We start from the raw sequence: 57,671 nt of genomic DNA on the forward strand, positions 1-57,671 counted from the left end.
GCAACTTATTCTTAAAACCCCACTTCCATTCCTCTCCCCGAAGCGGAGAGAGGCTTTAAGTCTTGCTCCCCTTCCCTAAGAGGGAAGGGGTTGGGGGTTAGGTTTGAGGGAAAGTTGCACACCGCGTAAAACTTAGTTTGGATAGGTAGTACCCACCATGCAAATCTGTTAACGATAGTTTGTAAATTGCAAAGCCACCGGGTAGTCTTCTTGTTTGAGGCGCTGCATGACTACTTGTAAGTCATCTTTAGATTTGGCAGAAACCCGCACAGCATCACCTTGAATTGAAGCTTGTACCTTTTTGAATTCGTCCCGAATCAATTTGGAAATTTGTTTGGCGATTTCCTGACTTATGCCTTTTTTGAGTTTGATTTCTTGACGCACGCGATTACCACTGGCTGATTCAACCTTGCCAAAATCAAAAATTTTCTGGGATAGGTTACGCTTGGCGGCTTTTTCCCGCAGAATGGTGTGTACAGAATCTAAGGTAAACTCGCTGTCAGTACTAACGTTAATGCTTTCTTCAACTAACTCGACAGTAGTTTCAGTGTCTTTGAGGTCGTAACGACCTTTGATGTCTCGTATAACTTGATCGACAGCGTTAACCAACTCTTGTCGATCAAAGTCGCTCACAATGTCAAAAGAAAAAGTAGAAGCCATAAAACATTTTGGATTTTAGATTTTGGACTTCGACTTCGCTCAGTCGAACGATTTTGGATTGGGAATTGCGGACAAGGGGAAAGACTTATTGCAAGTTCTCCTCCTACCCCCCCTGCTCCCCACTCCCCACTCCCCAATTAACTACTAGTTTGGATAATGCTCAATAAGATGAGAGTGCCAGAGCTAAGGATGCCAATGGCAAACATCAGCGAGCCTCTTTCAGAGGAGCTACGCTAACGCAAAAGGGGTATATTCAAAATATAAAAAATTGAGTATAGCAAACGAGCCACCACAAAGGCGATCGCAGCCACTTGTGCCTTAGTTGAATTTACACCAGTTACATAAGCCATCAATGCTGCTGCCGCAAACACCATAAACGCTTCAAAGGTGTTCTGATGTGCCCAAGTAGCTCGTTGGGCATAAGGTGGCAATTTATCAAACATAGCGCGAGGAGTAGAAAACATTTCATACCCAATACGCACACGGGCATAAGCTACTAGCAAAAATGGCACGTAAATTAGAACGGCAGCAGCAGCGATCGAGTACAAAAAAATTATCATTACTTATTAGTCGTTGGTTATTAGTCATCAGTCATCAGTCATCAGTCATTAGTCATTAGTCAAATAGAAAAGACAAATGACAAAAGACAAATGACAAATGACTAATCAAAGTAGAAGAGAGTCACTACTTTTCTTTGTTCTTCTGCATCTTGACAAGTTTGCAACAGGGTGCGACTGTCGTGAAACGCAAAGCAGATTAGTTGCTGGCAACGGGAGACAATCTCCTTGTTGCACAGGTAACTAGCTTCAGCAAGGGACAGAGTATCATTACTGGGATTTTCGACTAGATGCATTACCTGTTCTAGTTGCTGGCGCGATTCCAAAGGCTGGCGTTCCAGGCTTTGGGGTAGAATCACCGTCAACAAATTTGCATCAGCCCGGGTTGCTCCCTTGATGGCAGCTGAATTTGTACCTGTAGCACCAGAAGTAATGATTCGATTACCCGATAAAACTAGGGCGTATGTCATCATTTCAATAAGATTCTGATGCGTAATCGGGACATGACGAGAACCCAGCAAGGCAATTCTTTTAGAACCCGTTTGCTGGATTGTCGCTAGTTCTTGCGCTAATGTATCTAGGTTAATAAGGTCTGTTGATTGGCTCAAAGATGGAGATAATCAGATTAAACGACCCAGATATTCTACCAAACAGCGTGTAGATGCGAGGAAAACTTGAGTTAAACATTGCTACTAATTTTCGATTGTTTGGTTCAGTAACTCCCTTACTTGGTTACACCAGGCTAGCCAATGTGTTTCGTAACTAATGCCATTTAGGAGATTGACATACTCCCTGCCCTAGAAGTGCAGGGATTCTGGGCTGCTAACAGCGATTGCAGTCTCCGACCGTCTTACGTCGCCTAACCCAACCATTGATGCCCCAACGGTTTGAATATTCCTGGCTGCGTTGTCATCACGTCCATTCACAGATTGGCAACCAGGGCAGCGCCACTCTCTGACTGATAAATCCAGAGTTTCTAAAATGTGTCCGCAGCAGGAACAAGTTTTACTAGAAGGATACCACTGGTCAATATAGGCCACTTGCTTGCCTTTCTTTCTCGCTACCCATTCTAGGATATCCAGAAAATTAGAAAGCGCTAAATCACTAACCTTTCTCCCCCATAAACGCTTCATGCCCTTGAGGTTCAATGTCTCAAAGCACAACACATCAAATCTATTAGTTAAATCGTGCGCTAATTTCCAAAACCAATCAGTTCTGCGATTAGCTATGTCTTCCAGGGCGCGTGCTAGATTCTTCCTTGCTCGTTCTCTGTTGGACGAGCCTTTTAGCTTCTTAGAGTGATATCGATTCGCTCTCTTGATTGCATTGAGTGATTCTTTGAAAAATTGGGGTGATTCGATTTTAGAACCGTCCGAGCAGGTGAGGAATGTCTTAAGTCCAAAGTCAAACCCCGCTATCTTACTAGTCGTGAATTTGATTTCTGGTTCATCAATACCATCAACGACAACAACCATAAATAATTCACCCAATGGCGTGCGTTTAATAGTTAGCGTCTTAACTTTCCCCTGAATCTCTCTAGAGTTCCAGTACTGATAAACACGACTCCCAATCTTGACTCGACTACCACCTAGAAATTTATATCCTGCTTGCTTTAGAGTGAATGACTTATATTTCTTGACCTTCTTAAATCCTGGGGGTTTAACTCCTTTTTTGCTGTGTTTAAAAAATAGCTGGTAGGCTTTCTCAATGCGTTGACAAATATCTTGTACTGCTTGAGAACCTACTGATTGCCAAAACTCTTTGCGTTTCCGCAATTTGGCAATATGAGCTTGCAGTTTTGCACAGTTTAAATGTTTTACCCACATCCGATAATATCTTTTGTGGAGAGCAATACAATAGTTATAAATTACCCCAGCAGCATTAATTGATCGCTTGAGGTATCTCAAACGCTTGTGTTGGTACAACTTAAACTTTAATGTTTTCATGCTACTATAATATCATGATTTGGCGGCAATATGACGGCATGAAAAAGTTAACTGTGCGATGTTCTGATGAAGAATATAAGATACTTGTGGAGTACTGCACCCAAACAGACCGCACTCAAAATGATGTATTCAGAGAAATGATTCGGAAATTAAATAAAAGCCGTGCTAGAAGCACGGGGCTTTAAACCCACTTTTCCGGTAAAATACTGAAATTTGCCTGATTATAGCAGTTCTTGCGGATTCTGAAAGTAACACTGTTCTAAGTCTTTGTACGTAGACGATATGACTAGCAAAAATTTTAACTAGTAAAAAGGCTATTTACGGCAATATGCCTGTCTTTGGATTAGCTGCTGCAACTAAGCACATCCCAGCTATGGGCGGAAGGAAACAGCTCGCCGTCCCTTGGGAGGTGACGGTGAGCCAGCTAGCTGTACCCTTACCAGTAATACAGCCTCCTAACTGATAACTGAGCAATGAATCTAAGACAATGCCGCTGCGGGAGTTAAACCTAGTTTGGATAACAAGCGGTCAATGTCAAAATGCTCGGACATTAACTTGCGAATATACTGAACCTTAATCGGCTCGTGGACACGGACTTGACCAAAAGTGCGGTCAACAATTTCTACAGTAGTCAGGGTATCTAAATCAACAGACAAAATGGGGATTTCTAGTTCTTCAGCGCGACTGAGAATGAACGGTGGGGGTGGTAGTTGCCCGGTGAGAATTAAACATTGGGTAGAAGTTTCCAAAGCCGCTTGCTGAATTTCCACGCGATCGCCTCCTGTTACCACTGCCATATTCCGGCGTTTGCGGAAATACTTGACAGCAGAGTTGACATTCATCGCTCCAATTGCTAGACTTTCCACCAACAAATCCATGCGATCGTTGCGACAGAGAACATCAGCCTTTAACTGTTTGACCAGTTCGCCAACACTGACACTGCGGAGCAAATCGCTGTTGGGCAGCATTGCTAGCACCGGAATCCCCTGCTGTTCCAAAAATGGGCGCAAGAGAGTGTCAACTGCTTCTAGTTGGGTGAGAGGGATATCATTGATTACAACTCCAATCAAGCGATCGCCCACACGCCCTTTAGCAGCCAATAGCGACTCAACCGAAAGCAACGATTTATAGCGGGCTACTAACAACACACCAGCATCCAATACTTCAGCAATTTGCAGCAAAGACAAGTCAAACAAATTGCCTTCGGACAAATCACCAGGCCCCTCCAGTAACACCAAATCTCCTTGGGATTTATGCAAATATTGCTGTATTAAGGACTGCTGATAATCGGTTTTGTCTTCCCCTCGCAAGCGTTTTTGCACATTTAGTTCATCCAAAGCCAGCATTGTAGGTGCAACACGGTTTTCCGGCAAATTGAGGCTAAGAGCGATGAATTGGACATCTTCCTCAATTACGGTTCCACTGGACGAATTCAAACACGTACCAAGCGGTTTACCGAAGGTAATATCCAGTCCTTTTTGCTGTAGCTGATGAGACAAACCCAGAACAGTTGCAGATTTACCGCTGTAAGTCTCGGTTGATCCAATCAGCAAATATTTAGGGGATTTTGGCACACATGCACTCCTAATTTCAAAAGTCAGAAGAACCCAGCTAGGTGTTCCCTAATTCTAGTTCCTTCTGGCAAAAGCCTCTCGCTCTCACAAATTAAGGTTTCCCAGAATTACCTTCTGATTGAACAAGCAGGGGAGGCAGAGGAGGCAGAGGAGGCAGGGGAGGCAGGGGAGGCTTTTAAGGAAAGAGGGTTATCGTCAACAATTAGAATTTTTTGGGTCATAAGATTAGGAGGGAATGGGGAGTGGGGAGTGGGCTTGCCGTGAGCGAAGCCGAACGGGAGTGGGGCATTGGGTTAAACTAATTTTTGATCAATCCCCAGTCACAGCGATTACTGTTCGGACAGCATAATAAAAAATACATTTTCCAACTCTTTTTCAAACCATAGGGTTTTCACCAAATCGGCTTCTTGAGAGAAGATAGAATCGATGATGATCATGTCAGGTTTGGCTGACAGGGCTTTATGAATGCATTCTTGCGGCTCAGAGGCTTCAATCACGCTGTATCCCTGAGTTTGCAGTACATCTGATAGGGTTTTTAAGGCTGATGCATTTTTATCTACAACCAATACCTTTTTACTAGAAGTACCCTGGTAAAGCAGTGAGCCAATTTCGTTGAGGAGTTTCTCTGTGTTAATGGGCTTGGTTAGATAGCGATCAATGCCAATATGGTAGCCCCGTTCTTTGTTTTCAATAATTGACAGAATGATGATCGGTATATCTGCGGTATGGGGATCATTTTTGAGGACGGCTGCCACATCGAAGCCGTTGATTTGGGGCATCATAACGTCCAAAAGAATCAGATCGGGACGAGGCTGTTTTGATTTGATGAATTGCATTCATGCCGTCTTTCGCTTCCCGAACGTTGTAGCCTTCGTTTTCCAGTTGTTGACGGAGCAGTTCTCGAATGTTAGCGTCATCATCTACAACCAAGATGGTTTTACTGTTTTGGTTCAGCACAGGGTTTTTGGTGATGACGTGTTCTTTGAGTTGTTTGACTAGCGTATCCAGATTCAGATTAGCAATGGTTTTTTGATCGCTGGTGTATGTGGGAATGATAAATGAGAATACGCTGGAATGATTCAACATATCTAATAAACGTTGATTTTCAGCTTCCTGCTTTGCCAGAAAGGAGAGCAAAGTCGCAAGTAGAGTTGCCTGTTCTTCCCCAACAACCCAACCGATGATTTCTCCTGATACCTTTAGCTAAGCGGTAGCTTCACCTAGATCCGAGAGTAGCGAAAACGAAGTCTGAGTAGCCGAAGCCAGCGTAACCACACTTGTGCAGGTTGTTCAAAGAAGGTGAAAATATCACCGAAACCCAAATTAGTTTTGTGATGGTGCAACCAATGTCTCTCAGGAGTAGTAATAAATAGAATTTGGCATACAATATTGACAGGCTTTGGAGTTTGCCAACCCAGTACACTTATGTGTCTCCACCATACATGAAACTGACCAAGCAGTAATCCAGAGATAACGCCGATGGGAGAAAAAGACCACAAGACTAGTGCTATAAGTACATAAGGCAAAGCTCCCAAGATACCATCTAATAAAACCTGGGGATTAAAAGTCAAAATAGCGTAGTGGCAAAAGTCCTTCTTCCAGGAGTGGTGCGTTTTTAAATGTAGGCTACCAAAAACGTGCTCGGGTACGTGATAAAAGAATGTAGATAGAAAATCGCCAAAAAACAGTAATAACCAAGCAACAGCGATAGCCTCAAGCATTTGAACTCCTCAAGTAAGTTAAGAAAACTCCACAGAAAATATGCAAATTTTATGCTGTAGGCGTAGACACCTGATTTTCTATGATGCTTGCATCATCTGTGCATTTCATGGGTCTACACTCCAGTTAATTTGGCTCAGAGTATATGTAATTGGGTGAGTTGCAGTTTCATGAATCTACAATCCTTAATGCAGTAAACAGCAACTCGTAAGAACCTCCAATTTGGCTTTTAACTCTGGATTAATGGTTGCAGTACATCTAAATTACGATAGGAATACTGTATTTAACCATAGTTACTACATAATCTTCTTACTAAGGCATACAGCTTAAGCAAAGGTTAAGTTAAAATTAGTACAAATTTAGGTTAAGGCGTTATTCAGTATTATTAATACTAAGCTGATTGCAATTAAGCTTTAATTAAAAATCTAATCAGAACGATAGAAATAGGCATTCTGCCAAGATAAGGTGGGTTATCAAGGTGAAGAAAGCTGCTTGACAATTAAATTAAGAAGCGGCAAAATTTGGATCAACAACAGAATTCAAATAGCAAATATCCAGCCGTGAGGATCTAATCTATGATTACGGCTGTTGAGTTACTCTTGTCAGAGTAAATTTAAAAACCTTTATCCAAATCTGCAACCCCTTCTACTTTAGCCATGACTCTTCTAGACTGGGGCTTTTCAGACTTGGCATGAAAAGTCAGGTCAAGGCAAGGCTTGAATGAGTTCCCGAATTACATCTATTGCTGGTCTGCCTGTCTGTTCACAATACTTTTCAAGGTTCTGAGCTTCATCTGATGTCAAGTTTAAGGTAATTCGCTTAAGCGCCCTTTTTTTACTGGAGGTTGCCAAACGGGGAAATTTAAGCGCAGCAGTTTTATTCATTGATTGATAGGCTAGATATATACGAACTTTCTTTATCAAGCTTGCCAATTCAGAAACGTCTTTACCAGTGAAAATCAGGATTTTGAAATTGAACTTAAGCTCTACGCCCCAAACCTCTTACTGAAAATTGCAAGTATTAAATAACTAGCCTCACACGTAATGCCAGATTCATTACGTGTGGTGCAAGAAGCTTTCGGGTGAAGAGTTTATGTCAGCAATGCCTCACAGACAAGATTTTCTGTTGAGCGAGCGGTGTTGAATTACCGAAACGAGTGGATTGCCAAAGGTGGCTTGTATCAGTAAACATTTTGGCTATACACCTCTTTAAAATCCTCTGCAACATGAGATTATCCCTTTGTGATAGGTATCACCTCATATCTATAGCAACCTAGTAGATAATTCCTTTTAATCAAAGGTGATTACAGCAACAGTGAGTTAATACATGACTTTACAGAATTGGAGACGCAAGCGTGGCGTTGCACTTACTAAGAAGGGGTTACAAAAAATTAAGGAAGCAAAGCATCAGTCAGAAGCAAAGGAAAATTTTGGAAATAGGTATACTCTTGAAGAAATGAGTGCGCGTTCTGGGTTATATTCCGCTACCATCTCGAAAGTCTTGAATCAGGAAGGAGGAGTTGACAAACAGACTATTGAGAAGCTTTTTTCAGCTTTTAAGTTAAAAATAGATAAAAGCGACTATTCAAGCTCAAATACTCGTCTAGATTGGGGAGAAGCTATCTTTAACTCAGTTTTTTATGGACGTACAGAAGAACTTAGTACCCTAGAGCAATGGATTCTTAATGAACACTGTCAATTAGTCGCATTATTGGGAATAGGAGGGATTGGGAAAACAACCCTATCTGTAAAATTTGCTCAACAGATTCAGGACAACTTTGAGTATGTAATCTGGCGATCGCTACGAGAAGCTCCACCTGCTAAAATTATTCTAGGTAACTTAATCCAATTTTTATCTGACGAGCAGGAAACGGAAGCAAACTTACCAGAAAGCTTTAGCGAGAGGGTATCACGCCTACTCTATTATTTACAAAATCATCGCTGTTTGGTGATACTCGATAATGCAGAGTCAATTCTCCGCAGTGGGAGTCGAGCTGGACTTTATCGAGAAGGATATGAGGAATATGGTGAGCTTTTAAGACGGGTAGGAGAAGCAACTCACCAAAGCTGCTTAGTAATGACTAGTCGGGAAAAACCCAGAGAAGTGGCATTGCTAGAAGGACAAGCATTACCTGTTCGCTCTTTACCACTGAATGGTTTAAAGGTGGCAGAAGGGCAAGAAATCTTAAAACTCAAGGGGCTATCGGCGGCCGAGGATGAATGGAAAGTAATGATTGAACGCTATGCAGGCAATCCATTAGCCTTGAAGATAGTTGCCACAACCATTCAAGATGTTTTTGATGGTAATGTGACTGGATTTTTGCAACAAGACACATCTGTTTTTGGCGACATTCGTGATATTTTAGAGCAGCAGTTTGAGCGCTTGTCAGATTTAGAAAAGGAAATAATGTATTGGCTAGCGATTAATCGTGAGCCAATGGCGCTTCCAGAATTGCGAGATGATATTATATCACAAGTACCGCAAGCAAAACTAATGGAGGCTGTGGAATCTCTGGGAAGGCGATCGCTAGTTGAGAAAAGTGCAATAACTTTCACCCTACAACCTGTAGTCATAGAGTATGTAACTCAGGTATTCATAGAGCAAGTCTGTGAAGAGATTACAACTGAGAATATTGAACTTTTTAGATGCCACGCTCTGATCAAGGCGAGTGCGAAAGACTATATAAGAGAAGCTCAAATTCGCCTCATCCTCAAACCGGTTCTTGATGAGCTGCTCACTATATTGAGAAGTAAAAAAGGCATTGAAAATCGACTAGCTAAAATTTTAGTAAAGCTACGGGAAGAATCGCCGCAAGAACTAGGGTACACAGGTGGAAATATTCTTAATTTGCTTTGTCAACTACAGATAGATTTAAGGGGTCATGATTTTTCTGAACTAACGGTTTGGCAAGCGGACTTGCGGAATGTGAAATTGCACGATGTAAATTTCCAAAACGCTGATTTATCTAAGTCTGTCTTTGCTGAAGCCTTCGGTGGTATTTTGTCCGTAGCCTTTAGCCCCGACGGCAAACTTTTGGCTACGGGGGATAGCAATGGTGAGATTTGCTTACGAAATACTGCGGATGGCAAACAGATCCTCAACTGCAAGGGTCATACCAACTGGGTTGTATCACTTGCCTTCAATCCTGACGGTAGAACCCTTGCTAGCGGGAGTGCTGACTCTACTGTGAAATTGTGGGATGTCATTACAGGTCAATGCCTGCAAACCTTTTCGGAACACAATAATAGTGAGGTTTGGTCGGTAGCCTTTAGTCCAGATGGTAATATGCTAGTAAGTGGCAGTGATGACCATACAATAAGGCTATGGAGTGTTAGCACCACTAAATGTCTCAGAATTTTCCGGGGACATACAAGTTGGGTAATTTCTGCGGTCTTCCATCCGGATGGTCAGACGCTAGTGAGCGGCAGTGATGACAACACAATTAGATTGTGGGATGTCAGCACTGGCGAATGTATCAAAACTCTACAGGGGCATGATGATGGAATACGATCAATCACTATCAGTCCGGACGGTCAGACAATAGCGAGTAGCAGTGATGACCAGACAGTAAAGTTATGGGACTTTGACACTGGTGAATGCATTAAAACTCTACAAGGGCATCATGCTGCGGTCTGGTCAGTTGCCATTAATCCTCAAGGCAATATCATCGCTAGTGGCAGTTTCGACCACACAGTGAAGCTATGGAGCTTTAGCACTGGGCAATGTCTAAAAACCCTTCAAGGACATTCGGGTTGGGTATGCTCTGTCATCTTTAGTGTGAAAGGGGATCTTCTCGCCAGTGGCGGTGAAGACCAAACAGTGAAGCTATGGAACATTAATACTGGTCAATGTCTCAAAACTTTCAGTGGTTATACTAGCCAAGTTTGGTCAATTGCTTACAGTCCGGATGGTCAGACATTAGCAAGTAGTAGTCACGATCACACAGTGAGGTTATGGAATGTTAATACGAGTAAAACTTTGCAAATTTTCCAGGGGCATAGTGCTGCGGTTCGATCAGTTGCGTTTTGTCCAAAAGGGCAAACATTGGTAAGTGGCAGTGACGATAGAACAGTGAAGTTGTGGGATGTCAATACGGGTCAAGCTTTACAAACTTTCCTGGGACATCATGCTCTAGTATGGTCAGTTGTTTACAGCCCCGATGGTCAAACTTTAGCAAGTGGCAGTCACGACTGTACGGTGAAGTTGTGGGATGTCAATACGGGACAAGCCTTACAAACTTTCCAGGGGCATCGTGCTGCAATCCAGTCAGTTGCCTTTTGTCCTCAAGGGAACACAGTAGCCAGTGGTGCTTGGGATCAGACAGTCAAGTTGTGGGATGTCAGCACTGGTGAGTGTAAAGGAACGTTAGAAGGGCATACGAATTGGGTTTGGTCAATTGCTTTTAGCCCGAATGGTAAATTGCTGGCAAGCGCCAGCTATGACGGAACAATCCGGTTGTGGAATGTTAGTACTGGTGCTTGCCTCCAAACTTTCCGGGTTTGTGCAAATGGTATCGTTAAAGCAGTCGTCTTTAGTCGAAACGGTCAGATTATAGCTAGTAGCAGTCCCGATTACACAATTAAGTTATGGGACGTTGATACAGGTGAATGCAAAAGAACGTTACATGGACATTCAGCTTGGGTCTGGTCAATCGCTTTTAGCCCAGATAATCGAACTCTGGCTAGTAGTGGCGCTGATGGGACAATTCGACTTTGGGATATCAACACGGGCAAGTGCTTGAAAACTTTGAAGGCTAAGAAATTTTATGAAGGAATGAATATTAGGGGGGTTACGGGTTTAACTACTGCGACTATTGCTACTCTGAAAGGGTTGGGGGCAATTGCTTAGGAAAAACAGCCTCGGCAAGGAGTTATATAAAACCAGTAAAGATTTCACCGCTTGGAGGAACCTACAGCAATATATATTGAAACGTCAGGTCAGTAAACAGGAGGTTTTATCTGCCCAAAAGTGTCAATCCCTAACTGTTTAACTGTTACGGTATTTGAATCTAACTACCATCTGAGCTTCTTCAAACCCTTAGTAGAAGCTAAACAATTGAGGGATATCAACTAGTAACTCAAGCCTTATCATTAAAGTATGTAGATAAGCCGAAACTAGAAACCAGCCATAGGGATATCGCTTGCTAATCCTTTTGCGAATTCCTCAAACATGATTCTTTCCAACTCAAACTCCATGTCATCCAAAGTCTCTAAGCTGCTCTCGCTGAAGCTGCTAGCAGAATTATAAGGGCTGAAAGATTGCTGCTCGATAGCAGAATTATAAGAACTTAAAGATTGCTGCTCAATGGCTGTAGTTTTTGCTGTTGCTGTTTCCATTATCTTTTTTTAACTGTGCTAATTTGTACACTTTCTCAGTTGTCTTAAAAAAGTTGCGCTTGGCTGTTAGATCATTTCTAAGCTTTTAGCGGTTTTAACACATTCTGAATCTCCTCATCTGATATATAAGGTTCCTCAGGTGGGCTGAAGCGCAACAATGCAGCTTGATAACAAGCTTTCGCCACGCGAACACGTTCTTCACAAGTAAGACCAGCAATCATTGCAAGCGTTTCCTTGACGTGTTCCACCTCAGTGCTAACAGCACTGTGCGCGCGCAGGCAACGGGTAGCTGTGATACCTGGTGGTAGCAGTGCTTCCACGCTCTGGATGTAACCCATCCCTATACATATCCCTAAACGTTCCGCTGTATAAGAATAGCCCACGCAATCAATTGGATCTGATCCCTGAACGCTCTGGGTGAAGTAATCCAGCAACGCCTTTGCAGCCGGAGGAACAAGTGCTTGCACAACAGCTTCGGCTCTATATCCCATCGACTCAATATCCCGTAAAGCGAGTAAGTCGTGACCTGCCTCTTCTCTGGCTTTCTGTACAGCCCACTGTGCCAAACTCTGACGATCTGCTGAAGCGAAGCGCTCTTGGGCTTCCTCCATCAGTTGGGGTGTGGAATGGCACAAATGGTAAAAACCTGCAAGTCGCCATACCCAACGTGTAGGGGTTAGAGCTGGTGGTCTGCGCTCCGACTTCACTGCGTACCAAGCACATACTATTGCATTATTTAAAAGCTTTCGAGTTTCAGCTAAGGTGTCTGCATCAATCATCTTTTGAGTAAAGGAATAACCCATCCCCGGATGTTCGGGTTGATGTAACCAAGTCCGATTAGCAGTCTCCACAACTACTTCGTCAGACGAAATATGTGTTGATTCAGTATCAATTAAAAATTTATCACACATGGTTCATTATGTATTCCTATATCTTCCAGGAGCTTAAATACTACTTTTGCTACAAGATAGAGATGGAGATAGCTGGACTAAGCTATAGGGTGTAAATGCAATCATCATGAATTAGCTAGTATGTACCTTAAAATAAGGCTTTGAGATGTACATTATTGATGATAATGCAAAAATATACAGTTGTATGATTATTTTTCTAATATTATATAGTATACTTACGTATATATAATTACAGCTTGTACGTACCAACTATATCAAGTTTGCTACTTTACCTTATTTTTACACTCATCTTGCTTCAACGCCACTAATGCCCCAGTTAGGGGCACAAACTGCTTTAGAGTCTATCTTTCCCAAAATAGTCGTGTCTCTTCTTTTACTTGAAATTGAACGCCTAACTCCCCTTGCACGTAGTTGTGGTTTTGACATTCATACTCCAGGTGCAAGATGTGAGGTTTAGTTTTGTTGTGCAAATCTACTTACTTATATTCACACACTTTAGTCTTTTATTGTCTACCTACTTAAATGCTTTGATATAGAAGAAATGTTCAGAGGCTTTAAGAGCGGCAAATATGGCGATGCCTGCGGCGGGCTGCGCCAACGCAGATGGGTTTGCTCGTCTTTTGGTTTGTGAAAACTGAACATAATTAATCAAGACCTGGAGTATGAAAAATGACTGACTTTAATCAGTATAAGGCTTTAACTTTTGATTGTTACGGAACCCTAATCGATTGGGAGAACGGTATCTTAGGGGTGCTAAAGCCACTTCTGCTGGCACATAACACTAATTTGGATGACGCTCAAATTCTGGAACTGTTTGCTGAATTTGAAGCAGAACTGGAAAAAGGAGATTATTATATCAAATATCGGGAAGTTTTGAAGAGAGTAGTACAGAAATTTGGTGAACGATTTGGCTTTGAGCCAACTGCTGACGAACTAAATTCCCTTGCTGATTCGATTCAGCATTGGCTGCCTTTCCCTGATACAATTGAGGCACTTAAAACCCTCAAGCAAAAGTTTAAGCTGGTAATTATCTCAAATGTAGATGACGATCTCTTTGCTTTCTCAGCAAAGCACTTGCAGGTGGAATTTGACCAGATAATCACAGCAGAACAGGCAAAAAGCTACAAACCCTCCTTAAACAACTTCAGACTGGCTATTGAAAGAATTGATTTGCCGCTAGACCAGATATTACACGTTGCCGCTAGTGTATATCACGATATTGTTACAGCCAAATCTCTGGGACTATCAACAGTGTGGGTAAACCGTCGAGCAGTCCAAAAAAGACTTAATACCATAGGTTCAGCAATAAGTCAACCTAACTTAGAAGTGCCAGATTTAAAGACTCTCGCTGCTTTGAGTTCAGCGAAATAATACTGAGGAATAAGTGCTGAGTAGCTAGCACTGTTTGAATAAGGATCTGTTGTTACAAAACGAAACAGGGATTGCAACATAGATTGATTCTGTCTTAATCTGGAAAAACTACTACGCTAGTTTAACGGTATGTTTGCCCTTCTTTTGAGGGTGACGCGCAAGGGACGAGTAACGCTCGTACCAAAGCTCTGCTTCTGGCTCCCCAGAATCAGCGCTCTGCCGATAAACTTGTTCAAGAAAACACTTTGATAGCCTAAAACGATGAAAGCATCTGCTAATTTCGACTTTGAAGACGATAAATTTAATGCACCGCCTTCTCAAGTCCTTCCCTGGTGTCAGATGATTAATCCTCGATATGGCACAGATGGTATGCAATCCCACGGTTTGGCAATTAAGCTGGATAATGCCAATGCTGTCGGCTTTGTGCCAGATGATAATTGGCAGCAAGTGGAGCATGAATTTAGCTCTGGAGTCGAAACGGTCTTTATTACCACTACTCCACGCGTGGTTATAGTGCGTCGGGGGCCATTGTCTGTCAAAGACCGGGAAAGTGGTTTAAAACTGGGTACGCTCAAAGAGAATTATGATGCTTTTTTAGCCGACAAACTTAAATTTAAAACCTTTACTCGCTATCTAATTTTTATAGTGGGAGAGAATAAAAAGTTTTTACATGAATCACCACTACAACTAACTCTTAATGGTGCTGCCGGAGCGAGTTTCAGCAAAACCTACTGCGAATATCAACAAGGCAAAGTAGTTAGTGGATTCGTTGCTGAACTAGAAAAAGCTTATGCTGTTTATCGCAAGCAACCTTTGACACCAAAAGGGCCTTTATTCCACGCTCATGGGATTTTTTGCCCGATAATTGAGTGTGAAGAAAGAGGTATTGAACCAAATACAGTTCTCGTAGCTTCAACTGTAGACTACAAACATCCCACGGTAGGGACTTTAACACAATACTTAATTGCTTCCGATTCTCTTGAGTCTGCAATGATTTGTAAGACTTTTGAAGAATACAAAGATTTTGGGAAGGAACCTGTAAAATCAGAAACGCCTAAATTGGCAATGGCAGGAGTTTCCAACTCTTACGTTTATGCTGATGAAGATGATTTTGCTTATCCGCCGTATTAAAAAGAGTGAGGAGTGAGGAGTGAGGAGTGATGAGTTTTGAATTAATAACTCCTAACTCCTAACTCCTGTACAGACGCGATTAATCGCGTCTGTACTCCTAACTTTATTCTTTGAGCAGCAAATAATATAGTGAACCATTACCGCCAGTGACCCCAGCGCGATCGCCTGCTAGTTTACCAGACCCCATGAAATAATCTACCCGGCCCGGGCCTTTGATGGCGCTTCCTGTATCCTGGTCAAGCACAAAGCGGCTGACAGTACGCCTCTCTAGTTTGCCACCACTGGCAGCATAGGGAAATGAGTTGTAAATCAGCGCTAGCGCTCCCGGTGGCATGAGAGACTTATCTGTAGCAATGGAACGTTCTGCTGTTACTGGCACATGAATACTACCAGTAGCCGGTCTACCGCTTGTTTCTTGGAAAAAAATAAATCGTTCCCACCGGGGCAGATAATTGCTCAACTCTTGGGGTTTTCCCCGGAAATAACTAATCAGACGTGGCATTGTCAATCCTGCTAGTGGAAGTTTGCCATCTTTCGCTAGTTCTTTGCCGATACTAGTCCAAGGGTAATCAGTTCCACCTGCATAGCCAACTGATGTTGTTTTGCCATTAGTTAATTTAATTTGGGCAGAACCTTGGATATGTACCATGTATGCGTCTAGGCGATCGCGGAACCAAAGCAGTTCTAAACCGCGCAATTTGCTCTTATTCCCTTTTAAACCATCCTTCCCTTCCAAATCAATTCGTTTTGGGTGGGGTTTCGACCATTGGCTGAAATCAGGCGGTAGCCGATAAAGAGGATACTTATATATTGCAGTCCTGACACGGCTGGCGGTGTAAACAGGTTCGTAGTAAGCAGTGAACTTAACAGTACCCTTGCCATCGTTTCCCACAGACTGGTAAAAGACAAACTCTCGGCTGACAGCAGCTTGTAATTGCGCTGCTGACTGAGAACCGGTAACCAGTTGGCGGAAGCGTAGCAAACTCCGACGGACGCGATCAAGGGTAATTTCCTTCATCGGATAATTTTGATATGCTGCGATCGCCTCTTTCTTTGTTAGGTAAACCAAACTGTTATCAATAGAAGCCAACAGCGCGTTGCGATCGCCTACTTTACCCCTTTGACCCCAAATTTGCTCATCCCAACCTAAACAAGTCTTCTGGAGCGTACAATCGGTTCCGATAGCGATTGGTTTTAGCGGTGGCGTTATCTCAGGAGTAATTGGTACTGGCAGAGGTGGAAGATCAGGAGTTGTGGGTACTGGCAACGGCAGAAAGTTAGGAACCTGAGCAACAGCAGACCAGAGAGGGTTTACAAGGGCAATTCCCAGACTTAAGGAAAGCAAAGCAAGGGTTTTTCTCATCATTTAGTTGAATCTTTCAACACTGGAACTAAAAATTGGTTCTACCCGGATTGCCACGACCCGAGAAGGGCGTACTACCATATATTCCCCTTGAATATTTTTGATCGGCACGCTAATAAAGTCATTAGAAGCAGACTTTGGCACAAGTTCGCCACTATACCACTTCTGAAACTCTTGAATAGTAGGAAAACGTACTTCTTCCCGATGACCGCTTTCCAGTAGGAGGTATACGGCATATTCATTTGCAGTTCTAGCCATAAAGTTGAATTATTTAAAAAACATTCAACCCATTGTTAACCACGTAACCCCCGAATGAAAAGGGTAAGCATACGGGAGGTTGGAAGCAAGGGGGCAAGGGGCAGTTCTTGCTGTTCTTGCTGGCGAGAAGAGTTTCCCCTCTGCCTCTTTTCAATGCCCAATGCCCAATGACTCTTCACTCTAGACGCCTAATCTTTTAACCTGTTCCTTAATGTATGACGAATCCCCAATTTTTCTGGTAAGATATTGTGTGTCTTGACCACCAATGCCGTAAGCGAAAACCAAGCTAATTAGGTAAGTGTCGCAAGAGAAAGATTTGAGTCTTGGGAACCAGGACTTCTGCCCTTGGAGGGAATGTAAGACCAAAAAAACTACAGAGTTTTTGAGGCTATCCCCGATGAATTGGGAAGCTCGGACTTCAGCCGCAGGCAAGTCTGAGTAGTTCACAAGTATAATCCTCAAAAAAGCTTGAAATCTCAGCACTACCTACTTTCTGTCTCAAGAAACCTTACTAAAGCTGGTAGTTGTGCCAAGATTAATTTGAGGACTTAAGGCTTGTGACACAATGTTAGGACAATTATTAGACGGACGTTACCAAGTCCTCCAGGTGTTAGGTAAAGGGGGATTCGGTCAAACCTACATAGCCCAAGACACCCACCGGCCAGGATTCCCGAAATGCGTTGTCAAACACCTTAAGCCCGTCACTCGTAACCCTGAATTTCTCGAAACTGCCAGACGGTTATTTACCAGTGAAGCAGAAACACTAGAACAATTGGGTAATCATGACCAGATACCTCGGCTTTTAGCTTATTTTGAAGACAATCAAGAGTTCTTCTTGGTGCAAGAGTTCATTGAAGGGCATACTCTAAAAGCGGAACTGTTCCCCAATCAACCTTGGACAGAAGATCAAGTAATTCAACTTCTCCAAGAGATGTTGGATATTTTGCAATTTATTCACAGCCGCAACGTTATCCATCGAGATATCAAGCCGGACAATATAATCAGGCGACAACAAGATGGTAAGTTAGTGCTGATTGACTTTGGCGCAGTCAAACAAGTCCAAACTCAACTGCTTACAGTTCCAGGGCACACGGGGGCTACTATTGCCATTGGCACCCCAGGATATATGTCTACAGAACAGGGGCAAGGTAAGCCGCGCCCCAACAGCGATATTTATTCCTTGGGCATTATTGGTATTCAATCGCTAACGGGGTTACATCCTATAAACTTTGAGGAAGATCCAGATACAGGGGAAATTTCTTGGCAGCATCAGGCTAACGTCAGTTCTGAGTTGGCATCTGTGCTATCTAAGATGGTGCTACACCACTTTAAACAGCGCTATCAGTCTGCGGCTGAAGTTCTAAGGGTGCTTAAGCATCTCGATACTAAAGTAGAAGCGCAATCACTTCAACCACTATCTTTTACACAACCGCCTCAAGCTTCACTTTCTCAACAAAACTCAATTGGCTATCCGCCTAGTTTTATCCTGTCACCAGAAAATTACAGTCGGTTGGAAACAATTCTTTTGCAATTTGTCGGCCCCGTTGCCTCAAGATTATTACGACAGGTTGCAGCATCAGCGCCCAACTGTGAAGAATTAATTAGTCAATTGGCGCTTCATCTTCGAGGAAATCAACAAATTGATTTTAAGAAGAAAACAATGTTTTTACTAGATAAACCTACTTTACTACAAAAACTTACTGTTAAGTCTGAAATAAAGTCAAATAATTTATCAAGCCAAGAACCTCAAGTAATCAGCGATAGCTTTGTGCGTCAGTGCGAACGAGAGTTGACTGATTTAATTGGCCCAATAGCTACGTTCTTAGTCCAAAAAGCTCTTAGGTCTTCTGGGCAAGTTTCTCGTGCAGAATTTGTAAAAATTTTAGCATCACAAATTCCTGAAACTCAAAAAGCTTTGCAATTTCAGCAGCGCCTACTTTCTTGAATTTTTCAATTCTACCAATTTCAGAAAAAATGCGACAAATGCGTAGATTGGATTCTGCGTAAATCTTTCATAATTAGGACTAGCCCTTTCAAGGTGATTGGTAAAATCTCTTTTTTCTCTCTGCGCTCTCTGCGTCTGGAGCGGTTAAAAAGTAATTAATTTAACCTTATTAGGCGCAGAGAACACAGAGTAAAGAGATTAAGGAGGAATTTTTTGACCAAAATTTTTACCCACCTTGAAAGGGCTATAATTAGGACTTACGCATTGACAAGAAATACCAAATATGGATTAATACCATTTCTTTGTGAGGCTGCGCCAAACCCTTCTAACTTCTTTCTTTCTTTCTTTCTTTCTTTCTTTCTTTCTTTCTTTGTGTCCTTTGCGTCCTTTGCGGTTCGTTTTTCTTTCTTCTTTTTTCTTTTTTGTATTTATATATGGTTTAGCGCATCTTCATACAGAATTGGTATAAGGTTAAAAACCATATCTTTCGTAAGGGCACAGCATTGCTGTGCCCCTACAGCATGGTCTATTTACGATCGCAGAATAATTAAGAAAAGCCTGAAAACTTCCTCAAGATAGGTAATGCACATCACAACGTATTTGTACAGTGCGTAAGTCCTAATAAAATAAAATCCAAAATGTATGTTTTTAATTCTGGTTATTTAACATTTCCATAGCTATTTTTAAACTAGCTTTCATGCGATTAAATGCTTCTGCTAATCCGCCAATTTCATCATTAGAACTTTCTTCAAAATCATCACTCATCTCACCAATGCTAACTTTTTGAGCTATTTTCTCCATTCTTCTGATGCGCTGAATTACATATTTTTTGATTAAGAAGTTAATTAATAAAATTACGATCACAAAGATCGTAATTAAAAGTCCCATTATCAATATCCAAGCTCGTTTGGCATTAGCAAAAATATCTTGAGAAGGAACAGAGACCATTTGAGCAGAAACAATCTGATTAAGTTGCCAGCCAAAACCATTTTCCGAGCCATAAGTTGCCAACTGACTTTTAGGAGCCTGATCTGGTATAGAATGACATCGCAGACATTTTTCTTGTGTAATCTTGAATGGTCGCGCAATGTAAAATACTTCGTGTTCTGACAAGGTACGAAAGCCAGTAATTTCTAGAGTCTTGGGTTCGTTGCGAAAACGCTCTACAAGTTGAGTTTCAAAACTATCGGCTTTATCTGCTAAATTAGTTGGATTAAGTGTTGCATCTTTATAAAAAAAGTTTCTATATTCCGGGTTTTTACGAAAATTTTCAAAAACCTCTTTAGAGGAAAAAGTTGGTATTACTTCAGGCATGAACGTTGGGTTAGTATCTAGTCTAGGTTCCAATAGGGGAACTATACTATTTTGTGTATAGTTTCTAACTGCGTTCACCATTTGGATAAGAATCTCTGCTTGGGAAGCCACTTCATTTTGCGCCCTTCCCTGAAGTACACTGGATAAGGCAACGCCACTACCCAAAATACTGATTATGAACACTAATATTAAAATTAAGTTAAATTTAGCACCTATTTTTAAGTTTTTTAACGTAATTTTGTTTAACATAACCTAACCAACGAAGGCGGTATCTGAGTTTGTCTAATATTTATTTATACCTGTTAGAAACCATCTCAACAATATTTAAATAAATATTAATTTTTTGCTGCAATATTACCTACTTAGGCAGCAGTCAAACTTATCTAAATTAGTCTTGACCAAGTTATTTCCTTAAGCATAATTAGTGATGTTTTTGCGATTTCCCCGTCGTTTATTTCTGTTTAATCTGCTAGGTTTGACGTTTGCCGCCTGCCGATCACCACGGGAGTTTGAGGGCACATTAACTATTGGTGTGATCAATTATGGTGGAGGCGAACAAATAATTAACCAATATGCTAAATTTAATAATTACTTGGGCGAGAAGACAAATGCATTAATTCAGCTAGAGCCTGCTTTTAATGAAAACAAAGCGGTTGAGCGCCTTGAGGCTCGTGCTTGGTCGTTGGCATTTGCCTCACCAGGTTTAGCAGCGATCGCAATCGCACGTCACCAATATGTTCCCCTATTTCCTTTAATAGGTATTAGTAATTTGCGTTCAATCTTCGTTGTTCGCAAAGACAATCCAATATCCGACTTAAAACAGCTACAAGGTCAAACAATCGCTTTAGGTCAGTTAGGTTCAGCTACAGGATATTATTTCCCACTTTACAATCTTTTTGGTATAACACTAGCACAGATTCTATTTGCACCCACACCCAAAGCCGCGCTGGAATTAGTCGCTGAGGGAAAAGCGATCGCCTGTGCTGTCTCGGAGGCTGAATTGAGTCTCTACGGTTCACAGTTGGGGTCAACCCAATTCCGCATCCTATTTAAAGACCCTCACTATGTACCATTAGGCGTGGTCTTGATTGGGCCTAATGTAGAACGTAACCGTCAAGAGTTCATCCGTAAAGTAATGAACGATGCGCCTTCAAATTTAGCTCAAGAAGTAGGTTATGTACCCAATGGACAAGTACCAGATTATAAATACATGATTTCTGTGGTTGATCGGGTGAGTTCTATTACTTCCAAGCTGCAAAGTAAACCTGTTCGTTTATTTTGATTGACCAAAAGAATGGGATTCAAGCCTCGCCCTTCTAGGGCGAATTTTGATTCTTAATATACTCCTTCAATACTTCAATAGGTGCGCCACCCACGGAACAGGCAAAATACGAAGGACTCCAAAGATGCTCTGTATGGGGGGAATCTGTGAACTGTTTGCGATAGATCCTTGAAGATACACCCTTGAGGTGGTTCACCAGTTGAGATACAGAATATTTTGGTGGGTACTCAACCAGTAAGTGAACGTGGTCGCCTTCCCCGTTAACCTCAAGAATACTAAAATCCATCTTTTTTGCTAGCTGAAAGAATGATTGAATCAGCACCTCTAGTCGCTGGGCATCAAATATCTTTTTACGGTACTTGGTAACGAAGACCAAATGAGACTTAAGCGATGTAACGCTGTGTTTACCTCGTCTATATTCTTTGTTCATAGTAGTAGACCAAATGATATAATTTTACTATGAAAGCACGTTATCGTTACCGAATCTATCCGACTGATGCCCAGCAATTACTATTGAGCAAGTTGTTTGGGTGCGTTCGCGTGGTGTGGAACGATGCACTTGCTCATTGCTTGGCTGAATATCAAACAGGTAATAAGAAGCCGAGCGGTACAGACTTACAAAAGCTGTTCATCACTCAAGCCAAGAAAACAGTTGAGAGAGTTTGGCTGTCTGAAGTCTCAAATATCCCCTTGCAGCAGTCCTTAAACGATTTAGAGCAGGCATACCAAAACTTCTTTAAGTCATGCAAGAAAGAGCGCAAAGGTAAACCTGTCCGACCTCCCAAATTTAAAAAGCGTCGAGCCGCTCAGTCTGCTCGTTTTCGCAAGGGTGGTTTTAAAGTGTGCCAAGCATCGGTCTATCTTGCCAAGATTGGGCAGATAGAAATTGTTTGGTCAAGGGCATTGTCTGCCGAGGCATCGTCTGTAACTGTCAACAGAGATGCAGCAGGGCGGTATTTTGTGAGCTTTGTAGTAGAAATTCAGCCGTCGCCCCTACCACAATTAGATAATGCTGTTGGTGTGGACTTAGGTATAACAACCTTTGCTACCCTCAGCACTGGCGAGAAAGTAGACGCGCCAAAACCATTGAAGAAGCGTATTGGAAGGCTGCGCCGACTTAGCAAAAATCTGTCTCGCAAAAAAAGAGGGTCAAACAGGTACGAAGTAGCTCGTAAGCGCAAGGCGAAACTACAAGCCAAACTCAAGGATACTAGAACAGACTTCTTGCACAAGCTATCAACTAGGTTAATTCGTGAGAATCAAACGATTATCTTAGAAGATTTAAACGTCTCAGGAATGCTCAAAAACCGAAAGCTATCCAGAGCTATTAGTGATTTAGGGTGGAGGCAGTTTAGAACATTCTTGGAAGGAAAAGCCGAAAAGTACGAGCGCGAATTCCGTGTCATCAGTAGATGGGAGCCAACAAGCCAAACTTGTTCGTGTTGCGGATTTAGAGGCGGTAAACTCGACCTCTCAATCCGTGAATGGATTTGCTTAAATTGCGAATCTACTCACGACAGGGACGTGAACGCCGCAGTTAACATTAAAGTTGCCGGAGGACATTCGGAAACTCAAAACGGACGTGGAGGAAAGCGTCAGACTATCGCAAAGATAGCAGCATCCTGTGAAGCGTCAACCCGCCAGGAATTCATTCAGCTAAGTCTGTTTGATTAGATTGGAATCCTCACGCCTTCAGGCTGAGGAGGATGTCAAATCACGGATTGCTCAAAAAAACAAGTTGAATCGTGCTAGTTGGTTTTGAAGCGTTCCTGTAAGGATTTTATTTAGTTCTATAGTGTCTTGGAATTGCAAAATTTGCTGTGTCGGTAAGTCGAAGGGAAATTGCCCTTCAAAGTCTGGGCGTTGCATGTGCGCTAGTAAAATTTGTTCAGACCGCTTACTTTGGATAGCATAGCCAATCTCAATACAGACATTCGGGCTAGGAATTACTTGGAGAGTTTCTTTACCGTCAATACTAGCAATGGGCGTGGTGTCAGCGATAAATAACAAACTCTTACGGATCTTTCGCATGATAGTCCGGTTAATCCGTACAGTAGCACCGTTGGGACGAGAGGATTCTACTAATGTTAGGGGAAGGCGCGATCGCTTGTTTAAACTATCCAAACTTTTTCGCAGTTCTTCTCTTAGAACATTCGTGGCTGCGGCGTACTCTGTTTGATACGATAAAAAAATTGTTGGTTCTAACTGAGCCAACAGCGCCTGTTTGGTAAAATAGATTTCATGGCTAATTAAGTCAATGTTGGCGACACAATAGCCACCACTACCTTCAATATAAAATTCAATATTTTCCCCTTCCAGATAGCGTCCAAACCAAGTTGATTTCTTAACTTCGTCGCTTTCTTCTAAAAAGTCTGCTCGCAATGCTGATCTGAGCAAGCTTTTTTTGCTTAAGCGAATGTCTGGCGGACGTTTTTCCAGTTCTGGAATCGGCTCATAATCCTGTATATACCACGCTCTGAGCGCAATAATTGACATAAGGCGCTATTTAAACTATTCACTCTTTAACTTCGGATAATCTTACACCAAGAGGAGTCCCTATCTCAGACTTCTCTTTAAACACAACAACACCCAAACCTCTACTCCCTGAACTATCTCCTCTCATTGTTTATCATAGCCAGGGATGTACTAACTTTCATCGCTTGTCTAAACAAGTTATGAAAACCAGTTACAGCGCCCCCTAATCTTCCATATTTGAGGAAATAGCAGTTTTCGCGTTGGGTGTTGCTGTGTTTTGACGAGACAGATTTAAGTTCAACAGCGTCTTTTACCTCTTACTACATTCCAAATGCAGCTGTTATATCTGCCAGGGAAGCTTTCTTAGCTTCAATTATTAGATTATCACTTCTGGATGGGAGGGATTTTGTTTGCAACTAAACTTTACTATTAGTCATTTGTCATTTGTCATTTGTCATTAGTCTAAGTTGGGGTTTAAATTTCCGTCTGAAATGTCTAAAATGTTTGAATTTTGAATTTTGAATTTTGAATTTTGAATTATTTTAATGATTCCTCTACCTTTAGCGATCTATTTTGGCTGGTGGCTTGACGGGAATTTCAATCCAGAACTCTGTACCTTTGCCAGGTTCTGAAATGCACTCCATTATTCCACCATGTTTTTCGACAATAATCTGATAGCTGATTGCCAATCCTAGTCCTGTACCCTTACCCACAGGTTTGGTAGTGTAAAACGGGTCAAAAATCCGCTTTTTCACCTCTTCAGTCATCCCAGACCCATTGTCACAAATACGAATTAATAGACGAGAGTCGTCTGCTGAGACTCTAGTCGAAATGTGGATCGTGGGTATTAGGTATTGGGCATTCTCTTTGTCCTTCTTACCCCCATTCCCCATTCCCAGAGCATCTATGGCATTGCTGAAGATATTCATGAATACCTGATTCATTTGACCGGCATAGCATTCTACTCGTGGTATGTTGCCATAGTCTTTAATGACCTCAATGCCTGGGAATTCACCATTTCCTTTCAGTCGGTGTTGCAAAATTAACAAGGTGTTGTCAATGCCTTCATGCAGGTCAACACGCTTGTTTTCAGCCTCATCCAAGCGGGAAAAACTGCGTAACGACAGCACTATTGAGCGGATGCGATCGCTTCCTACTTGCATTGAAGTCATGATTTTCGGGAGGTCTTCTACCAAAAATTCAAAATCCATTGCTTTGATAGCGGCGCTAATTTCACTATGAGGGTGGGGATAGTGTAACTGGTAGAGACGTAAAATTTCTAGTAATTGTTCAGTGTAATTACTGGCGTGGCACAGGTTTCCGTAGATAAAGTTAACAGGGTTGTTGATTTCGTGGGCGACACCCGCCACTAACTGTCCTAAACCGGACATTTTTTCGGTGTGAATCAATCTTGTCTGTGTTTCTTGGAGTTCATGTAGGGTATGCTCTAACTGGGCAGCTTGATTTCTGGCTTCAGTTTCAGCATTACAGGTTTGTTCGTAGAGTTGTGCTTGTTGAATAGCGATCGCAGCCTGATCTCCTAGCTGTTGCAATAAATCAATTTCTGCATCCTGCCAATCTCTGGGAGTCTCACACTCATGGACTATTAGTAACCCCCATACTTCCAGACCTATATTAATCGGAACTATTAAGGTTGCTTGCACTTGCAGACTCTGCAAAAACTCTCGATGACAATCCTTTAAAGAAGCTGTCGAAACGTTGTTAATTACCCGGACTCTGCCCTGACTATATAGATAGCTATACTGATCAGGAAAGCAATCGGGTGGTGCATTCATTCCTAAAACTGACTGCCAATTGCCATTAATCTCTTCTACAATCACCGATTTCCTCTTCAGTTCAAAAATCACCACCCGGTCTGAGTTTAGCAGGGCACGGACTTCTCGAACGATGGATTGCAGAGTTGTCTGCAAGTCTAATGTGCTGCGAATATGCTCTGTGACTTGCTTGAGTACTTTGGTAAACAGTAATGATTTTTCGAGTTCATAAGTTTGCTCTTGCACCCGCAGTTCTAGGTTGGCATTCAGGGTTTGTACCTGTTTAAACATTTGCTGCTGCTGAATTGCCATTGAGAAATGATAGTACAAGGCTTGCGCTAACGAGATGTCTTCCGGTTTCCACTCAGCTGATTGCCCCTTTTTTTGCTCTCGCCAAAGCTCAAAGGAAAGCTGGGGTAACATTTGCCGCCGATTTTGTTCACATCGTCCCGCCCACAAGATTTCCGTTTCAAATTCACAGCGAAAAATGCTTAATACACCGATAAATTTTTCCCGGTAATGTAGGGGAATCACCATAAGTCCGCGAATTTGAGTTGAACGGAATGCTAAAGCCAAAACTCGCAAATGTGGTTCTTTATAGAGGTCAGATGTTGCCCAAATATTACCTTGTTTAGACTCAGCCATCCAGTTTTGCCAGATGGGATGCTCTTCGATAATATTGTTATCTAACTCGTAGGGGAGTGTCGGTTGGTCGCCCCAGGTGTATAGTTCCTGACTCTGTTCAATGTAAAGCCTGCCACCTGTTCCATTGAAGGCAGTAATAACTTCTTCTAGCGCCCCCTGCAATTGGACTGTCGGCAGTTTATGTAATAGTGTGGTCACTCGGTTAATAGTAGCTTCTCGCTCTTGCTTGGTGCGAGCTGCGGTGAGAAGATTGCTTTGAGCGATTGCGATCGCAACTTGGTCAGCTACTTGCTGCAATACTTTTAGTTCCCGCTTTGAAATTTTTCGCGGTTTACTGTGATGAGATACCAACAATCCCCACAATTTAGGCTTTGCCGATTGTTCTTGTGGATCGCAATCTACAATTGGTACTATCAACGAAGACTGCACACCCATTGCCTTTAAGTATTGAATATGGCACGGGTCTACCTGCCGATAGTGGATATTAGTTCGTAGAAGTTTGCCAGTTTCTTTTGACTGTAGAGGCGATAACCCGATCTTCCCATTTGCCACATCCACAATCGAACGTTGCTGCGCTAAGAGAAACATCTCCCTAGCTTTTTGTGGAATATCATCAGCAGGGAAGCGCTGCCCCAATAAGGATGGCAGACGCTGCTCATGGATAGATTCAGCAATGACTTCACCACTACCATCGGTATCAAAACGATACACCTTTACCCGATCTGCACCCAAAAATAAACGCACTTGGCTAACGGTAGTCGTTAATATCTCTTGGAGGTCGAGCGATCGCCTGATCTGGTTTATCATCTGGTGCAGTAAACTTTCTTGGTCTAAGCTTTGCTGCAACCCGTTTGGTTTATCGGTAAATGTCATTGTCTATGTACACCATGACTGAAGTATAATTTTTTTATAATTGTCACTGATAAGAATTTTCAACTTAACAATGCCTTGATTTTCATCCCATTTCCCAAAATTCCTGCTACAAATGCGTTTGCTCTGGGCGTGCATCTGTTGCAAATATCTTTGAAAATGGATCAGAGGATATTTGAAAAGTATTAGATATTTTGCTTGATCCTTCTAACCCTTCTAAAGTTGATTTAGGGAGATATCAAACTTGCTATATCATTAAATACTTTCAAAAAATCCTTTCAAGTCGAAAGTTAAGAAAATTTTAATCATTTACACCTATTAATCTTATATTCTCAATCATTAAACTATTTCAGTAATGTTACTTAATTTATTGACTTTAAAAGTGCGTTAAATAATTCGTAATTTGTAATGACGCTCGTTCCTCGCTACCGCTACGCTAACGTAATTTGTAATTAAGTTTTGTAATGGGGATTTAACCCCAACACAAAACAAAATTTTTATTGAACCGGGGGACTTAAACTCACGGAACTAGTTAAATTAAAAATATTTTTTTACCCTTTTTACCCACTAGTACAGCACGGCGTAAATAAACATACAATTTCAAATGGCGCAAAAGCTTGGAATACAATTATGCGTGACACTTCGACTCCTTTCGACTGCGCTCAAGGCAAGTCGCTCAGTGTTAACTTTTGACTTTTGCCTTGCGGTACTAGCCCATTAATTTAACTAATTAAAAGTTTTTCACATAAATAACTAAATTATTGGCAACTTTTTCAAAGGTTTTTGGCTGGGGAATTTTACTATTCCCCGTCGAATTACTGATTTTATGTTGAATGTAACTATTTTGATGAAGTTATTCGTAAGTTACCGTTAAGGATAGTAAATTACGGATTTCTTCACGCACACTCATGAGAGTTTTACCGAGATGGTTAAGACCTGCTCTATTAGCACCACAGCCCCAAAAAGAATCCGTTGGGGAGTTTTCAACCAAAATCTCATCGCCTGTCTTCAGAAGAACTTCTCTAATATCAATATGAGTGATAAACTTTTTGAGTACAGCTTCTCGCATAATTTCAGTTTTGACCAAATCCCAGTCTCGACGGAGTTGGCGAGTGCTACATCTTCCCAATGCGGCAGCTTCTTCTGGGGTTGCGGCAGCATGGATGAGGGGTATAATAACCGCATCTATGCTGCCAACAAATTTTTGGGCTTGATAATAATGCTCAACCGTTGGCCAGTAAGTACCCTGGATGTGGATTCCGTGGGGAGAAAAGTTAGAAAAACAGCCATAAGGCTGCCAAACCTTATAAAAGTAAATGGTCATTTGAAAATTGCTCTTTTATATATTCAATTTCAGGGTAGCTGAAAGATCGCACTCGCAACCCAAAATCGAGCTTATCAAACAGATTTTCTCTCGGTTCATATCACTGGGGATTCTTCCCAACGACTTTTGACACTCCCCGCGCTAAAGGGACGGGGATTCTACATTCATAGACTCGCCGTTAGACGACTGCTGTTGAGATAACAAACGAGAATTAATGAGACTTAAATCAGTTTTATCATACCGTAGATAGTAACCGATTGTGTTGTAAGTTAATGAGCATTTAAGTTTCATAAAACCAGGGCTGAAGCCGGCCCAAAGCATAGCGATCGCTCTGATTGGTAACTGCATCGCAAAAATAGCTCAAGTCGATTTCAATAAGCATTTAGGCATATTGCTTTCTTATTTTGCCTAAATGCTTTCTCATTTCAGTAGATTCAGCAAGCAAACCCCAGTTTGTTTAATCATTTTGTCTAAATGCTTTCTCATTTCAGTAGATTCAGCAAGCAAACCCCAGTTTGCTTACTCATTTTGTCTAAATGCTTTCTCATTTCAGTAGATTCAGCAAGCAAACCCCAGTTTGCTTACTCATTTTGTCTAAATGCTTTCTCATTTCAGTAAATCAAGCACTTATGACACAATACGGTTCAGTTAAGGCTTAAATATTAGTCAAAGTCAATTTTTTTAACGAACCGCAAAGGACGCAAAGAACGCAAAGGAAGAGAAGAAAGAAATGCTTAACTGAACTGTATTGACTTATGACAACGATCGCTATGTAGCAAAAACCATTGCAGATTTCCCGGAATTCTCTCAGGCTGTTTGATACTGAAGTTATTTAAGGTAAAGAATATCAACCGTACTATATTACAAGGTGTACTATCATGGCTCGTAGAAAAAGAAGCTCTCCGGTGTTACAAAAAGCAGTGCTTCGTGCAGCTGGCATGAACTCAATTGCTCCAAATTTAGATGTGGGCAATGGACTTACCCTACCTGCCTTCTCAACTCTCATCGAGACAATGCGAGCTAAAGAAAATGCATACAATAGTGCCCTTTCCAACCTGGATAAGTTGTACAGTGAAATGCTCCAAACAGAGAGCGAGTTGGGAGATATGACAGAGCATATGCTGATGGGAGTTGGTACTCGATATGGCAAAAGCAGTGTAGAGTATGGCATGGCGGGAGGAGTTCCTAAGACTCAGCGCCGTAAGGGACTGCGAGGCAATTCGCCAACTCCCAGTTCACAGCAACCGTCATTCGTTGCTATTCACTCTAGCAACGGAAATGGAAAGAAATCAGTAGCAACAAGTTAAGGTGAGTGCCGACACTGCCAGAGTGAAGTAGGAAGTAAACACCAAAGCTATCTATAATCTTTTTCGCAAGAGTTGGGTTTAGGTAGCTTTGGGTAAGTTTTATATAACGGAAACGGAAAGGGAGGAGCAACGAAAAATTAAGCTTTTTGCTCCCCTCTCCGTGTCGGAGAGGGGCTGGGGGAGAGGTCATATCATGTCCGCTTGATTACTTATTAAACCCGAAGAACCCCACCCCGCCAAAGCTATGCTTTGTCTCCCCTCCCCGCTCTTCGGGAGGGGTTGGGGGTGGGGTGTAATGACTGTGGTTAGCGTAACTATTTATGCGGACGTGATATCAAATAAGACTTGTCGAACTCACCTTAATCTTCCGGTTGTACTAAATTTCCAAAGCCGTTCTAATATTTTGGACAATCACCTGGGGTGGTTGTGCAATATCCATAGATATGGTATTAAATGGTTCTTCAAGAGTATAAAACTGGCTGTTGAGGAGTTTTTCGCTCATGTAATGATTGCTACGCTCTTGCAACCGCATTTGAATCAACTCATAAGACCCTTTGAGGTAAACTAGCTTGATGCGTTCGCTATCCAATACCAAAAATTGCCGATAGCTGTCTTTTAGAGCAGAACACGCCAGCACCACATTTTTATTTTCTTGCAGCCAATGTTTTATGGCTGTTTGCAAATCTTGCAACCAAGGCATCCTGTCAGCTTCACTCAGAGGGATACCCCGCCGCATTTTCTCAACATTCTCTGGTGAGTGGAAAGCGTCAGCATCGCTAAACTCCCATTCTAACGACTCTGCTAACAGTTTTCCTATAGTGGTTTTGCCAGAACCCGATACACCCATTAGGATAATAATCATTGACTGCTTAATCATATTTTTCTTAAGAAAAGTTAAGTTATTGAAATGGAGGCAGAATTCAAGACTCCTTGCAAAATGTAAGTTGTATTAAACCAGTTATCAGTTATCAGTTATCAGTTATCAGTCCTGAAAGCGTATGGTGGGGGATAAAGAAGCGCCACCAACGCCTGACACCTGTAGGTGGGGGACTTAAACGAGTGAGATAATGCGGATACTTGATAACTGTTCAGTGTTCACTGTTCACTGTTAAAATCTCTTGACAAATGAGACGGGAAGTAGGGAGTAGTGTAGTTCAATTACTTGAAAAGCTCTGTGATAAATAACCACAATTAATATTTGTATCAACCTGAAAGTGAAATGGTATAAGTAAGTGGGTCAAATTAAATATAAAACCTCACCCTGCCTCCGGCTTCCCTCTTTGAACTCACGGAGAGGGATTGAGGGTGAGGTTTTATCTTATGTTTAATTACGCCTACCTACTTAAGCCGTTCCAAGGATGAATTATCCAGAGGTTCGATATCATCCTCGAAACCGAAGTCGCAAGTGCAAATTTCATGAGAGAGACTGCGCTCATCTATAAGAACCAAGTATCTATTGTTGAAAGTTGTTTTAAATACTACTGAACGATATAAAAACTCTACTCCTTTAGACATAATTAATAATTGTTAGCAGTAGTTACCGGGCATCAAAATAATTTGAATATTTTTTATCAGAAAAATTTTTGCTAAATTTATACAAAATATACAACTTATACACTATCTAAAACATCAGCTTTAACAATAGGATGCTAAAGTAAAAATTGTTAACAAAAATTATTTTTAAGGATCAAAGAAATAGTTGATATTGGCGATGCTGCCATGAAAGCTAGTGTCGTTAGGGCAATACGCCTGGCTTTGTGAAAAATTGCTTTGTTGGGTTAAGCAAAGTAGAAAAATTGTAGGTTGGGTTAAGCAAAGCGCAACCCAACAAAGCCCCGGAAATGTTGGGTTTCGTTCCTCAACCCAACCTACACAGTTTAAGGTTTTTAGCGTTAACTGAACTGTATTGGTCGTTAGGGGAACTACAAAAAATAAATTATCCGATTTTTGGAATCAAAACGACTTTTGCTCTCCCTGCTCCCTGCCCTAAAAGCAATGGGATATTTTTGGAAGTTCCTAGTATCCTAATTGCTGCAATTCAAGCTGCTAAGGGAGTAGAGAATTTCAAAGGTAATAGCCCGTTCATGCCTACTGATGAGACATTTATTGAACTTCAAGCAAGCACAATAAATGTACTGCTTAAGGACATTCTAAAGCTCAATAAAACCTCAATTTTGAAACTTTGATGCATATAAATAATAAATTTCCTACTAATCCTTCATTTATACAAGGGCTACGAGTACTCCTTGTAGATAATGATGTCAATTTCTGCAATTCGTTGACGCCGATGTTGCAATCCTATGGTGTGAAGGTGCAAGCAGCATTTTTAGGACAAGCTCTGGAAATATTTGTGCAATGGCAACCTGATATCCTCTTGAATGGTATTTCCTCACCAAAGGAGGATGGCTATGCTCTGATTCACCAAGTGCGAACACTTACCGGAGAACGAGGCAAAGCAGTGCCAGCGATCGCTTTGACAGGCGCTGTAACTGAAGATATGTATCAACGTGCTCTCTTAGCTGGGTTTAGTCTATGCGTTGCTAAACCCGTAGTTATTGATGATTTTGTTGCTGTACTTGGCATTTTAGCAATTGCTAATAATCCTCATCTTTACGCTAACTAGCTTTAATTAACTCCTGTCCGTGGGTTTAAGTCCCCCGGTTCAATAAAAAGCAAGTTTTGTGTTGGGGTTAAATCCCCATTACAAAACAAAATTTACGTTAGCGCAGCGGGGCGAAGCCCATTACGAATTACGAATTACGAATTATTTAATGTCTTATACTATTTCTTTGTGAAGCTGCGCCAAATTTTCTTTCTTTCTTTCTTTCTTTCTTTCTTTCTTTCTTTCTTTCTTTCTTTCTTTCTTTCTTTCTTTCTTTCTTTCTTTCTTTCTTTCTTTCTTTGTGTCCTTTGCGCCCTTTGCGGTTCGTTCCTCATATAATTTGGCGCATCTTCATACAGAATTGGTATTAGATATAGTAGTCTAACTTTTGATAAGTAATGATATGGGTCATTTATTGGTGGAGATAATTTTTTTGAAAACGCTACTAATAAATTTGATAAACGATAGGATTAATCTCAGGAGTTATCAAATGTATATTTTAACTCAATTAGTTTTGCTTTTGAGTAGCGGAATTATTGGTATTGCATTTATTCTAGCTTCTTATTTATTGGCACTGACTTGGATTTAGGAAACTTAGGTTGTTTATTTAATTTGTATTTAAACTATTATTAAATACAAGGCAAGTAAGTAAACTGAACTAAAATATAAACCTGTTCTGCCAAACCATTGCAGTGCTAAACTTTATCCTATGACATCCGATCAACCCTTTGAGCAACCTGCATCTGAATCTACCGCCAATGATGCGTTCGATGTAGAGCAGCAAGACATTGCAGATGCTTTATTTCCCGTCGTTGGCATTGCCGCCTCTGCGGGTGGATTAGAGGCGTTTACGCAGTTGCTGCAATATTTGCTTACCGATACAGGGATGGCATTTGTGCTGATTCAACACTTAGACCCTAACCACAAGAGTCTATTGAGCGAGATTTTGGCAAGAACAACTCAAATGCCTGTCACTGAAGTGCAAGATGGCGTGACTATAGAACCTAACAAGGTCTACGTTATTCCGCCTAACACTAAGATGATCTTATCTAATGGAGTGTTGCAACTCACGCCGCGAGAGAAAGTTCAGGGTAAATATATGCCTGCTGATGCGTTCTTTACTTCATTGGCAGCAGATCGAGGGAACAAAGCGATCGCAGTGGTTCTATCTGGAGCCGATGGAGACGGTTCACTGGGGCTAAAGGCAATCAAGGCAGCCGGAGGCGTGACTTTTGCTCAGTGTGAAGACACCGCAAAATTCGATAGTATGCCCAATACTGCTGTTGCCACCGGGAATGTTGATTTTATTCTGCCGCCTGAAAAAATCGCCGAGGAACTGGCAAACCTCAGTTGCAATCCTTTTATTTCTGACCCATTGCCAGCGATCGCAATTGAGAAGTTGCCCGAACAAGGGGATGCCCTGGCGACTATATTTGTGTTGTTGCGATCGGCAACTGGCGTTGACTTTAGCCACTACAAGCCCAACACCCTCGATCGCCGAATCCAGCGCCGAATGCTGTTGTATAAACTAGAACGCTTGGAGGATTATGCCGAGTATTTGCAAAAGAATCCGGGTGAAGTCAAGGCGCTCTATGAAGAAATTCTAATCCACGTTACCTATTTTTTCCGTGACCCCGAAGCATTTCAACTCTTGAAAGAGCGAGTTTTTCCCAGTATCATCCAAAACAAATCAGTAGAGTTGCCGATTCGGATTTGGATAGCTGGGTGTTCCACAGGCGAAGAAGTGTATTCCATCGCCATCTCCTTGCTGGAGTTTTTGTCGGATAAAATCACCCCGCCGCCGATCCAGATTTTTGCCACAGACATCAGCGAGATAGCGATTGACAAAGCAAGATCAGCCATTTATGTAGAGAATCAAATGATGGAAGTCTCACCAGAGCGCCGCCGCAGATTCTTTAATGCCATTGAAGGTGGTGGATATCAAATTAACAAAGCTGTCCGCGAACTGTGTGTGTTTGCCCGACAAGACTTGGGTAGCGACCCCCCTTTTTCCAACTTAGATTTAATTAGCTGCCGGAATGTACTGATTTACTTAGACGAAACGTTGCAAAAACGGATATTGCCCATCTTCCATTACAGTCTCAACCCGGCTGGCTTTTTGCTGCTAGGGACTTCAGAAAGCACGGGTAAATATTCAGAGTTGTTTACTCCGATTGATAAAAAGTATAAAATTTATGCCAAGAAGCTAACTGCAAATCGTCCAATTCTATCGTTCGTTACCAGCAATTATGCGATGGTAAAAGTGGACGAACCCAAGCTGACCAATGAGAATCCATCGGATGACTTTGACTTAGAGAGAAAAACTGACCAACTGATCTTGAATCGCTATGCCCCCGTGGGTGTGGTGATCAACGACAAGATCGAGGTGCTGCAATTTCGTGGAGAAATCGATCTCTACCTAAAACTTGCACCTGGTAAACCAAGTCTTAACTTATTCAAAATGGTGCGCGAAGGTTTGCTCATCGAACTACGCGCCACAATTTATCAAGCACAACGGCAAAAAATTCTAGTTAGAAAGGAAGGGTTACGAATTGAAGAGGGCGATCTTTTAAAAATCATCAATATTGAGGTGATTCCATTCAAGCCTTCGACCAATGAAGAATTCTATTTTCTGGTTTTATTTGAAGAAGCCCCACCCACTGTTAGCAACCTCAACACGGTAAATCCTGAGAGCCAAGAACTGGGAGACTTAGAGCGAGAGATTGTTCGGCTAAGACTTGAACTCGCAACCGCAAACCAAGAGCGGGCTGCGACTCAAGAGTATCTGCAAGCGGTGATTCAAGAGCAGGAACACATCAATCAAGACTTGAAAGTTGCCAATGAAGAAATTCTCTCCAGTAATGAAGAGTTGCAAAGCACCAATGAGGAGCTAGAAACTGCTAAAGAAGAGATTCAGGCAACCAACGAAGAACTTAACACAACTAATGAAGAACTTCGCTCTCGAAATCTGGAATTACACCAAGTTAACAACGATCTCACAAATTTGCTTGCCAGTATCAATATTCCCATTTTGATATTGACTTCGGACTTACGGGTTCGACGTTTTACGCCAATGGCGCAACGGCTTTTCAATTTAATTCCCGCCGATGCTGGACGGCCTTTGAGCGATATCAGAGCGAATCTGAATATTCCTGATTTAGAAACTCTAATTTTAGAGGTACTTGATACACTCAGCATCAAAGAATTAGAAGTCCAAACTTTGGGGGGACATTGGTACAACCTCCGCATCCGCCCTTATCGCACCACAGAAAACCAGATTGACGGTATAGTGTTGGTGTTAATAGATATTGATGGTCTCAAACGCAGTGCAGCAACCTTAGAAGAAGCCCGTGATTACGCTGAAGCGATTGTGGAGACGGTACAAGTGCCGTTAATCGTGCTTGATTCTGATTTCCGGGTGAACAAAGCCAATCGCTCGTTTTATGAAACATTTCAGGTTTCACCATCAGACACAACGCAATCTCTAATTTTTGAACTAGGGAATGGTCAGTGGAACCTACCTGGACTACAACAGATCCTAGAAGACATTCTCGCCAACGATACCAGTATTCAAAACTTAGAGGTAGAGCATCGTTTTGAGCAGATTGGGCAGAAAACCATGCTGCTTAATGGTTGGAAAATTATTCAACAAGGAGAGGCTCAAAAGATTTTGCTGGCGATTGAAGATATTAGCGATCGCAAGCAGTTTGAATTAGAGCGATCGCAACTTCTAGCACAGGAGCAGTCTGCCCGTCAAGAGGCGGAAAATGCCAACCAAGCCAAAAATGAATTCCTGTCGAACCTCTCCCATGAACTTCGTAACCCGCTCAATACTATACTCGGCTGGGCGCAACTTTTCCGCACCCGCGATTTAGATTCTTCAGCAGTCACTCGTGCCTGGGAAGTGGTGGAGCGCAGTGCTAATGTGCAGGCTCAGTTAATCGATGATATGCTGGATCTCTCACGGATTACGAGCGGAAAACTTCATTTAAACACTCGTCTAATCGATCTAGTTTCAGTAGTGAATGCCGCGATTGAGTCTATCGAATTTTCCGCAGAGGCGAAAGGCATTCAAATTATTTCACAGTTGAACTCGGCGACAGTTGTCGGAGATTTTGACCGTTTACAGCAAGTTCTGTGGAATTTACTTTCTAACGCGATTAAGTTCACTCCAGCCGATGGGCGAGTGGGAATTATGCTCGAAGCTGTATATAGTCACGCCGAGATTCGAGTCAGCGACACAGGAATTGGCATCCCAGCAGACTTGCTGCCATATATTTTTGAGCGCTTCCGCCAAGGAGATTCCAGCAGCAGTAAAACGAGTCAGGGACTTGGATTGGGCTTGTCAATCGTCCGTCATATTGTAGAACTTCACGGTGGAACAGTTCAAGCACAGAGTCCAGGCAAGGGAAAAGGAACCACGATCATTATCAGGCTGCCTCTGCGCTCAATGCCGCCGGAAATTACACCGCCAACTTATTTAGAGCCGAGCCTTTTATCAAAGACTCCAGCTACATTAGATGGTAAAACTCCATCCCTTACCCTTGAAGGGTTATGCATCTTGGCTGTAGATGATCAACTAGATAGCCGCGACTTAATCAAGTGGATGTTAGAAGACTTCGGGGCTGAAGTAGTGGTTGTTACATCGGCAAGGGAAGCGATCGCTGCTCTAATTGAATCTCCTGGCAGATATGATCTGCTTCTAGCAGATATTGGGATGCCAGAAGAGGATGGTTACTCCCTGATTCGTCAGATTAGAGAGCTTGAGGCTGAAGCTGGGGGACAAATTCCAGCAGCAGCAATCAGTGCTTATGTCACCGAGCAAGAGCAGCAAAGGGCAATTGATGCTGGTTTCCAAATGCATCTAGCTAAACCGATTGAACTTACTGAATTAGTATTGATGATTGTAAACTTGAGTGGACGAGTCATAGATAATTCGTAATTCGTAATTCGTAATTCGTAATTCGTAATTCGTAATTCGTAATGGGCTACGCCCTGCTACGCTAACGTAATTCGTAATTGTGGGTACTGTTGTCAAATATAGCAATACAACATTTGATTTGTGAAAATGCGCGGTGTCCAAATCCCTGACTTCTTTGAGGAGTTGGGGAGCTATTTTTTTACAAATTATATGATGTCCGCATAATTATATAATGTCCGCTTGATTGCTTATTAAACCCGAAGAACCCCACCCCGACAATCGTCGCTTTGTCTCCCCTCCCCGCAGGCGGGGAGGGGCTGGGGGTGGGGTGTAATGGCTGTGGTTAGCATAACTATTTATGTGGACATGATATTAGTTCTGATTCCCACAGTTATTGCACCCCACCCCGACAATCGTCGCTTTGTCTCCCCTAAGAGCAAGCCTACCGTGTACACACAAGTCTTTTAGAGTGGCTCCACAGACTTTTAACTAGTTCCGTGGGTTTAAGTCCCCCGGTTCAATAAAAATTTTGTTTTGTGTTGGGGTTAAATCCCCATTACAAAACAAAATTTACGAATTACGTTAGCGACGCGCAAAGCGATAGCGCAGCGTAAAGCCTTCTCTACGAGAGGCTGCGCCAACGGCATAGCAACGCTATGAGCGAGTCATCGAGCGTCGGAACGAGCGTCATTACGAATTACGAATTATTTAATCTCCCCAACCCCTCTTGAAAAGCAAAGCTGTTTCATTCTCTCATATCATGTTCGGCTGATTAGTTGTCATTGCGAACGAAGTGAAGCAATCTCCAAACCGCAAGCGAATTGCTTCATTTCACTTCGTTGCATACCCTTCGGGAACGCCAAGGGCGAACGCAATGACATATCGTAATACCAATTCTGTATGAAGATGCGCTAAACCATATATAAATACAAAAAAGAAAAAAGAAGTAAGAAAAACGAACCGCATAGACGCGGAGCGGCTTCCCGCAGGGTAGGACGCAAAGGACACAAAGAAAGAAAGAAGTTAGAAGGGTTTGGCGCAGCCTCACAAAGAAATGGTATAAGTGATTTGCCGAACTTGATATCAAAGGCTCAAAAAAGACTTGTGTTCTGAACGAAAAGACTTGTGTTCTGAACGAAAGTACTTGTGTTCTGAACGAAAGTACTTGTGTGTACACCGTAGCCCCGCAAGCGAGGAGGGGTTGGGGTGCAATACTGCGTAGGTTTTGAGTCGATCCCCCCAACCCCCCGATAAATTGGCTTGCTCAAAATGCCTTATTTTCCCCCAATTTATCGGGGGACTAAGGGGGATCTCCAATGACTATGCACCAAAACCCGAGCAGTATTGGTCTGACTTTTCACGTTATGTGGAAAAGTCCACTAAAAACCTAACCCCCTAACCCCCAACCCGTGGCGGGAAGGGGGAAATTCAAAGTCTCTCTCCTTAAAGGAAGAGAGAAATAGAAGTGAGGTTTTCCAGATGACCTGAATTGTCAGCAGTATTGGTTGGGGTGAGGTTATTTTATGGTTATTTGGCGGACATGATATTATTTAGGACTGCTATATATTATGTTTGAATAAATGTTTGAATTACGTATAAATTGCTTAATCTGCATCTAAAACATTCAAAAGTTATAGATAATATTTAACATCTTTACTTAAAAAGATACAAAACATATTTAATTTTTTCTATTAAAACAGAAAGTATCAACTATGAATTGAGGAGTTTTACGCATGACTGCAACCTTCATGAAAGTGCCTAAGTTTCGCGCTACTCAATGGGTGAGCTTTATTGGTGGAGAAGGGATTGTACGCAGCTACACACCTGAATCTGGTACATGGACGTATCTTATTGAGATGACATTAGGGTTAGAGCCTGACTTTGGCAGAGTTGGTGCAGAAACGATGATACTCCTCACCGAGGCAGATTTACATCTTACACACATTGCTAGTGAGGGCGACGTTACCCTTAAAAGGTTCGAGGCACTTTACAACCTCAAATGACTTAGTTCTGAATGATGCCATTCAAGCACTTGATGAAGTAAAATCAGGTATTTTTTAGATCATCAACATGGAAGCTAAAAATGTTTAAAGCTACCGATTTAATTCGGGGTAAAATCTACTCTTGCCGAGGGGAACAATTAAATAATTCGTAATTCGTAATGGGCTACGCCCCGCAACGCTTTCGTAATTCGTAAATTTTGTTTTGTAATGGGGATTTAACCCCAACACAAAACTTGTCGGTTATAGAACCGGGGGACTTAAACCCACGGAACTAGTTAAAAAAGGTTAAGCCTACAGCTACTCAGCCTGATCTTCCTCTATTGCAGCAATGGTTCGTTTCGTGGCAAAGCCGTTGAGAATTATGCCTCGAATTAAAGACACCTCTTTATCCAAATTCATTGCATGATCTTCATATTTTGTTACGGCACTAGTTAAATTGTAGTTTCTCATCTGTTCTGCCATTTGACGCGAGAATGTAACCTTTTCCTCCATTGCCCGCACAGCTGACCACAGCGCATTTTCGAGATTCTGAGTTTGCTCTGCCAGGAACACATTAGCTGTAAAGGAATGCCCCGTGTGACAGCGAAACCGTAGCGGCTGTTCTTTGCCAATTTGCCAGATGCTGCCATTGCATTCAGGGCAGGTGTAAGTCGTTCTAGTCCCGATCGCTTCTACATTCTTTAAAAACTCCTGGGTATTCATCTGCTGTTCAGCAATCTTGGATTCAATTTCGATCTCTTTGGTCACGGGATATGCCTCCTCCTGGGCGGCGGGTTCCTTTGATAACTGCACTAGCAGGTCTGGGATTTCTGCAAGCGGCAGGCAGTAATCGACCTTCACATACCGCAAGGCGCTCTTGGCCATGCTGGGGTATTCTGCTTCGTTCGGGTCTTGAACGATCGCCACTCCGCCCCGTTTCTTGATTGCCTGCAACCCCACCGTGCCATCATCAAGATAGCCGGTGAGTACCACACCTACCACCCTTGTACCATAAGCGCGGGCGGCTGAACGAAATAACGCATCGATCGCGGGACGAAAGCGGTTTTCTTGAGGCCCGCGCACGACACACATCGAGCCTTGATTGACCAACAGGTGATAATCGGGCGGTGCGACATAGATTCGCCCAGTTTGAATTGACTCTCCATCTACCGGGTGAGATGCTGGGAGAGAGCCTACATCTGTAAGAATTTGGGGGAGAATGCTGGGCTTATCTGCTGCAAGGTGCTGAACAATGAAGAAGACAGCATCAATCTCAGCAGGCAGAGCGCCTAAGATTGCGCCCAGCGCTTTGAGTCCGCCTGCCGAAGTGCCAATCACAATAATGTTGTGTCCAAGCATAGATTCCTTTTCTTAGTGAATAAAAGCAGGGCAATGTTATCTATGTCTTCTGAATAATTAAACATCTTCTGTATGAAGATACGTTATACCAATTCTGCATGAAGATGCACATAATAAGACCCCCCTGTAGTCCCCCCTTGATAAGGGGGGACGGCGTAGCCGGGGGTAAATATATGCAGCTTCACAAAGAAACGGTATTAAACCATATTTAAGTATAAGAAAGAAAAGGGTTTGGCGCAGCCTCACAAAGAAATGGTATAAGTCTCATTAATAGACCTCTTGCAAAAGTCGAACATCCGCCCGAAAATAAATTTTCGGGCTAATAGCTCAAGTCGGTTTAAACCGACTAATAACAATAATTTTAGTCCGTTTAAACGGACTTTTGCTATTAGCCTGGGACTTGAGTCCCTGGCGGATCAAGGATTTTCGCAAGAGGTTTAATGAATATCAAAGGCTCATTAATGGAGTTCCAAGCCTCATTAATGAATATCAAAGACTCATTAATGAATATCAAAGGCTCATTAATGGAGTTCCAAGCCTCATTAATGAATATCAAAGACTCATTAATGGAGTTCCGAGCCTCATTAATGAATATCAAAGGCTCATTAATGGAGTTCCAAGCCTCATTAATGAATATCAAAGACTCATTAATGGAGTTCCGAGCCTCATTAATGGAGTTGAAAGACTCATTGTTGCATTCTAAAATATATCTCCTCTCCCCCCCTGCCCCCAATACGGTTCGGTTAAGGCAAGAGACGCGATAAATCGCCGTCAAGACAAAGGACTGATTATTGTAAAGACGGCGATTTATCGCGTCTTTGCGATTAGCAGCGTGTCATCAAAAAACCTTATCCGAACCGTATTGCCCCTGCCCCCTGCTCCCTGCCCCCTGCCCCCTGCTCCCTGCCCCCTGCCCCCTGCCCCCTGCTCCCCCTGCCCCCTGCCCCCTGCCCCCTGCCTCATCACAATCCCTGCCATTCTCGCTCGGAGAGTTCTTTTATCGGCAACAACAAACTGGCTTCAATCTCCTGGCGCACAATATCTGTTACCTCACAGTTGCTATTAAGGCAATCGATAAGCAACTGATTGGCATCGTAATATTGTTGTAATACTTGCTGTTGCTGTGGGCTGAAATGCCAGTGATGCTGAATGTTTCGATGCTTGGCGATCGCAGTTTTTAACTGTTCCATCCAAGCAGGATAACTTGTTTGCCACCATGTCTGAATCCTTTCTCTACTTTGTTCTAGATCGGGCAGTAGGTCTTTAAGTTCTTGTAAAGCTTGATGTAAGCCAGCATCTTGAACAATTGCTAAAGCACTACTCAGAGCATCGTTGCACCCATAGACATCGGCAAAATTAGATTTGCATTCCATTACTAGGTTATTTAATGCCGCATCTAAAAAAATATCTTGATCGAAGATGCAGACAAGGGCAAAGTACGGGGTAAGGTGAGGAGTCCTAGCCAGGGCAAGATAAAACGCGCGAATTGCAGCAGACTCAGGAGCAGCGAGAGACTTTTGACTTGTCCAAGTTAAAAATTTTTGCAAATATGGATCTTGAGCCGCTAGCGCATCAACTTCTTGCTTCATCAACAGTACCAAAAAATCTGCATTCCGTAGCATGGCAACCGTTAACAAAAAGATTTCACGCCACCTGGGTTCAGTAATATGAGTCACCAGACGTTCTAACGGTTGTTTTAATGCTTGTAAATTATAACTGGCAGCGATTCTTCGAGCAGTCAGGTATTCTTGAAACGTCAAATAAGAGAAAGAGAAAATCCCCCGCACTCGTTCTGCTAGTAATCCATGTTGCAACTCTATCGCCTGAAGTACCCCTTCACTATCTAATTCCAATTCCTCTGGTTCTGTGGAAGCATTCGGCAAATCAGCGATATGATCGCTAATGTATTGCTCAACAATGCGTTGTTCAAAAAAGTAATTACCCTGCTCAAATGTCGCGCTAGCAACCTGACTCAGCAACTTAAGTTTTTGTGGTAATAAAAAACCTTCGTACACTTCATCCCGCTCAATTGCTTTAGTTTCGTCCCATTTGCCCAGAAGCAGGTCTAAACACTGCTTATAAAACGCAGCTTTTTGGGTTGGAAATTTGTTCTGGTGATGAAAAACCCAGCAGGCGAGATGCAAAAACAAGGGAGTGATAGCAAGTCTCCGAAATTGTAAATTTTCGGGCAAATCTAGTTTCTCAATAAACTCAAATGCCTGTTCATGTTTATCCTGGATGTTCGTTTTCGTAACTGCTGTAAACCACTTCTGAGCAAAACGAACAATTTGATCTTGAGTAAAAGGGGCAATTTCAACATCTGTAAAGCGTCTGAGGTTGAAAGCTTTAGCTGCTGTGCGGCAGGTGACGACAAACATATTCTTTTGATACTTTTCAGAGAGTCTGCGAATCTCATTGATGACACCAATGCTGTGTTGATGGAGTACTTCATCTAATCCATCCAGCAACAGCAACACTCTGCCCTCTAACAACAAAGTTTCCAGCACAGATGGATCTGAAATTCCACAGGTGAGGAATTCTTTGCCAATATAGTTGAGTAAATGGAACTCTCCTGCTTCTCTAGATTCGTCGGCAAAATCTCTTAAGGTGACAAAAATAGGAACCCGATTTGCAGCAAATCTACCTCGGTTGCATTGAATCGCCAGATGTTGTAAAAAAGTGGTTTTACCTGCTCCCGGTTTACCCAACACCCGCAGCTTTGAGTAAGTTTGAACTGCCGTGATCCCCGCCATTTGTGTCTGGGATACTCCACCTAAACTAAAGCGATCAAATTCTTTTGATGTAAAGTTTTGCAAGTCAGCAAACTCTAACCACTGAAGGCTGGCAATCTCCTCAAAAATGTTGACATCGATGTAAATGTTGTCGATTCTAACGGGGCGAGTAACATCTAATAACTGCAAAGTGCCGCACTGGTCTTGAATTTTGTCGAAGCGTTGCGATCGCACTTCTTGTACTAGAGCATCAATATCTAAAAATTCAGCAGCATCAAGTTCTTTTGATTCAGGAAATTCTTCTGGAGGATTAGCCGCAATCTCCCGCCAATTCAACGACAACACAGAACAAATTTCTATAAAGATATGACGTTCAACGGGACGCCCACTAAAAAACCGCCAAATTGGTTGGCGAGTCTTTAAGTTGACTTCAAAAGCCAAATTTTCTTGTGTCCACCCCTTATGAGCAAACGCTTTTTTAGCTTGTTGAATTCCGGCGAGTGATCCCTGGAGCGATCGCTTGACCATAGGAGCTTACACACATCAAATAATAATTCTTCAATTTGACATTATTGCAACATGTAGTTTCGGAACTACTTAAAAACTAAATGAGTTGTTTTTAAATGCTAATGATTTATTTAAAGCATCTTCAGCCACTATCCTGTATTGCATTTTTTCAGTAAAATGTTAATAGTTAAAGTATGTTTTATAACTTTATATTGGGTATCAGAGAAAGTTTTTGTATATCTTAGTACCTCTATAAGTACGGCAAGTCTAAAGTTTATGTACGATTGGTACTCATAATTATTGTACCACTTCTGATACGCTTGAGTATAGTTATGTATAAAGTTAGCTTATTAGAATTAATGTTTAAATAACTTAGCTCAAGCTTGTAATTTAGAGGTTTACCTGCCAACATGAGGCTTAGATTCTCAAGTCCTTTTATTGTGTTGCTAGCTGGCTTTTTAAACATAATTTGCTTTCAGATGCATTATTAACAAAAACGCATTTAAAGCATAATAATTTTTTTGATTTCAATAGTTTGAGCGTTTTATTCTCAAGCCTACTTATTAAGCAAAATCCTTATTAAATAATTCGTAATTCGTAATTCGTAATGGGCTTCGCCCCGCTGCGCTAACGTAAATTTTGTTTTGTAATGGGGATTTAATATCAGGTTCGATTAAACACTTATAATATCTGTAGGTTGGGTTGAGGAACGAAACCCAACATTTGATCTATGTTCATGTTGGGTTTCACTGCCGTTCAACCCAACCTACCAACCTACATTGATAGATTTTATTATAAGTAATCCGACGTACTTGATATAACCCCAACACAAAACTTGCTTTTTTATTGAACCGGGGGACTTAAACCCACGGAACTAGTTAACAAGAAAGAATACATGCGCGACTTCGGCAGAATAAGAAATTGAATTCCGTGCAAATGGTGGACTTCGGCGTGAGCGCTCAGTCGAACGCTGAATAAACAATGAAACACCACACAAAATTGAAAATTTGGTGCAAAACAATCAGTGTCGGGTCTGAATCTCTCACTGATAGCGTAGCGGTAGCGAGTCCACAGCGTCTTGATTCTAATACCATTTCTTTATGAAGCTGCGCTGAATTTTTTAACCTTGCTTTTTCTCCTCTGTGTCGCGCCAGTTGCTTCTCCCAAGGGGAGACGCTGCGCGAACAAGTCTCTTAACCGCAAGGGCGCACTGGCTTCTCTGTGTCTCTGCGGTTCGTTCCTTTATAAATTTGGCGCATCTGTATACAGAATTGGTATAACGAATGTATTCTCAATTAATATAAGAACTTTTTTCTTCGTGTACACACCTATAGCTGATAATAAGCCGTCAAAGCTACCGCCAAAGCATCCGCAGCATCATCAGGCTTGGGAATTTCATCTAAATCCAACTCCCGCGCTACCGCCTCTTGCACATCTAACTTATCAGCATTGCCATAGCCTGTTAAAGCTTGCTTAATCTGAGCAGGAGTAAACTCTATGTAAGGAAGACGACGCTGGCCCAACACCAAAATCAGTACACCCCGCGCCTGTGCAACCAGGATTGTACTTGACATCCGATAAAAGAATAGTTTCTCGATCGCAACCAAATCCGGTTTAAATTCCTCCATCACAGTGTGTAAATCATCAAACAAGGTACATAAGCGCTGTCCCATTTCTACATCTGCCGACGTTTTGATTACCCCAAAATCCAGCATATTTACTCTAGTCTCTTGTACCTTGTTAGGAATTTGTGTGCAGGTAATTACCCCAAACCCCAAAATTGCCAGTCCTGGATCTAATCCTAAAATTCGTTTTTCCATTAAATTCACTTTTATCAAGCCAGTGTATTGTTTAACTAGGAATACTGGCAATCTTGACCACTTGCTCTTAGTCTAATGAGATTGACAAATATAATAGTTTCACGCCTAGTGTTTTAAACCAAGTGGTGTACATTTTCTGTTAATTATTGTTTGTAGCACTGCTGTAAATCAGGTATGTCAATTGGTTTTCTCAGACAAGCCCTCAACGCCCTGCAAAAGCAGTCGCGTTCTCGTACTTCCTATCGGGTTAACCAGTGGTTCAAATGGTTATCCCCTGGACTATCGGTAAAACGTTGGTTGTTGATCAGTATTGGGGGTGTACTGCTGGCGAGTTTGGGATTAGCTATCTGGATTAAGCTGACCCCAATTTTTTGGATGATCGAGTTGTTTAGGGGTTTCCTGGGAGTAATCACCAACATTTTACCCAACTATGTTAGTGGGCCTTTGGTGCTGCTTGGCGGCTTGCTGTTAGTGCTTTGGGGGCAAACTCGCACTGTAGGCTCAATTACTAAGGTACTAAGAACAGAAGGCGGAGAGGAACTTATCGATGTCTTGCTGGCACATCATCGATTGTACCGAGGCCCGAAAATAGTGGTAATTGGTGGTGGTACGGGACTTTCTACGTTGTTGAGGGGATTGAAAACCTACAGCGCTAATATTACTGCTATTGTGACTGTCGCCGATGATGGTGGATCTTCTGGGCGGTTGCGTCAAGAATTTGGAGTGCTACCACCAGGAGATATTCGCAATTGTTTGGCTGCACTAGCAGATGAAGAAAAGTTATTAACAGAATTGTTTCAATACCGTTTTCGGGCTGGAGATGGGTTAACGGGTCACAGTTTTGGTAATTTGTTTTTAACGGCAATGAGTGATATTACTGGAGATTTAGAACAAGCAGTTGCAGCCAGTTCCAAAGTGCTAGCGGTACGGGGACAAGTACTACCAGCAACTCTCAGTGATGTTCGCCTCTGGGCAGAATTAGCCGATGGTCGTCGCATTGATGGGGAGTCTAGCATTCCCAAAGCTGGCGGTAAAATTGTCAAAATTGGCTGCATTCCAGCTAATCCTCCGGCAGTACCAGCAGCTATTAAGGCACTTAAAGAAGCTGATTACATTATTATTGGCCCAGGTAGCCTTTATACAAGCCTGATTCCTAATTTATTAGTACCAGAAATTGCCGATGCGATCGCTCAAACAGATGCCCCCCGTATTTATATCTGCAATATAATGACTCAACCAGGAGAAACTGAAGGCTACACTGTTGCAGATCATATCAGAGCAATTGATGCTGCTTGTGGGCAAAGACGGCTATTCGATGCTGTGCTAATCCACAAAAAATCCCCCTCAGAGCAATCACTCATCCGCTACGCCCAACAAAACTCCCATCCGGTTTTCCTAGATAGAGAAGCCGTAACTCAGCTAGGGCGAAGGATTGTTCTAGCTAATGTTTTGTATGAAGATGAAACGGGTTTTGTGCGTCACAATCCGCAGAAATTAGCACAAGTGCTATTGCGGTGGTACGGTAGAGGCCAGCCCCTTCGGGGAATTCAAAATTCAAAATGAAGGAAAATGAAAATTAGTCATTAGTCTAAACAAAGGACTAATGACTAATGACTAATGACCAATGACTAATGACTAATGACTAATGACTAATGACCAATGACTAATGACTAATGACTAATGACTAATGACTAATGACTAATTATGAAAATGTTTCTTGCAGATACAGAGGCGACGCTACGCTTAGGTATTACTCTCGGTGAATACCTGACTCCTGGCAGTGTAATTTTACTAGAAGGTGATTTGGGTGCTGGTAAAACTACCCTAGTTCAAGGTATTGGCAAGGGTTTGGGAATCACTGAACCTATTGTCAGTCCCACTTTCACGCTGATTAATGAGTACACGGAAGGACGCCTCCCCCTTTACCACCTAGATTTATATCGCCTAGAACCACAAGAAGTTGCAGCGCTGAATTTAGAAAGTTACTGGGAAGGTGTTGAAGTCATACCAGGAATTGTGGCAGTTGAATGGGCAAAACGATTGCCCTACAAGCCAGATAGCTATCTAAGTGTGAGCTTGACTTATGGAAATGAGGGCACTCGTCAAGTCGAACTCATCCCATTCAATTGTGCCATTAGCGAAGTTATTGCCGCGATTTAAGCTCATCTCCCGACTTAAGTACCAATACGCTTGGGTTAAGGCTAAAAAATAAAACTAGTGTAGGTTGGGTTGAGGAACGTAGACCCAAAGGGGCTTCCCGCAGGGTAACCCAACATTATCAAGCCTTTGTTGGGTAACACGAATGTTCAACCCAACGTAGCATTCTTCTTAACCCAAGCGTATTGACTTAAGTACGAGAAATGTCACCTTCTTTAGCACATACAACACGAGAAAATTTCTGCAAATAGTCGAGGGAGAACTCCACACTCGTTCTATCTGCCACTACCACGCTCACCACTGTAAATCACTAACATTGTTATCTCAACCCAAAATAAATGAAAAAATTTTGTAACAGCAGCTTTATTGCTGCAATAATCACTTAAAAAACTGATTTAGATGGTCTATGAATGAAGAAAATGTAAACTGTTGTTGGGTTAAATGAGAGTTTTCACAGAACTTAGTCAGCTTGGTTTTACCCGATTGGTTCTCTACTGTCATTAAGAGAACAAATCTGGATTACTTAGCAGCCAAAGCTAGTAGAGAAAAGTTAAACAAGATCAACCAAGTTCTGTAGAAGTTGTCTAACTTTTCCTTATACTCAATATACCCAAATCAAAGTCATAATATATACACAAAAATACTGAATTATAAAATGTCTGAAAATTAATTTAAATAATTTTAAATAGGAATAAGTTTTTCTCTTCATATCTGCAATAAATACTGATATTAATAAATTTAAATAAAACATCTCGTATTTATACATAATTATCGTAGAAATACGAGATGTTTTGTCTTATGTTAGTTGACATTAATATGTCTACGTGGATGCACTAGTTATTTTTAATAAAAGAGGCGATCGCCTCTTTTATCTGAGAACCGGAGTTGTCTCTGGTATAATACGTAAGACCTTTATCAATAAATGCAGAAGTAGTATTTATTAACTGCTCAATAATCTCTGAATTAGTGTTATCTATTTCTTCACTGACTTTTTTCCCTGTAAATAGGTTTTTTCGCTCTTCTGGAGCTAATAAAATGCGAGGATCTTTATAAGTCTCTTCTGGCTTGGGTTTGAATTTCTCATTTAAGTCAAACTGAAGACGTAAGTAACGTTTAGAATCGTATCCACCCATGATTTGCCGGCAAATCGTACTACCAATCTCAGATGTAGGTTCCATAAAGATGTTAGTAAGATTTTTTACCCAGTCTAAGCCTTTCCATTTGCTTATTTGCTTATATTGATATGGTTCACCAGTTTGACCTGTGCCAATAGAAAGGATAGAAATATCTTCTAATCGCAGATTATCAAGTTTATATTTTTGCTTTATTTCTGGAGAGACTGAAGACTGACTAATCCTCATAACTAGACTCAAAGCTGCAAGAGAGGGGTTGTTAGCAGAAACTCCTCCATCAATGTGTGGGAATTCCCAATCACCAAATTTTTCTTTATCTACAGGTTCTAATTTATATGGTGGAAAAAAAGTAGGAGCTGAGGCAGAAGCGGTACATATCTCCCATAAATAACAGTCATCGTACCATCTGTCTCCCAGATCGGGATGACAATTTGTAAAAAAGGTTGTATTACGATATAAAGTATCGTAAGCAAGAATCAAGAGAACAGGTTTTTCAATATCCTTTATTTTTGTGGATTTATATGCATCTTTGAGGACGCTAATCATTCCATCATGAGAATATTTAGATACTGAAAATACATCAAGAATTGATTTGATGATAGACGGCAAGTTTTTATAGCGCTCTTTTCTATCCAACGGGAATATATCTTTACCTCTATCTTTATACAGTTTAATGAGTTCACCGCTTTCCTTTCCGACAGCAATCCCTCCTGCTAATATTGAACCGGTAGATGTGCCAGAAATCAGATCAAAGTATTCGTGTAAAAAGTTTCCTTTCCCCTGCTTTCTAATTTCTTGTTCTACTTGTTGAAGTATTCGTGCTGCAACGACTCCACGAATACCGCCACCGTCTAAAGCTAAAATTTTGAAGGACATAGCAATTCTCTTTGATGATTTCTATGGTTATGTTTCTGGGGAATACATGACCTGGATGAAGGTCAAGCATCATGAGATTTGTTGCAATACTACCTATCCGGCTGGAAGATTTAACGAACCGCCAACGCGTAGCGTCTCGTTAGAGAAGTACGCCAAGCAGGGAAAAGAAGAATAAATAGGTAATCTGGTAAGCTACGGGAGTAGTTATTGAAGATTTGACTTGAAACACTTATAAATTCAGGGTTTCAAGTTGCAATTTCTGATACAGCGACCTGACAATTCAGGTCATCTGGAAAACCTCACTTCTATTTCTCTCTTCCTTTAAGGAGAGAGACTTTGAATTTTTCCCCTTAGAGCGTCGGGAAGGGGGTTAGGGGGTTAGGTTTTTGGTGGACTTTTCCACATAACGTGAAAAATCAGATACAGCGACAAGTCAATACCCTTTGGTTAAAAAGGTAAGGGAAAAAAACAAGGATTTTCGCCTTTTAGCTTTAACCAAAACGCATTGGTCTAGTCTTGACTCTGGATAGATGAAAATCTTGCCAGTTCAAGTATGGCTTTGATGTATAATTATTTGTCTAATACGTAAGGTTAAATAAATATTTCTACAAGAAAGTTAAAGCTTGACCCCGTACTTGCGTATTTACCTGACCTTTGTCATAAACTATCTCACCGCCGACAATGGTGGTTGTAGCCCAGCCGGTGAGGTTCCAGCCTTCAAAGGGACTCCAACGGCATTTGGTTAAAAGTTCCTCGCGCCGGACTGGACGGTATGTGTTTAAATCTACAAGCACTAAATCAGCATCGTAACCAGGCGCGATCGCTCCTTTATTCGGAATACCATAAGCCACAGCTACATTTTTTGACATCCAGTTAACAACTTGAGCAATAGTACACTTTCCCTCCATAGCCGCAGTTAACATCAAAGCTAGGGAAGTTTCCACCCCAGGCATTCCCGAAGGACTATTGGGGTATTCTTGAGCTTTTTCTTCTAAGGTGTGCGGCGCGTGATCTGTAGCGATGAAATCAATCACGCCATCGCGCAAAGCTTGCCAGAGAACTTCGTTATCGTGGGGCGATCGCAAAGGTGGATTCATCTGTGCCAAAGTGCCAATCTTCTCATAAGCACTGGTGTTCAACAACAAATGCTGTGGTGTCACTTCTGCTGTTACCCAACTAGGTTTCTCCTGACGCAGCAAATCTGCTTCTTCGGCAGTTGACATGTGCAAAATATGCAAACGACGCTGATATTTTTGAGAAAGTTTTAATGCCAGTTGGGTTGCAAGCATTGCCGCTTGATTATCTTGAATTTGCGAGTGAACAGCTGGATCGTGGATGTTGGCAAATTCTTGGCGGCGTTGGTTGATTCTAGCTTGGTCTTCGGCATGAACGGCAATCAAGCGATGGCCTTTAGCAAATATCGCAGAGAGTGCTGTTTCGCCATCAACTAGCAACTGGCCATGCATCGACCCCATGAAAATCTTAATTCCCGGTGTTGGCTTTGCCAAAAGTAAATCTGGTAGATTCTCTGCTGTTGCCCCAATAAAAAACCCATAATTAACCAAAGACTTTTTTGAGGCACGTTGTAGCTTGTCGTCTAAAGCCTGCTGTGTCGTTGTCAGGGGGCGCGTATTGGGCATTTCTAAAAAAGAAGTGACTCCACCTTTAGCACAGGCGCAACTGGCAGTGAATAAATCTTCTTTGTGTTCTAGTCCAGGTTCTCGGAAATGCACCTGCGGATCAATAACTCCTGGCAACAAAGTTAACCCTTCTGCGTCAATTTCAGTGGCTAGTGCCGTTTGGGAGATTTCTGGGGCAACTTCGACTATTTGGCGATCGCGGGTCAACACATCCCCAATCATCAGTTCACCATTGGGTAGAATTATGCGAGCGCGGCGAATCAGTAAAATTTGTGGAGATGACATAAGGTTAACAAAGTTGAGATAGGGAGCTATGTATTACAGATAATTATGCTTTTAGGTTAAACTTATTTGCGATCGGAGTAACCAATTTTTGCCGCGCGTTAAAAAAAAGTTTATTTTTAATTTATGAAGAACCCCGTCAAATCCACAATCTAAAATTGGTAGTCAAGATGGGAACATGACTAGGAAATTAAAATTTTCCCGTTAAGATTAACAGATAAAGTCTCACTAGGCAAGTTAATTACCTACATCTTTCCTTCCGTTAAGTAATTTCATGCAAAATAAAGTGTCTGATAACAACTCTAGTCAACAACCCGATAATTCTTGGATCGCAGAGCTAGGTAGAACAATTGTATTGAGCATTGTTCTAGCTCTGGGAATTCGTACCTTTGTTGCTGAAGCACGCTGGATTCCTTCTGGATCGATGGAACCAACTCTGCATGGTACGCCAAACCAGTGGGAGGCAGATAAAATCATTGTCGATAAGTTGAAGTATAAATTTGCTGACCCGCAGCGGGGAGATATTGTAGTATTTTCACCTACAAAGGAGTTACAAAAAGAACAATACCAAGATGCTTTTATTAAACGTGTAATTGGCTTACCTGGAGAAAAAGTACAACTTAAGGATGGCAAAGTTTATATCAACAACAAACCCCTCCCAGAAGCCAATTACCTCGGTTCTGATCAGAGTACAGTTATTGATGTTTGCCAATCAGGGCCACAGCCACCTTTTTTGGCGAAACCCCAGAGTATACCAGCCAATTCATATTTAGTGCTAGGTGATAATCGTAACAATAGTTATGATGGTCGCTGCTGGGGTGTTGTCCCCCGCGAGAATATTATTGGACGGGCTGTAGTTCGGTTCTGGCCTCTAGATCATGTTGGAGGAATAGATAAATCGCCAATATATCCATAATTAACAATATTATTGACGCTCCCTTGCTTGAACAAGTAACGTGAGTGCTTACTTGCTCAGAAAATCAGGGGAGTCAGCCCCTTCCCTACGGGACGCAGCGTGACTTCCGCCTTGCGACACTAGCCACTCGTATAAGTAACAAAAGAATTTTAGATTGAAGACTGCTAAATTACCAATCTTGACTTTGCTCAGACTTTTCGCAAAATCTAAAATCCACAATTGCTATGAAGCCTTACCTAGCCAAGATTTTACTGTATCCAGTTAAGTCACTGGATGGTATTGAAGTTGAAAACGCTAGAGTTCTTGCCAGTGGGGCACTACAGCATGACCGCGAGTTTGCCATTTTTGACGAACAGGATAGATTTGTCAATGGCAAGCGTCATGCTAAAATCAATTTAGTAAGGGCGCAATTTGCACTCTTAAATAGAACTATCTCGTTGCAGATCCCAGGCGGTGACTCACAACAAATTTTTCATCTGGATGAGGAACGGCAAGCATTAGAAGCAATTTTGAGTGATTTTTTTGAGTTTGCTGTCACATTAAGGCAAAACTCTATAATGGGTTTTCCTGACGATACACACTCACCTGGCCCAACGGTAATTAGTACAGCAACATTGGCAGAAGTAGCTTCTTGGTTTCCCGGTTTAACTGTAGATGAAATACGCCGTCGGATGCGTGCCAACATCGAGATTGATGGTGTACCAGCATTTTGGGAAGATCGGCTATTTAGTGAACAAGGTGATTTAGTCTCCTTTCGACTGGGAAATGTGGATTTTTTTGGAGTTAATCCATGTCAGCGTTGTATAGTCCCAACACGCGATTCTTACTTAGGGAAAGCTTACCCAAACTTTCAAAAAATCTTTGCAACCCAGCGACAAGCAACTCTGCCAAATTGGGTTGCTTCATCGCCTTTTAATCACTTTTACAGATTGAGTGTCAATACCCAATTACCCCCATCGTCAGCTGGAAAAATTTTACAAATGGGCGATGAGCTTGACATACTTCCACAATAAAATTAACATTTATTTAAAATAAAAAATATTAAGTAAATTTTTTTAGATTTTTACTCTGTATTTGTATGAAAATTTTAAAATTGTTGTATTTAAATATAAGTTTTTGTACAAGTCCAAAGGTTTTGATCTGGAAAATCAAGACATCAGCAATTAAAAATTAAATTTAGGATTGGCTGCTAATGACGACCTGAATTTTAGAATGGCATACTGTAGCTTATCCGTTAAATTTCAGTTCATCCGAGAAAATCTGATAAAACTGAGTAAATTTAGGTGCGGCCGCAAAGTCTGAAAATTAGGCGTTGGGGGAATTTAGCCACTCAAAGAAGTAGAAAGTAAAATTTATTTATTTTTTTATACTAAGTAGAGAAAAACATATGTCATATTAAAAGCATAATACGCCGTAATTCTCCTGATATTAAGTGTAGCTGATATGGCAACAATACCCCTAATATATGCTGGGGAAGAATTAAACAACAATGTTATCCAAACTTCAGCCCGTCAAATCTATTAATCGCTTAGTTGGCAAAGTTTATGCCAATATGCCCCTGAGGTATGTTCTGATTGTGCCCTTTATATTGCAAATTTGTGGGGCGGTGGGACTTGTGGGCTATCTTTCGTATCAAAACGGCCAAAAAGCGGTAACGGAGCTTGCTACGCAACTAGAAAATGAAATCTGCGCTCGCATTGAACAGCATCTTGATAGGCATTTAACAACCCCGAAGCAAATCAATCAAATCAACTTAGATGCGGTTGAGCTAGATTTGCTCAACCTTTCAGACTTTAAAACCACCGGAAATTATTTTTGGAAACAAATGCAGGTTTTTAATGTTGGCTACAACAGCTTTGCCAATTCCAAAGGTGAGTTTATCGGTATTGAACGTTTAGATAATGGCACGCTCTTAATTAATGAAGTTACCGAAAAGCATGGCATCGGGAAACTTTATGTTTACGATACAGACTTGAAAGGGAATCGCCGCCAGCTTCAACAAGTTAAAAATTACGATCCTCGTGTAGAAGCGTGGTATGCAGATGCAGCTAAGATGGGCAAACCCGTTTGGAGTCAAATTTATCAATGGGAAGATAAACCAGAAGTCCTATCCATATCTTCTAGCTATCCTGTTTACGATAAAAATCAGAAACTTGTTGGGGTGATTAGTGTTGATTTGCTATTGTCACAAATCGGCAATTTTTTAGCCAACTTAAACACCAAACAATCGGGTAAAACTTTTATTTTAGAGCGTTCCGGGTTAATAGTGGCTTCTTCTAGTACTGAGTCACCATATACCATCATTAATCGTCAAGCAAAACGCCTATCGGCATTAGACACTGAAGATTCTTTAATTCGACTCACAACCCAGTCTTTGATCAAACGCTTTGGCAGTCTTGGGTTTGTTGTTGGGAAGCAACAGCTAAGTTTTACCGCCGATGGAATGCGTTATTTTGTGCAGGTAAAAAACTGGAGGGATGAACTGGGTTTAGATTGGCTAATTGTGGCGGTGATTCCCGAAGGCGAATTTATGGAGCAAATTAATGCCAACACCCGCATCACTATTTTGCTGTGCATAGTTGCTTTTTTAGTCGCTACAATAATTGGGATTTTCACTAGTCGCTGGGTAATCAAGCCGATTTTACAATTAAACACATCAGCGAAGAAAATTGCTAAAGGTGAATGGGAGCAAATACCAGAAATTCAGCGTTCGGATGAACTAGGGGAACTAGCCAAGTCATTTGAAACTATGGCAAAGGAACTCCAAGCATCCTTTAGTACTTTGTCAGCAAAGAATGCTCAGATGCAAGTCTTAAATGAGGCGCTATCTCACAGTCAGAGTCGGCTAACTCAATTTTTAGAAGCCATGCCGATAGGTGTATTTATCATAGATGCTGAAGGTAAACCTTATTACACAAATAATATTGGGCAGCAAATTCTAGGTCAAGGAGCGATGTCTAACGACAAGCCCTTCGGGTTCGGGGGGTCGCAATCGACGGGAACCGCCAAGACTGCGACCCCCTCACCGCTACGCGTCTACGCAAAAGTTAGCGGCGAACAATTGTCAGAGGTATATCAAGCTTACCTTGCCGGGACAGATCAACTTTACCCCAGCGATCGCCTGCCGATTTTGAGAGCATTGCTTGGGGAAAGCACCAGGATCGATGATATGGAAATTCGCCATTCTGACAAGATTATTCCCATTGAAGTTTTGGGAAAGCCAATTTATGATGAATCAGGAAATCTTGCTTTTGCGATCGCAACATTTTTTGATATTACCCAACGCAAACAAGCAGAAAACTTATTAGCAGAATACAATCGCACCTTAGAGGCTCAAGTAAAAAAACGTACTGAACAGTTCCAGCAAGCTATCGAGCAACTGCAAATCACCCAACAAGAACTGATTCAGTCGCAAAAAATTGCCGCACAGGAACAACAAGCAGCTGTTCGTGAAGCGGCGCGAAGCACCGCCGCTAACCTCGCTAAAAGCGAATTCCTTGCTAACATGAGCCACGAACTGCGTACCCCACTCAATGCCATTCTCGGTTTTACCCAAGTCATGAGCCGAGATTATTCGCTATCTGGCGAACATCAAGAAAACTTGGCAATTATTAATCGTGCTGGCGAACATCTACTCAACTTAATTAACGACATCCTAGAAATGTCCAAAATCGAAGCTGGCAGAATCACATTAAACACCAGCAGCTTTGACTTAATTCATGTATTGAAGAAGTTAGAAGAGATGCAACACGCAAGTGCTGCATCTAAAAATTTAGAACTAGTGTTTGAATATGCACAAAACATTCCTAAATACATAGAAACGGACGAAAATAAACTGTGTCAAGTCTTGCTCAACCTTTTGGGAAATGCCATTAAATTTACTAATACTGGGAGGGTGACACTACGGGTGAGACTGGGGGCTGGGGGCTGGGATGGGGAGCAGGGGGAGATGAGGGAGCAGGGGGAGATGAGGGAGCAAAATCTTCCTCATCCCCCTCATCCCCCTCATCCCCCTCATCTCTTCTTCGAGGTACAAGACACTGGCTGCGGTATTGCCCCACAAGAACTTGACTTGTTGTTTGAAGCTTTTGAGCAAACCGAAATCGGCAGAAAATCCCAACAAGGGACGGGACTGGGTTTGGCGATTAGCCGGAAATACGTGCAACTGATGGGAGGAGATATTACTGTCAACAGTATCCCTGGTGTCGGTAGTAGATTTGCCTTTGATATTCAGATTGCTCTAACTTGCCCCAGAGAAATCCCAACAAACCAAATTAGATACCAAACTCTAGCTTTAGCACCTACTGAGAAAGCATACCGTATCTTAGTAGTTGACGACTCCCAAGAAAGCCGGATGTTGTTAGTTAAAATTCTCACATTTGTTGGCTTTGAAGTCAGGGAAGCTATAGATGGTAGTGAAGCAGTTGCTAATTGGGAATCTTGGCAACCACACTTGATTTTTATGGATATGCGAATGCCGGTTATGGACGGTTACGAAGCGACAAGAATAATTAAAGCTAAACAAATAGGGTATAGGGCAGCCAATACGTTGCGGAGGTTCCCAAAATCGGAACAGCTGCTGTCGTCAGGGAGCCAGTACCTTGCGTCCGGGTTCCCCGATTCCGGCGAGTCCGAAGTTCTCGTTGTACCGCTATTCAAAACCCAGCTAGGCACAGCGTCCCCTACACCAGAAGCAACTAGTGTCATGGAAAATGATGCCAATAGTGCCGCAAAGCGATCGCCAACAGCCCTAGCTCCCCCTGATGACTTGTCTGGGGCAGAGCAGAGTTGCTCTAATACAAACACGATCATTATTGCCCTAACTGCTAGCGCCTTTGAAGAAGAACGCCAGAAAATTTTGTCCATTGGCTGCGATGATTTTATTCGCAAGCCATTCATACAAGAAGTATTATTGGAAAAACTGAGCCAACATCTAGGTTTAAAGTATACCAACCAAGTAGAAAACACAAACACAACAGTT

At 41.9% G+C, this 57,671-nt stretch carries 43 protein-coding genes and 3 pseudogenes (1 of these 46 running past the window's edge); 18 read left to right on the forward strand and 28 right to left on the reverse strand.

Translation table 11 applies throughout. The annotated features are described in order from the left end of the window. Positions 1 to 168: 168 nt before the first annotated feature. From LC586_RS05440 to LC586_RS05460, 5 genes and pseudogenes are all read right to left on the reverse strand, one after another. Positions 169 to 660, reverse strand: a complete 492-nt coding sequence (locus LC586_RS05440) for a YajQ family cyclic di-GMP-binding protein (RefSeq protein WP_012411046.1) — start codon at positions 658 to 660, stop codon at positions 169 to 171. A gap of 137 nt (positions 661 to 797) precedes the next feature. Beyond that, positions 798 to 1,220, reverse strand: a pseudogene (locus tag LC586_RS05445) (MAPEG family protein). A 101-nt stretch (positions 1,221 to 1,321) separates the two neighbouring features. Next, the gene (locus LC586_RS05450) at positions 1,322 to 1,825 is read right to left on the reverse strand and encodes a DNA recombination-mediator protein A (protein ID WP_100902618.1); all 504 of its coding nucleotides are present in this window, start codon (positions 1,823 to 1,825) and stop codon (positions 1,322 to 1,324) included. Positions 1,826 to 1,909: 84 nt separating this feature from the next. Next, a pseudogene (locus LC586_RS05455) lies at positions 1,910 to 1,993 on the reverse strand (PadR family transcriptional regulator); the annotation flags it as partial. 21 nt (positions 1,994 to 2,014) lie between these two features. After that, the gene (locus LC586_RS05460) at positions 2,015 to 3,163 is read right to left on the reverse strand and encodes an RNA-guided endonuclease InsQ/TnpB family protein (RefSeq protein WP_229483533.1); all 1,149 of its coding nucleotides are present in this window, start codon (positions 3,161 to 3,163) and stop codon (positions 2,015 to 2,017) included. Between the two features lie 14 nt (positions 3,164 to 3,177). Between LC586_RS05460 and LC586_RS05465 the strand changes: the two genes are divergently transcribed. Further along, complete coding sequence (locus tag LC586_RS05465) at positions 3,178 to 3,348, forward strand: CopG family transcriptional regulator (protein WP_229483534.1); 171 nt, start codon at positions 3,178 to 3,180, stop codon at positions 3,346 to 3,348. Positions 3,349 to 3,642: 294 nt separating this feature from the next. On the opposite strand, the gene LC586_RS05470 is transcribed toward LC586_RS05465, so the two are convergent. The 4 genes and pseudogenes from LC586_RS05470 to LC586_RS05490 all read right to left on the reverse strand — a co-directional run bounded on the left by LC586_RS05470 (position 3,643) and on the right by LC586_RS05490 (position 7,340). After that, positions 3,643 to 4,737 (reverse strand): phosphotransacetylase family protein, encoded by a 1,095-nt coding sequence (locus tag LC586_RS05470; RefSeq protein ID WP_229483535.1) that lies wholly within the window; start codon positions 4,735 to 4,737, stop codon positions 3,643 to 3,645. A gap of 329 nt (positions 4,738 to 5,066) precedes the next feature. Further along, positions 5,067 to 5,814: pseudogene (locus tag LC586_RS41065) on the reverse strand (response regulator transcription factor); the annotation flags it as partial. Between the two features lie 143 nt (positions 5,815 to 5,957). After that, on the reverse strand, positions 5,958 to 6,458 hold the full coding sequence (locus tag LC586_RS05485; protein ID WP_229483538.1) for a sterol desaturase family protein: 501 nt from the start codon (positions 6,456 to 6,458) through the stop codon (positions 5,958 to 5,960). A gap of 702 nt (positions 6,459 to 7,160) precedes the next feature. After that, positions 7,161 to 7,340, reverse strand: coding sequence for a ribbon-helix-helix domain-containing protein (locus LC586_RS05490; protein ID WP_069073736.1), 180 nt, complete (start codon positions 7,338 to 7,340; stop codon positions 7,161 to 7,163). 442 nt (positions 7,341 to 7,782) lie between these two features. On the opposite strand from LC586_RS05490, the gene LC586_RS05495 reads away from it, so the two are divergent. After that, positions 7,783 to 11,304 (forward strand): WD40 domain-containing protein, encoded by a 3,522-nt coding sequence (locus LC586_RS05495; RefSeq protein WP_229483539.1) that lies wholly within the window; start codon positions 7,783 to 7,785, stop codon positions 11,302 to 11,304. A gap of 266 nt (positions 11,305 to 11,570) precedes the next feature. Here the strand turns inward: LC586_RS05495 and LC586_RS05500 are convergent, their stop codons facing one another. Together LC586_RS05500 and LC586_RS05505 are read right to left on the reverse strand one after the other, a co-directional pair. Then, positions 11,571 to 11,792, reverse strand: coding sequence for a hypothetical protein (locus LC586_RS05500; RefSeq protein ID WP_229483541.1), 222 nt, complete (start codon positions 11,790 to 11,792; stop codon positions 11,571 to 11,573). 77 nt (positions 11,793 to 11,869) lie between these two features. Next, the gene (locus LC586_RS05505; protein ID WP_229483542.1) at positions 11,870 to 12,703 is read right to left on the reverse strand and encodes a hypothetical protein; all 834 of its coding nucleotides are present in this window, start codon (positions 12,701 to 12,703) and stop codon (positions 11,870 to 11,872) included. Between the two features lie 669 nt (positions 12,704 to 13,372). Between LC586_RS05505 and LC586_RS05510 the strand changes: the two genes are divergently transcribed. Together LC586_RS05510 and LC586_RS05515 are read left to right on the forward strand one after the other, a co-directional pair. Continuing rightward, positions 13,373 to 14,074: a haloacid dehalogenase type II gene (locus LC586_RS05510; RefSeq protein ID WP_229483543.1), complete on the forward strand. Its 702-nt coding sequence runs from the start codon at positions 13,373 to 13,375 to the stop codon at positions 14,072 to 14,074. A 261-nt stretch (positions 14,075 to 14,335) separates the two neighbouring features. Further along, positions 14,336 to 15,205: a DUF5895 domain-containing protein gene (locus LC586_RS05515; protein WP_100902627.1), complete on the forward strand. Its 870-nt coding sequence runs from the start codon at positions 14,336 to 14,338 to the stop codon at positions 15,203 to 15,205. A 103-nt stretch (positions 15,206 to 15,308) separates the two neighbouring features. On the opposite strand, the gene mltA is transcribed toward LC586_RS05515, so the two are convergent. Both mltA and LC586_RS05525 read right to left on the reverse strand, forming a co-directional pair. Beyond that, a complete protein-coding gene (gene mltA / locus LC586_RS05520; RefSeq protein ID WP_229483729.1) occupies positions 15,309 to 16,568 on the reverse strand; it encodes a murein transglycosylase A in 1,260 nt (419 codons plus the stop codon). 3 nt (positions 16,569 to 16,571) lie between these two features. Next, on the reverse strand, positions 16,572 to 16,826 hold the full coding sequence (locus tag LC586_RS05525) for a hypothetical protein (protein WP_100902628.1): 255 nt from the start codon (positions 16,824 to 16,826) through the stop codon (positions 16,572 to 16,574). Between the two features lie 565 nt (positions 16,827 to 17,391). Here LC586_RS05525 and LC586_RS05530 point away from each other — a divergent pair. Further along, a complete protein-coding gene (locus LC586_RS05530) occupies positions 17,392 to 18,771 on the forward strand; it encodes a serine/threonine-protein kinase (protein WP_229483544.1) in 1,380 nt (459 codons plus the stop codon). A 648-nt stretch (positions 18,772 to 19,419) separates the two neighbouring features. Here LC586_RS05530 and LC586_RS05535 read toward each other — a convergent pair. Next, on the reverse strand, positions 19,420 to 20,334 hold the full coding sequence (locus LC586_RS05535) for a Tll0287-like domain-containing protein (RefSeq protein WP_229483545.1): 915 nt from the start codon (positions 20,332 to 20,334) through the stop codon (positions 19,420 to 19,422). 178 nt (positions 20,335 to 20,512) lie between these two features. Between LC586_RS05535 and LC586_RS05540 the strand changes: the two genes are divergently transcribed. Next, positions 20,513 to 21,367 (forward strand): phosphate/phosphite/phosphonate ABC transporter substrate-binding protein, encoded by an 855-nt coding sequence (locus LC586_RS05540; RefSeq protein WP_229483546.1) that lies wholly within the window; start codon positions 20,513 to 20,515, stop codon positions 21,365 to 21,367. A gap of 34 nt (positions 21,368 to 21,401) precedes the next feature. On the opposite strand, the gene tnpA is transcribed toward LC586_RS05540, so the two are convergent. Next, the gene (tnpA, locus tag LC586_RS05545) at positions 21,402 to 21,797 is read right to left on the reverse strand and encodes an IS200/IS605 family transposase (RefSeq protein WP_229483547.1); all 396 of its coding nucleotides are present in this window, start codon (positions 21,795 to 21,797) and stop codon (positions 21,402 to 21,404) included. A 29-nt stretch (positions 21,798 to 21,826) separates the two neighbouring features. Here tnpA and LC586_RS05550 point away from each other — a divergent pair, with 29 nt between their 5' ends. Continuing rightward, the gene (locus LC586_RS05550) at positions 21,827 to 23,041 is read left to right on the forward strand and encodes an RNA-guided endonuclease InsQ/TnpB family protein (protein ID WP_229483548.1); all 1,215 of its coding nucleotides are present in this window, start codon (positions 21,827 to 21,829) and stop codon (positions 23,039 to 23,041) included. Positions 23,042 to 23,092: 51 nt separating this feature from the next. Here LC586_RS05550 and LC586_RS05555 read toward each other — a convergent pair whose 3' ends face one another. The 4 genes from LC586_RS05555 to LC586_RS05570 form a co-directional block, all read right to left on the reverse strand. Further along, entirely contained in the window at positions 23,093 to 23,863 is a 771-nt protein-coding gene (locus tag LC586_RS05555) for a hypothetical protein (protein ID WP_229483549.1), read from the reverse strand. 539 nt (positions 23,864 to 24,402) lie between these two features. Next, positions 24,403 to 27,135, reverse strand: coding sequence for a GAF domain-containing sensor histidine kinase (locus tag LC586_RS05560; protein WP_229483550.1), 2,733 nt, complete (start codon positions 27,133 to 27,135; stop codon positions 24,403 to 24,405). Positions 27,136 to 27,985: 850 nt separating this feature from the next. Then, positions 27,986 to 28,456 (reverse strand): N-glycosidase, encoded by a 471-nt coding sequence (locus LC586_RS05565; RefSeq protein ID WP_229483551.1) that lies wholly within the window; start codon positions 28,454 to 28,456, stop codon positions 27,986 to 27,988. A 141-nt stretch (positions 28,457 to 28,597) separates the two neighbouring features. Beyond that, the gene (locus tag LC586_RS05570) at positions 28,598 to 28,804 is read right to left on the reverse strand and encodes a hypothetical protein (RefSeq protein ID WP_229483552.1); all 207 of its coding nucleotides are present in this window, start codon (positions 28,802 to 28,804) and stop codon (positions 28,598 to 28,600) included. 530 nt (positions 28,805 to 29,334) lie between these two features. Here LC586_RS05570 and LC586_RS05575 point away from each other — a divergent pair. Next, positions 29,335 to 29,763: a hypothetical protein gene (locus tag LC586_RS05575; protein ID WP_229483553.1), complete on the forward strand. Its 429-nt coding sequence runs from the start codon at positions 29,335 to 29,337 to the stop codon at positions 29,761 to 29,763. Positions 29,764 to 30,139: 376 nt separating this feature from the next. On the opposite strand, the gene LC586_RS05580 is transcribed toward LC586_RS05575, so the two are convergent. Beyond that, positions 30,140 to 30,625: a gluconokinase gene (locus tag LC586_RS05580; RefSeq protein WP_229483730.1), complete on the reverse strand. Its 486-nt coding sequence runs from the start codon at positions 30,623 to 30,625 to the stop codon at positions 30,140 to 30,142. Positions 30,626 to 31,101: 476 nt separating this feature from the next. Next, positions 31,102 to 31,278 carry a hypothetical protein gene (locus LC586_RS05585; protein WP_229483554.1) on the reverse strand — a complete coding sequence of 59 codons (177 nt, stop codon included), beginning with the start codon at positions 31,276 to 31,278 and terminating at the stop codon, positions 31,102 to 31,104. 326 nt (positions 31,279 to 31,604) lie between these two features. Here LC586_RS05585 and LC586_RS05590 point away from each other — a divergent pair, with 326 nt between their 5' ends. Then, entirely contained in the window at positions 31,605 to 31,949 is a 345-nt protein-coding gene (locus LC586_RS05590; RefSeq protein WP_229483555.1) for a fasciclin domain-containing protein, read from the forward strand. Then, positions 31,949 to 32,386, forward strand: a complete 438-nt coding sequence (locus LC586_RS05595) for a response regulator (protein WP_229483556.1) — start codon at positions 31,949 to 31,951, stop codon at positions 32,384 to 32,386. Before LC586_RS05590 ends, LC586_RS05595 begins: the two co-directional genes overlap by 1 nt. 158 nt (positions 32,387 to 32,544) lie before the next feature. On the opposite strand, the gene LC586_RS05600 is transcribed toward LC586_RS05595, so the two are convergent. Beyond that, positions 32,545 to 32,700: a hypothetical protein gene (locus tag LC586_RS05600; RefSeq protein ID WP_229483557.1), complete on the reverse strand. Its 156-nt coding sequence runs from the start codon at positions 32,698 to 32,700 to the stop codon at positions 32,545 to 32,547. 374 nt (positions 32,701 to 33,074) lie between these two features. Between LC586_RS05600 and LC586_RS05605 the strand changes: the two genes are divergently transcribed. Next, positions 33,075 to 37,307 carry a chemotaxis protein CheB gene (locus tag LC586_RS05605; RefSeq protein ID WP_229483558.1) on the forward strand — a complete coding sequence of 1,411 codons (4,233 nt, stop codon included), beginning with the start codon at positions 33,075 to 33,077 and terminating at the stop codon, positions 37,305 to 37,307. Positions 37,308 to 39,019: 1,712 nt separating this feature from the next. Continuing rightward, positions 39,020 to 39,289: a hypothetical protein gene (locus LC586_RS05610; protein ID WP_229483559.1), complete on the forward strand. Its 270-nt coding sequence runs from the start codon at positions 39,020 to 39,022 to the stop codon at positions 39,287 to 39,289. Between the two features lie 297 nt (positions 39,290 to 39,586). Here LC586_RS05610 and LC586_RS05615 read toward each other — a convergent pair whose 3' ends face one another. From LC586_RS05615 to ruvC, 4 genes are all read right to left on the reverse strand, one after another. Continuing rightward, a complete protein-coding gene (locus LC586_RS05615) occupies positions 39,587 to 40,627 on the reverse strand; it encodes a chemotaxis protein CheB (protein WP_229483560.1) in 1,041 nt (346 codons plus the stop codon). A gap of 388 nt (positions 40,628 to 41,015) precedes the next feature. Further along, positions 41,016 to 41,402, reverse strand: coding sequence for a hypothetical protein (locus LC586_RS05620; protein WP_229483561.1), 387 nt, complete (start codon positions 41,400 to 41,402; stop codon positions 41,016 to 41,018). Positions 41,403 to 41,589: 187 nt separating this feature from the next. After that, the gene (locus LC586_RS05625; protein WP_229483562.1) at positions 41,590 to 43,887 is read right to left on the reverse strand and encodes an NACHT domain-containing protein; all 2,298 of its coding nucleotides are present in this window, start codon (positions 43,885 to 43,887) and stop codon (positions 41,590 to 41,592) included. 1,307 nt (positions 43,888 to 45,194) lie between these two features. Next, entirely contained in the window at positions 45,195 to 45,686 is a 492-nt protein-coding gene (ruvC, locus tag LC586_RS05630) for a crossover junction endodeoxyribonuclease RuvC (RefSeq protein ID WP_229483564.1), read from the reverse strand. Positions 45,687 to 45,860: 174 nt separating this feature from the next. On the opposite strand from ruvC, the gene LC586_RS05635 reads away from it, so the two are divergent. Beyond that, positions 45,861 to 47,249 carry a gluconeogenesis factor YvcK family protein gene (locus tag LC586_RS05635; protein WP_229483565.1) on the forward strand — a complete coding sequence of 463 codons (1,389 nt, stop codon included), beginning with the start codon at positions 45,861 to 45,863 and terminating at the stop codon, positions 47,247 to 47,249. Positions 47,250 to 47,390: 141 nt separating this feature from the next. Continuing rightward, positions 47,391 to 47,846 (forward strand): tRNA (adenosine(37)-N6)-threonylcarbamoyltransferase complex ATPase subunit type 1 TsaE, encoded by a 456-nt coding sequence (gene tsaE, locus LC586_RS05640; RefSeq protein WP_229483567.1) that lies wholly within the window; start codon positions 47,391 to 47,393, stop codon positions 47,844 to 47,846. 830 nt (positions 47,847 to 48,676) lie between these two features. Here tsaE and LC586_RS05645 read toward each other — a convergent pair. After that, entirely contained in the window at positions 48,677 to 49,852 is a 1,176-nt protein-coding gene (locus LC586_RS05645; protein WP_229483569.1) for a patatin-like phospholipase family protein, read from the reverse strand. Between LC586_RS05645 and LC586_RS05650 the strand changes: the two genes are divergently transcribed. Then, positions 49,842 to 50,027 (forward strand): hypothetical protein, encoded by a 186-nt coding sequence (locus LC586_RS05650; protein WP_229483570.1) that lies wholly within the window; start codon positions 49,842 to 49,844, stop codon positions 50,025 to 50,027. The two genes, LC586_RS05645 and LC586_RS05650, sit on opposite strands and share 11 nt — an antisense overlap. A gap of 430 nt (positions 50,028 to 50,457) precedes the next feature. Here the strand turns inward: LC586_RS05650 and LC586_RS05655 are convergent, their stop codons facing one another. Then, positions 50,458 to 51,777: a dihydroorotase gene (locus LC586_RS05655; protein WP_229483572.1), complete on the reverse strand. Its 1,320-nt coding sequence runs from the start codon at positions 51,775 to 51,777 to the stop codon at positions 50,458 to 50,460. A gap of 271 nt (positions 51,778 to 52,048) precedes the next feature. On the opposite strand from LC586_RS05655, the gene lepB reads away from it, so the two are divergent. The 3 genes from lepB to LC586_RS05670 all read left to right on the forward strand — a co-directional run. Then, positions 52,049 to 52,690 (forward strand): signal peptidase I, encoded by a 642-nt coding sequence (gene lepB / locus LC586_RS05660; RefSeq protein WP_229483574.1) that lies wholly within the window; start codon positions 52,049 to 52,051, stop codon positions 52,688 to 52,690. A 224-nt stretch (positions 52,691 to 52,914) separates the two neighbouring features. Further along, positions 52,915 to 53,703, forward strand: a complete 789-nt coding sequence (locus tag LC586_RS05665) for an MOSC domain-containing protein (RefSeq protein WP_229483575.1) — start codon at positions 52,915 to 52,917, stop codon at positions 53,701 to 53,703. Positions 53,704 to 54,179: 476 nt separating this feature from the next. Beyond that, positions 54,180 to 57,671: the 5' portion of an ATP-binding protein gene (locus LC586_RS05670; protein ID WP_229483577.1), read on the forward strand. 243 nt of this gene lie beyond the right edge of the window; only the first 3,492 of its 3,735 coding nucleotides appear in the window; the start codon lies at positions 54,180 to 54,182; its stop codon lies beyond the right edge, outside the window.

Source organism: Nostoc favosum CHAB5714 (assembly GCF_020829495.1).
In the GTDB taxonomy this organism is placed as follows: Bacteria; Cyanobacteriota; Cyanobacteriia; order Cyanobacteriales; family Nostocaceae; genus Nostoc; species Nostoc favosum.

Bases quoted from the DNA above. Each gene is read 5' to 3' on its own strand.
- LC586_RS05565 (WP_229483551.1), bottom strand. From the start codon at position 28,456: ATGACCATTTACTTTTATAAGGTTTGGCAGCCTTATGGCTGTTTTTCT.
- LC586_RS05665 (WP_229483575.1), top strand. From the start codon at position 52,915: ATGAAGCCTTACCTAGCCAAGATTTTACTGTATCCAGTTAAGTCACTG.
- LC586_RS05500 (WP_229483541.1), bottom strand. From the start codon at position 11,792: ATGGAAACAGCAACAGCAAAAACTACAGCCATTGAGCAGCAATCTTTA.
- LC586_RS05605 (WP_229483558.1), top strand. From the start codon at position 33,075: ATGACATCCGATCAACCCTTTGAGCAACCTGCATCTGAATCTACCGCC.
- LC586_RS05590 (WP_229483555.1), top strand. From the start codon at position 31,605: ATGTTGGGTTTCGTTCCTCAACCCAACCTACACAGTTTAAGGTTTTTA.
- LC586_RS05600 (WP_229483557.1), bottom strand. From the start codon at position 32,700: ATGAGGAACGAACCGCAAAGGGCGCAAAGGACACAAAGAAAGAAAGAA.
- LC586_RS05635 (WP_229483565.1), top strand. From the start codon at position 45,861: ATGTCAATTGGTTTTCTCAGACAAGCCCTCAACGCCCTGCAAAAGCAG.
- tsaE (WP_229483567.1), top strand. From the start codon at position 47,391: ATGAAAATGTTTCTTGCAGATACAGAGGCGACGCTACGCTTAGGTATT.
- lepB (WP_229483574.1), top strand. From the start codon at position 52,049: ATGCAAAATAAAGTGTCTGATAACAACTCTAGTCAACAACCCGATAAT.
- LC586_RS05575 (WP_229483553.1), top strand. From the start codon at position 29,335: ATGGCTCGTAGAAAAAGAAGCTCTCCGGTGTTACAAAAAGCAGTGCTT.
- LC586_RS05465 (WP_229483534.1), top strand. From the start codon at position 3,178: ATGATTTGGCGGCAATATGACGGCATGAAAAAGTTAACTGTGCGATGT.
- mltA (WP_229483729.1), bottom strand. From the start codon at position 16,568: ATGAGAAAAACCCTTGCTTTGCTTTCCTTAAGTCTGGGAATTGCCCTT.
- LC586_RS05580 (WP_229483730.1), bottom strand. From the start codon at position 30,625: ATGATTATTATCCTAATGGGTGTATCGGGTTCTGGCAAAACCACTATA.
- LC586_RS05645 (WP_229483569.1), bottom strand. From the start codon at position 49,852: ATGTCCTTCAAAATTTTAGCTTTAGACGGTGGCGGTATTCGTGGAGTC.
- LC586_RS05490 (WP_069073736.1), bottom strand. From the start codon at position 7,340: ATGAATAAAACTGCTGCGCTTAAATTTCCCCGTTTGGCAACCTCCAGT.
- LC586_RS05505 (WP_229483542.1), bottom strand. From the start codon at position 12,703: ATGTGTGATAAATTTTTAATTGATACTGAATCAACACATATTTCGTCT.
- ruvC (WP_229483564.1), bottom strand. From the start codon at position 45,686: ATGGAAAAACGAATTTTAGGATTAGATCCAGGACTGGCAATTTTGGGG.
- LC586_RS05610 (WP_229483559.1), top strand. From the start codon at position 39,020: ATGACTGCAACCTTCATGAAAGTGCCTAAGTTTCGCGCTACTCAATGG.
- LC586_RS05525 (WP_100902628.1), bottom strand. From the start codon at position 16,826: ATGGCTAGAACTGCAAATGAATATGCCGTATACCTCCTACTGGAAAGC.
- LC586_RS05510 (WP_229483543.1), top strand. From the start codon at position 13,373: ATGACTGACTTTAATCAGTATAAGGCTTTAACTTTTGATTGTTACGGA.
- LC586_RS05485 (WP_229483538.1), bottom strand. From the start codon at position 6,458: ATGCTTGAGGCTATCGCTGTTGCTTGGTTATTACTGTTTTTTGGCGAT.
- LC586_RS05530 (WP_229483544.1), top strand. From the start codon at position 17,392: ATGTTAGGACAATTATTAGACGGACGTTACCAAGTCCTCCAGGTGTTA.
- LC586_RS05615 (WP_229483560.1), bottom strand. From the start codon at position 40,627: ATGCTTGGACACAACATTATTGTGATTGGCACTTCGGCAGGCGGACTC.
- LC586_RS05495 (WP_229483539.1), top strand. From the start codon at position 7,783: ATGACTTTACAGAATTGGAGACGCAAGCGTGGCGTTGCACTTACTAAG.
- LC586_RS05550 (WP_229483548.1), top strand. From the start codon at position 21,827: ATGAAAGCACGTTATCGTTACCGAATCTATCCGACTGATGCCCAGCAA.
- LC586_RS05540 (WP_229483546.1), top strand. From the start codon at position 20,513: ATGTTTTTGCGATTTCCCCGTCGTTTATTTCTGTTTAATCTGCTAGGT.
- LC586_RS05560 (WP_229483550.1), bottom strand. From the start codon at position 27,135: ATGACATTTACCGATAAACCAAACGGGTTGCAGCAAAGCTTAGACCAA.
- LC586_RS05440 (WP_012411046.1), bottom strand. From the start codon at position 660: ATGGCTTCTACTTTTTCTTTTGACATTGTGAGCGACTTTGATCGACAA.
- LC586_RS05535 (WP_229483545.1), bottom strand. From the start codon at position 20,334: ATGTTAAACAAAATTACGTTAAAAAACTTAAAAATAGGTGCTAAATTT.
- LC586_RS05595 (WP_229483556.1), top strand. From the start codon at position 31,949: ATGCATATAAATAATAAATTTCCTACTAATCCTTCATTTATACAAGGG.
- LC586_RS05625 (WP_229483562.1), bottom strand. From the start codon at position 43,887: ATGGTCAAGCGATCGCTCCAGGGATCACTCGCCGGAATTCAACAAGCT.
- LC586_RS05585 (WP_229483554.1), bottom strand. From the start codon at position 31,278: ATGTCTAAAGGAGTAGAGTTTTTATATCGTTCAGTAGTATTTAAAACA.
- LC586_RS05515 (WP_100902627.1), top strand. From the start codon at position 14,336: ATGAAAGCATCTGCTAATTTCGACTTTGAAGACGATAAATTTAATGCA.
- LC586_RS05460 (WP_229483533.1), bottom strand. From the start codon at position 3,163: ATGAAAACATTAAAGTTTAAGTTGTACCAACACAAGCGTTTGAGATAC.
- LC586_RS05570 (WP_229483552.1), bottom strand. From the start codon at position 28,804: ATGCAGTTACCAATCAGAGCGATCGCTATGCTTTGGGCCGGCTTCAGC.
- LC586_RS05555 (WP_229483549.1), bottom strand. From the start codon at position 23,863: ATGTCAATTATTGCGCTCAGAGCGTGGTATATACAGGATTATGAGCCG.
- LC586_RS05655 (WP_229483572.1), bottom strand. From the start codon at position 51,777: ATGTCATCTCCACAAATTTTACTGATTCGCCGCGCTCGCATAATTCTA.
- tnpA (WP_229483547.1), bottom strand. From the start codon at position 21,797: ATGAACAAAGAATATAGACGAGGTAAACACAGCGTTACATCGCTTAAG.